The organism is Nocardia sp. MH4 (assembly GCF_019266065.1).
Lineage (GTDB): Bacteria > Actinomycetota > Actinomycetes > Mycobacteriales > Mycobacteriaceae > Nocardia > Nocardia canadensis.
On sequence record NZ_LPNR01000081.1, the window covers coordinates 1 to 55,424 of the forward strand.

At 69.8% G+C, this 55,424-nt stretch carries 49 protein-coding genes and 1 tRNA gene; 19 read left to right on the forward strand and 31 right to left on the reverse strand.

Translation table 11 applies throughout. The features are described 5' to 3' along the window. Positions 1 to 283: 283 nt before the first annotated feature. Together ATM97_RS08715 and ATM97_RS08720 are read right to left on the reverse strand one after the other, a co-directional pair. Complete coding sequence (locus ATM97_RS08715) at positions 284 to 1,060, reverse strand: CPBP family intramembrane glutamic endopeptidase (protein ID WP_218717451.1); 777 nt, start codon at positions 1,058 to 1,060, stop codon at positions 284 to 286. 54 nt (positions 1,061 to 1,114) lie between these two features. Further along, positions 1,115 to 1,876 (reverse strand): DUF2470 domain-containing protein, encoded by a 762-nt coding sequence (locus ATM97_RS08720; protein WP_218717452.1) that lies wholly within the window; start codon positions 1,874 to 1,876, stop codon positions 1,115 to 1,117. A 111-nt stretch (positions 1,877 to 1,987) separates the two neighbouring features. Between ATM97_RS08720 and ATM97_RS08725 the strand changes: the two genes are divergently transcribed. The 3 genes from ATM97_RS08725 to ATM97_RS08735 are packed head-to-tail and all read left to right on the forward strand — an operon-like array spanning position 1,988 to position 4,040. Then, positions 1,988 to 2,419, forward strand: a complete 432-nt coding sequence (locus ATM97_RS08725; protein WP_218717453.1) for a hypothetical protein — start codon at positions 1,988 to 1,990, stop codon at positions 2,417 to 2,419. 41 nt (positions 2,420 to 2,460) lie between these two features. Beyond that, positions 2,461 to 3,375, forward strand: a complete 915-nt coding sequence (pheA, locus tag ATM97_RS08730; protein WP_218717454.1) for a prephenate dehydratase — start codon at positions 2,461 to 2,463, stop codon at positions 3,373 to 3,375. Continuing rightward, on the forward strand, positions 3,372 to 4,040 hold the full coding sequence (locus ATM97_RS08735) for a histidine phosphatase family protein (protein ID WP_218717455.1): 669 nt from the start codon (positions 3,372 to 3,374) through the stop codon (positions 4,038 to 4,040). Before pheA ends, ATM97_RS08735 begins: the two co-directional genes overlap by 4 nt. Here ATM97_RS08735 and ATM97_RS08740 read toward each other — a convergent pair whose 3' ends face one another. The 6 genes from ATM97_RS08740 to ATM97_RS08765 form a co-directional block, all read right to left on the reverse strand. Further along, positions 4,041 to 4,829, reverse strand: a complete 789-nt coding sequence (locus ATM97_RS08740; protein WP_308248420.1) for an ESX secretion-associated protein EspG — start codon at positions 4,827 to 4,829, stop codon at positions 4,041 to 4,043. Positions 4,830 to 4,873: 44 nt separating this feature from the next. Then, the gene (locus ATM97_RS08745) at positions 4,874 to 6,007 is read right to left on the reverse strand and encodes a PPE family protein (RefSeq protein ID WP_218717457.1); all 1,134 of its coding nucleotides are present in this window, start codon (positions 6,005 to 6,007) and stop codon (positions 4,874 to 4,876) included. A gap of 46 nt (positions 6,008 to 6,053) precedes the next feature. Next, the gene (locus ATM97_RS08750) at positions 6,054 to 6,365 is read right to left on the reverse strand and encodes a PE family protein (protein WP_218717458.1); all 312 of its coding nucleotides are present in this window, start codon (positions 6,363 to 6,365) and stop codon (positions 6,054 to 6,056) included. 109 nt (positions 6,366 to 6,474) lie between these two features. Continuing rightward, positions 6,475 to 6,813, reverse strand: coding sequence for a metallopeptidase family protein (locus ATM97_RS08755; RefSeq protein WP_255587430.1), 339 nt, complete (start codon positions 6,811 to 6,813; stop codon positions 6,475 to 6,477). A 14-nt stretch (positions 6,814 to 6,827) separates the two neighbouring features. Continuing rightward, a complete protein-coding gene (locus ATM97_RS08760) occupies positions 6,828 to 7,901 on the reverse strand; it encodes a septum formation family protein (RefSeq protein WP_218717459.1) in 1,074 nt (357 codons plus the stop codon). A 245-nt stretch (positions 7,902 to 8,146) separates the two neighbouring features. After that, positions 8,147 to 9,844, reverse strand: coding sequence for an aldehyde dehydrogenase family protein (locus ATM97_RS08765; protein ID WP_218717460.1), 1,698 nt, complete (start codon positions 9,842 to 9,844; stop codon positions 8,147 to 8,149). A gap of 80 nt (positions 9,845 to 9,924) precedes the next feature. On the opposite strand from ATM97_RS08765, the gene serS reads away from it, so the two are divergent. From serS to ATM97_RS08780, 3 genes are all read left to right on the forward strand, one after another. Next, positions 9,925 to 11,181: a serine--tRNA ligase gene (gene serS, locus ATM97_RS08770; RefSeq protein ID WP_218717461.1), complete on the forward strand. Its 1,257-nt coding sequence runs from the start codon at positions 9,925 to 9,927 to the stop codon at positions 11,179 to 11,181. A 78-nt stretch (positions 11,182 to 11,259) separates the two neighbouring features. Continuing rightward, positions 11,260 to 13,092: a bifunctional diguanylate cyclase/phosphodiesterase gene (locus tag ATM97_RS08775; RefSeq protein WP_308248421.1), complete on the forward strand. Its 1,833-nt coding sequence runs from the start codon at positions 11,260 to 11,262 to the stop codon at positions 13,090 to 13,092. A gap of 100 nt (positions 13,093 to 13,192) precedes the next feature. Further along, complete coding sequence (locus ATM97_RS08780) at positions 13,193 to 14,635, forward strand: MFS transporter (protein WP_218717492.1); 1,443 nt, start codon at positions 13,193 to 13,195, stop codon at positions 14,633 to 14,635. On the opposite strand, the gene ATM97_RS08785 is transcribed toward ATM97_RS08780, so the two are convergent. Next, entirely contained in the window at positions 14,636 to 15,163 is a 528-nt protein-coding gene (locus tag ATM97_RS08785; RefSeq protein ID WP_218717462.1) for a hypothetical protein, read from the reverse strand. It lies immediately after the preceding gene. An 84-nt stretch (positions 15,164 to 15,247) separates the two neighbouring features. Here ATM97_RS08785 and ATM97_RS08790 point away from each other — a divergent pair, with 84 nt between their 5' ends. The 6 genes from ATM97_RS08790 (at position 15,248) to ATM97_RS08815 (ending at position 24,436) form a co-directional block, all read left to right on the forward strand. After that, positions 15,248 to 16,192 carry a DMT family transporter gene (locus ATM97_RS08790; protein WP_218717463.1) on the forward strand — a complete coding sequence of 315 codons (945 nt, stop codon included), beginning with the start codon at positions 15,248 to 15,250 and terminating at the stop codon, positions 16,190 to 16,192. A 203-nt stretch (positions 16,193 to 16,395) separates the two neighbouring features. After that, a complete protein-coding gene (locus ATM97_RS08795) occupies positions 16,396 to 18,276 on the forward strand; it encodes a serine/threonine-protein kinase (RefSeq protein ID WP_218717464.1) in 1,881 nt (626 codons plus the stop codon). A 106-nt stretch (positions 18,277 to 18,382) separates the two neighbouring features. Next, the gene (locus ATM97_RS08800; protein WP_218717465.1) at positions 18,383 to 19,522 is read left to right on the forward strand and encodes a hypothetical protein; all 1,140 of its coding nucleotides are present in this window, start codon (positions 18,383 to 18,385) and stop codon (positions 19,520 to 19,522) included. Positions 19,523 to 19,538: 16 nt separating this feature from the next. Further along, on the forward strand, positions 19,539 to 21,398 hold the full coding sequence (locus tag ATM97_RS08805; protein WP_218717466.1) for a serine/threonine-protein kinase: 1,860 nt from the start codon (positions 19,539 to 19,541) through the stop codon (positions 21,396 to 21,398). Next, positions 21,395 to 23,323: a DUF3558 family protein gene (locus ATM97_RS08810; RefSeq protein WP_218717467.1), complete on the forward strand. Its 1,929-nt coding sequence runs from the start codon at positions 21,395 to 21,397 to the stop codon at positions 23,321 to 23,323. Before ATM97_RS08805 ends, ATM97_RS08810 begins: the two co-directional genes overlap by 4 nt. Positions 23,324 to 23,389: 66 nt before the next feature. Continuing rightward, positions 23,390 to 24,436, forward strand: coding sequence for a Gfo/Idh/MocA family oxidoreductase (locus ATM97_RS08815; protein ID WP_218717468.1), 1,047 nt, complete (start codon positions 23,390 to 23,392; stop codon positions 24,434 to 24,436). A gap of 35 nt (positions 24,437 to 24,471) precedes the next feature. On the opposite strand, the gene ATM97_RS08820 is transcribed toward ATM97_RS08815, so the two are convergent. The 4 genes from ATM97_RS08820 to ATM97_RS08835 form a co-directional block, all read right to left on the reverse strand. Beyond that, positions 24,472 to 24,774, reverse strand: coding sequence for a helix-turn-helix transcriptional regulator (locus tag ATM97_RS08820; RefSeq protein ID WP_218717493.1), 303 nt, complete (start codon positions 24,772 to 24,774; stop codon positions 24,472 to 24,474). A 36-nt stretch (positions 24,775 to 24,810) separates the two neighbouring features. Next, the gene (locus ATM97_RS08825) at positions 24,811 to 25,182 is read right to left on the reverse strand and encodes a hypothetical protein (RefSeq protein WP_218717469.1); all 372 of its coding nucleotides are present in this window, start codon (positions 25,180 to 25,182) and stop codon (positions 24,811 to 24,813) included. A gap of 191 nt (positions 25,183 to 25,373) precedes the next feature. Further along, a complete protein-coding gene (locus tag ATM97_RS08830; protein WP_218717470.1) occupies positions 25,374 to 26,909 on the reverse strand; it encodes a Rieske 2Fe-2S domain-containing protein in 1,536 nt (511 codons plus the stop codon). 115 nt (positions 26,910 to 27,024) lie between these two features. Beyond that, entirely contained in the window at positions 27,025 to 27,954 is a 930-nt protein-coding gene (locus ATM97_RS08835) for a hypothetical protein (RefSeq protein ID WP_255587426.1), read from the reverse strand. Between the two features lie 41 nt (positions 27,955 to 27,995). Between ATM97_RS08835 and ATM97_RS08840 the strand changes: the two genes are divergently transcribed. Beyond that, positions 27,996 to 28,757: a 1-acyl-sn-glycerol-3-phosphate acyltransferase gene (locus tag ATM97_RS08840; RefSeq protein WP_218717471.1), complete on the forward strand. Its 762-nt coding sequence runs from the start codon at positions 27,996 to 27,998 to the stop codon at positions 28,755 to 28,757. Between the two features lie 130 nt (positions 28,758 to 28,887). Here the strand turns inward: ATM97_RS08840 and ATM97_RS08845 are convergent, their stop codons facing one another. Then, positions 28,888 to 29,310 carry a hypothetical protein gene (locus ATM97_RS08845; RefSeq protein ID WP_218717472.1) on the reverse strand — a complete coding sequence of 141 codons (423 nt, stop codon included), beginning with the start codon at positions 29,308 to 29,310 and terminating at the stop codon, positions 28,888 to 28,890. Positions 29,311 to 29,330: 20 nt separating this feature from the next. On the opposite strand from ATM97_RS08845, the gene ATM97_RS08850 reads away from it, so the two are divergent. Both ATM97_RS08850 and ATM97_RS08855 read left to right on the forward strand, forming a co-directional pair. Then, a complete protein-coding gene (locus ATM97_RS08850; protein ID WP_218717473.1) occupies positions 29,331 to 29,672 on the forward strand; it encodes a hypothetical protein in 342 nt (113 codons plus the stop codon). A gap of 119 nt (positions 29,673 to 29,791) precedes the next feature. Continuing rightward, positions 29,792 to 29,867: transfer RNA gene (locus tag ATM97_RS08855), tRNA-Gly, on the forward strand. A 45-nt stretch (positions 29,868 to 29,912) separates the two neighbouring features. Here the strand turns inward: ATM97_RS08855 and ATM97_RS08860 are convergent. Continuing rightward, positions 29,913 to 31,343 (reverse strand): lipase maturation factor family protein, encoded by a 1,431-nt coding sequence (locus ATM97_RS08860; protein WP_218717474.1) that lies wholly within the window; start codon positions 31,341 to 31,343, stop codon positions 29,913 to 29,915. A gap of 73 nt (positions 31,344 to 31,416) precedes the next feature. Further along, positions 31,417 to 32,076, reverse strand: a complete 660-nt coding sequence (locus ATM97_RS08865) for a histone deacetylase (RefSeq protein ID WP_218717475.1) — start codon at positions 32,074 to 32,076, stop codon at positions 31,417 to 31,419. 104 nt (positions 32,077 to 32,180) lie between these two features. Between ATM97_RS08865 and ATM97_RS08870 the strand changes: the two genes are divergently transcribed. Together ATM97_RS08870 and ATM97_RS08875 are read left to right on the forward strand one after the other, a co-directional pair. Further along, on the forward strand, positions 32,181 to 32,804 hold the full coding sequence (locus tag ATM97_RS08870; protein ID WP_255587427.1) for a DUF6636 domain-containing protein: 624 nt from the start codon (positions 32,181 to 32,183) through the stop codon (positions 32,802 to 32,804). 90 nt (positions 32,805 to 32,894) lie between these two features. Then, positions 32,895 to 34,799 (forward strand): alkyl/aryl-sulfatase, encoded by a 1,905-nt coding sequence (locus ATM97_RS08875; RefSeq protein WP_218717476.1) that lies wholly within the window; start codon positions 32,895 to 32,897, stop codon positions 34,797 to 34,799. A gap of 58 nt (positions 34,800 to 34,857) precedes the next feature. Here the strand turns inward: ATM97_RS08875 and ATM97_RS08880 are convergent, their stop codons facing one another. From ATM97_RS08880 to ATM97_RS08900, 5 genes are all read right to left on the reverse strand, one after another. Then, complete coding sequence (locus ATM97_RS08880) at positions 34,858 to 37,113, reverse strand: cation-translocating P-type ATPase (protein ID WP_218717477.1); 2,256 nt, start codon at positions 37,111 to 37,113, stop codon at positions 34,858 to 34,860. Positions 37,114 to 37,171: 58 nt separating this feature from the next. After that, positions 37,172 to 38,101: a hypothetical protein gene (locus ATM97_RS08885; protein WP_218717478.1), complete on the reverse strand. Its 930-nt coding sequence runs from the start codon at positions 38,099 to 38,101 to the stop codon at positions 37,172 to 37,174. 20 nt (positions 38,102 to 38,121) lie between these two features. Continuing rightward, positions 38,122 to 38,325, reverse strand: coding sequence for a heavy-metal-associated domain-containing protein (locus ATM97_RS08890; RefSeq protein WP_218717496.1), 204 nt, complete (start codon positions 38,323 to 38,325; stop codon positions 38,122 to 38,124). 55 nt (positions 38,326 to 38,380) lie between these two features. Next, the gene (locus tag ATM97_RS08895) at positions 38,381 to 39,796 is read right to left on the reverse strand and encodes an MFS transporter (protein WP_218717479.1); all 1,416 of its coding nucleotides are present in this window, start codon (positions 39,794 to 39,796) and stop codon (positions 38,381 to 38,383) included. A 148-nt stretch (positions 39,797 to 39,944) separates the two neighbouring features. After that, a complete protein-coding gene (locus ATM97_RS08900) occupies positions 39,945 to 40,703 on the reverse strand; it encodes a carboxymuconolactone decarboxylase family protein (RefSeq protein ID WP_218717480.1) in 759 nt (252 codons plus the stop codon). Between the two features lie 120 nt (positions 40,704 to 40,823). Between ATM97_RS08900 and ATM97_RS08905 the strand changes: the two genes are divergently transcribed. Continuing rightward, positions 40,824 to 41,372, forward strand: coding sequence for a TetR/AcrR family transcriptional regulator (locus ATM97_RS08905; protein WP_218717481.1), 549 nt, complete (start codon positions 40,824 to 40,826; stop codon positions 41,370 to 41,372). 64 nt (positions 41,373 to 41,436) lie between these two features. Here ATM97_RS08905 and ATM97_RS08910 read toward each other — a convergent pair whose 3' ends face one another. The 9 genes from ATM97_RS08910 to ATM97_RS08950 all read right to left on the reverse strand — a co-directional run bounded on the left by ATM97_RS08910 (position 41,437) and on the right by ATM97_RS08950 (position 52,576). Then, positions 41,437 to 42,048 (reverse strand): sterol desaturase family protein, encoded by a 612-nt coding sequence (locus tag ATM97_RS08910; protein WP_218717497.1) that lies wholly within the window; start codon positions 42,046 to 42,048, stop codon positions 41,437 to 41,439. Positions 42,049 to 42,183: 135 nt separating this feature from the next. After that, entirely contained in the window at positions 42,184 to 42,924 is a 741-nt protein-coding gene (locus ATM97_RS08915; RefSeq protein ID WP_218717482.1) for a FadR/GntR family transcriptional regulator, read from the reverse strand. Between the two features lie 96 nt (positions 42,925 to 43,020). Continuing rightward, positions 43,021 to 43,659: a hypothetical protein gene (locus ATM97_RS08920; protein WP_374104842.1), complete on the reverse strand. Its 639-nt coding sequence runs from the start codon at positions 43,657 to 43,659 to the stop codon at positions 43,021 to 43,023. Between the two features lie 2 nt (positions 43,660 to 43,661). Then, positions 43,662 to 45,338, reverse strand: a complete 1,677-nt coding sequence (locus tag ATM97_RS08925) for an ABC transporter family substrate-binding protein (protein ID WP_218717483.1) — start codon at positions 45,336 to 45,338, stop codon at positions 43,662 to 43,664. A gap of 49 nt (positions 45,339 to 45,387) precedes the next feature. Next, positions 45,388 to 47,076, reverse strand: coding sequence for an ABC transporter family substrate-binding protein (locus tag ATM97_RS08930; RefSeq protein WP_218717484.1), 1,689 nt, complete (start codon positions 47,074 to 47,076; stop codon positions 45,388 to 45,390). After that, a complete protein-coding gene (locus ATM97_RS08935) occupies positions 47,073 to 48,767 on the reverse strand; it encodes an ABC transporter family substrate-binding protein (protein WP_255587428.1) in 1,695 nt (564 codons plus the stop codon). The genes ATM97_RS08930 and ATM97_RS08935 overlap by 4 nt, the downstream gene beginning before the upstream one ends. Positions 48,768 to 48,786: 19 nt before the next feature. Further along, positions 48,787 to 50,637 (reverse strand): ABC transporter ATP-binding protein, encoded by a 1,851-nt coding sequence (locus ATM97_RS08940; RefSeq protein ID WP_218717485.1) that lies wholly within the window; start codon positions 50,635 to 50,637, stop codon positions 48,787 to 48,789. Beyond that, the gene (locus ATM97_RS08945) at positions 50,634 to 51,602 is read right to left on the reverse strand and encodes an ABC transporter permease (protein ID WP_218717486.1); all 969 of its coding nucleotides are present in this window, start codon (positions 51,600 to 51,602) and stop codon (positions 50,634 to 50,636) included. Before ATM97_RS08945 ends, ATM97_RS08940 begins: the two co-directional genes overlap by 4 nt. Then, a complete protein-coding gene (locus ATM97_RS08950; RefSeq protein ID WP_218717487.1) occupies positions 51,599 to 52,576 on the reverse strand; it encodes an ABC transporter permease in 978 nt (325 codons plus the stop codon). Before ATM97_RS08950 ends, ATM97_RS08945 begins: the two co-directional genes overlap by 4 nt. 86 nt (positions 52,577 to 52,662) lie before the next feature. Here ATM97_RS08950 and ATM97_RS08955 point away from each other — a divergent pair, with 86 nt between their 5' ends. Next, complete coding sequence (locus ATM97_RS08955; RefSeq protein WP_218717488.1) at positions 52,663 to 53,490, forward strand: HAD family hydrolase; 828 nt, start codon at positions 52,663 to 52,665, stop codon at positions 53,488 to 53,490. 67 nt (positions 53,491 to 53,557) lie between these two features. Here the strand turns inward: ATM97_RS08955 and ATM97_RS08960 are convergent. Then, the coding region (locus tag ATM97_RS08960; RefSeq protein ID WP_218717489.1) for an N-acetylmuramoyl-L-alanine amidase at positions 53,558 to 55,424 on the reverse strand (1,867 nt) is incomplete at its 5' end.

Sequence of the window (55,424 nt, forward strand, 5' to 3'; positions counted from 1 at the left end):
GCCGGATCGTCGGATCGCCGCCGGGCGGCAGCGGTCGCCGCGGCGGAGTGCCGCGGCCCGCGGGCGGCGGCACGGCAGGTCCACCGGGGCGGCCTGGAGGCGGCGGCACCCGGCGCCTACGCGGGTCATCGCGGGGATCGTCGCCGTTCATCACTGTCGAACTCTACTGATCGTCGGGGGCGCGGGTGGGTTGTGCGCGCTCGGTCTCTACTGGATACCCCGCTCGGGTGCCCGCGTTAGCGGGAAACGCGGTGATGTGGCGAGACTCGCCGTGACACGCCGCTCACGGCAGCCAGCCGACGCGGCCGCGCAGCACGGTGTAGCCCAGGTAGGCGACCGCATCGATCGTCGCGTGCGCCAGGATCAGCGGCCACAGCCGATTCGTGCGCTGCCAGTAGCGTCCGAAGATCACGCCCATCACGATGTTGCCGAGCCCGCCGCCCAGGCCCTGGTACAGGTGATAGCTGCCACGCAGCAGCGCGGAGGCGGCCAGTGACCGGTTCTCCGACCAGCCGAGCTTGCGCAGCCGGGTGATCAGGTAGGCCACCACGAGCACTTCCTCGGCCACCGCGTTCGCGCACGCCGACAGGATCAGTACCGGCAGCCGCCACCAGTGCTCGGTCAGCGAACTCGGCACGATGGTCACGCTCACCCCGAGCGCGTGCGCGATCAGATACAGCGCCAGTCCGGGCAGGCCGATCACCGCCGCCAGGATCAGGCCGTGCAGCACATCGGTGCGGCGAATCCTGGCCAGCCCGATCAGTCGCGGTCCGATCCCGCTGCGCCACAACAGGTACAGGCCCAGCGCCGCCCACGCGAGCAGCCGGGTGATTCCGACCAGCTGGAACAGCAGGTCGAGAATCGAGTTGTCCGAGCGCGAGGCGTTCAACGCCACCGTGCGCCCGCCGACCCCGCCGGGCGCCAGCGCCGAATCCAGCAGGGCCAGGCCCGCGCTGATCCCGCTCAGCCCGAAGGTGACGAGCAGGACGACGGTGATCTCGACTCGGAGACCGAACCGTTCCCGCTCGCTGAGCGTGGTGTCAGGAGGATCGACGCGCATGTCGCGCAGTGTAGGCAGCCCCGGTGGCCGGGGCGCGTCGCGCCGCGACCGGATTCAGATGCGGCGCAGGCCGTTCAGAAAGGGGCAGCCGGCCAGGATGCGCACCGCCTTGCTCAGCGCGGCGACGTCGTCGGCGGGCGTGGCGAAGGGCAGGCGCACGTCGTGGTCGCCCTCGTTGCTCTCCACCCGCAGGGTCAGGCCGTAGCGGTCGATGGCCAGCGGATGCACCAGGCCGCCGCGTAGCCGGGTCGGCAGGTGGCGCGCGAGCTGGGCGACGATATCGGCGTGGTCCTCGGCCATGTGCTGTAGCCAGGCGCTCTCCAGTTCGCAGAACGGGTCGGCGCTGGCCGCGCGCAGGTCGGCGTGGTCGACCGATTCCGCGCCGGAGGTGTCGGCCAGCACGGCCGAGTTCACCACCACGCGCAGCAGCGTGACCCCGTGTCCGACGTCGAGCAGCCCCGGATGCGGGTATTCCTTGGCGATCTCGACCGCGAGCGTGCGCTGGGCCTGCATCGGCACCTGCCGCACCCACCCGCGCAGCCACACCAGCGCCCGGACCGGTTCGCGCAGCGGCAGCGGCGCGTGATCGGTGAGCTCGAGCACCGCCGAGGTCTCGTTCGCGGTCGCGGCCAGCGCCGCCGCGAGCGAGGTGGCGGGCACCGCGATCACCGCGTCACCACAGCGACGCAGGTGATGCAGCGAGGTCGGCACCGGATCGATGCCGGGCAGCGCGAGCATCGCCGTCTCCGCGTGGGCGCACGCGCTGCGCACGCGCTCGGCGGTCGTCGGCGCGAGGATCGTGGTGGGGCTCGACATGACAACCTCCGCGAACTGTTGATTAGGTAAACCTAAGCTAAGTTACCGCGCGACTTCGCGCAAGGGGACACCCCGGCGAATCGCCGAACGAATCGGCTCTACGGTGGTCTGATGACGCACGACGACCACGGCGACGACCACCCGACCTCCGCCGAACCCGTGCTGGTCACGCTCTCGACCCCCGCCCGCCGCAGTCTGGTGGCGGGCCTGGTCCGCCCGCTGGGCAGCGCGCCGGCCACCGCCGAGGTCGTCGACATCGACGTCCCCGACGCCGAACTGGCCGCCTTCCTGGTCCGGATCGCGCACGCCGACCACGGTTTCGTCGCCCGCACCGCCATCGCGCCCCGTGCGGTCGCCATCGTCGCGGGCACCGTCGCGGCCCTCTGCGGTGAGGACATCCCGACCGCCCTCAGCACCCCCGACCTGAATTTCCTGACCGCGCTCAAGCCCCCGGCCATCGAAGCCACCCGTACTGTTCTGCTGGCCATCGAAACCGACGATGAGCAGGCGATCCGGGACGCGCTCCGGGTGCTGGATTCCTGAGCGGGGCCGACTTCGGACAACGATCCAGCTAATCTTTCTGTGTGCCGCGTATTGCGTATTTCGGACCGTCCGGGACGTTCACCGAGATGGCTCTGGCGAAGTTCGAGAACTCGGGGGCCTTCGACAGTCCCGTCGAGCGAGTCGCCGCGCCGAGTCAGGGCGCGGCGCTGGATCTGATCCGCTCCGGTGACGTCGACGGCGCGGTCGTGCCGATCGAGAGCTCCGTCGAGGGGTCGATCCCGGCGACACTGGATTCCCTCGCCCTCGGACCGCGGCTGCAGATCGTCGCCGAGACCGAGCTCGAGGTGAGTTTCACGATCCTCGCCCGGCCCGGCACCACGCTCGCGCAGGTGCGCACGCTGGCCGCCTACCCGGTCGCGGGCGCGCAGGTCAGGCAGTGGGTGGCCCGGAACATGCCCGAGGCGCAACCGTTCACCTCGGCCTCCAACGCGGCGGCGGCCGAGGACGTCGCGGCGGGCGTCGCCGACGCCGCGGTGTCGACGGCGCTGGCGGGGGAGCGGCTCGGATTGGCCACGCTGGCCGCCGGGGTCGCCGACCACGAACAGGCGATCACCCGCTTCGTCCTGGTGACCGAACCCGGGGTCGCCCCGCACGCCACCGGCGCCGATCGCACCTCGATCGTGCTCGAACTCCCGAACGAGCCCGGCTCGCTCATGCGCGCGTTCGCCGAGTTCGCCACCCGCGGTGTCGATCTGACCCGCATCGAGTCGCGACCCACCCGGACCGCGATGGGCACCTACCGCTTCTACCTCGACTGCGTCGGCCATATCGACGATCCGGCGGTCGCGGAGACCTTGAAGGCACTGCATCGCACGGCGCGGGTCCGGTACCTCGGCTCGTGGCCCGCGTACGCGGCAGTCGGAACACCGCCCCCGTCGGACGAACCTGCCGCAGAATGGTTGACGCAATTGCGAAAGGGGGTCGCTGACCTATGAGTACACCCGCGAAGCTGGTGCTGGTGCGGCACGGCGAGACCGAGGGCAACGTCGCGAAGATCCTGGACACCCAGGTGCCCGGTCTCCCGCTCACCGAACGTGGTGTGGCCCAGGCGAAAGCCTTCGGCGCCGGTTTGGAACGGGCGCCGCAGGTGCTGGTGTCGTCGGAGGCGCTGCGGGCCCGGCAGACGGCGAGCTACATCGAGGCGGCCACCGGTGCGCCCGCGCACGTCCTCGACGGGCTCTACGAGGTGCAGGTCGGCGAGTTGCACGGCCGCTCGGATCAGGCGGCGCACGAGTTCTTCCAGGAGATCTACCGGGGCTGGCACCGGGGCGATCTCGACACCAGGGCACCCGGCGGCGAATCCGGTCGTGAGGTGATCGACCGGATCGTGCCGATCCTCACCGGACTCCGCGAGGAATTCCTGACCGAGGACGCCGACGGCGACGTGATCGTGGTGAACCACGGCGCCGCCATGCGCCTGGTCGCGATGACGCTGGCCGGGGTGGCGCCGCCGTTCACGACGAACAACCACCTCGACAACACCGAGACCATCGAACTGCTCCCCACCGCGAACGGCGGCTGGGAGTGCCTGCGCTGGGGCAGGTTCACGCCACCGTTCGCGCTCGAGGCCGAGCCCACGGCCGACGACCCGATGGGCTGATCAGGCCGGGTTGTCGGCCGTCGCGGTCGGGAACTCGGTGCGGATCGGCAGCGACTCGATGAGATCGGCCACCGCCGTGCGCAGGCGCGCGTTGGTACCCGTGGCGATCGACGACCACTTCACGCCGTCGTCGGCCACGCTGGCGGTGATGATGAATCTGCCAGCGCGCGTGTTGAACACGGCGATGTGGTTGTCCTGGATGTCGCGCGTGCCGTCACCGTAGGCGACGCCGATGATCTCGGCGTAGGAGTGGATCTCCACCAGCGCCGAGGCCAGGGTCTGGGCGTCGGTGGCGGGCTTGCCGATCTTGCTCAGCCGCTCCGTGGTGGCCGCGACGTCACCGGTATCGCCGAAGATCGGCGCGAGTTCCTCGGTGGGCGCGTTCATTCCGTACAGCTCGAGCGGTTCGGACTTGCCCAGCGCCTGCAGGACCGCGCCGGGCAGGTCCAAGCCCGCGTCGTCGATGACATAGGACTCCGGCCCGCGCAGGGCGACGACCGCGCGGTCGTCGCCCTGCGCGAGGCAGAACCGGTTGACGTGGCCCTGGACCACCCAGCGCAGCGCGATGATCCACTGCGGCCGGTAGAGCACCCGCAGGCGCTCCGCCAGCTCGGTCTGGACCACGTCACCGAACAGCAGTTCACGCTCGGTGAGAGCGGCTTCGGCCGCCTTCATGGCGGCGTCGTGCGTCGAGATGTTGTCGTAGCGGCCCATGGCGTCGAGCACCACGGGCATCTCGTCGAATTGCAGCTTCTCCAAGAGGAACTGCAATTCGTCGAGCGATAGCACGACGGCCTCCAGCAACGATCCCCCGCTACTCCCCCCGAGCACCGTCACTTGGCCGATCCGGCGAGGTCGCCGCCGATCACACCTTCGGCCGTGTACCGGCCGTCGGTGAACGCCTCGTCCGAACGGCCGTAGTCGACGCCGTTGTGCTCGTCGTCGTCCTCGCCGTTGGCGCGGTTGCCCAGCAGCGGGTTGCCGGCGGTGTTGGCGTTGCGCACCGGTGCGCCCTCCGCACGGGTGACGACCGACTCGGTGACCGCCGGGGCGGCGGCGGGCGCGTTGGCCGCCGGAGCACCCCAGCCCTCGGGCAGCTTCAGCTGACCGTTGCTGAGCGAGACGTTGCCGAGACCGGCCGACGTGGTGGCCACACCGGCCGCGGCGCCGACGGCGCCGAGGCTCGCCATGGCGGGTGCCGCGGCGGTCGTCGCGGGCACGGTCGCCGCGGAGGTGGCGGCCGAGATCGCCGAGGCGCCGATGTTGCCCGCCGTGCTGACGCCGCTGGTGACGACGCCACCGGCGACATTGGCCGCCTGGGTGGCGGCGCTGACGACGCCGGGGTTGGTGACGAAGGCCTGCGCCGCGGCGACCGCGGTGCTGAGCGGGTCGCCGCCGAAGTCGCCCTCGGCGGCGGTGCCCGCGCCGTTGGCGATGGTCGGCGGCATGGAGAACTCGCCGGGCGTGGTGACGGTGGCCGTGGTGGCGGCCTCGTAGGTCTCCATCACCAGCGCGGCGCGGATGTCCATGGCGTGACGGGCGACCTCGGCCGCCTCGAACGCGCCGGACACGACGCCGGGCGGGTTGGCCGAGGCGGCGACCGCGGTATTGGTCGCGGCGATCTCGGGCAGGCTCGGCATCGCGAGCGAGGCCACGGTGTAGGCGGTGGCGTTGGCGGTGGCCTTGACCCCCATGGCCGCGGCCATGATGCCCTGCTGACCCGCCCAGGCGCCGAACGGCGCGAGCTTGGCGAGCACGGCGAGGCCGTTGACACCCTGCAGGCCGACGCCGACCTCGGCGATCACGCGGGTGATGGTGAAGGCGGCGTCACCCCACGCCGCGGCCAGCGTGCCCCACGAGGTGGCGGCGGCGGAGATCGGAACGGCGTGTGCGCCCGCGTTGAGCGTGGTCGAGTTGACTTCTGCCATGCGCGGCAGCCAGAAGACCCCGGTGATCCCTGCGGTCATGCTTGTTTCTCCCCTGAATGAATGATCGGCGACGGATCGGGTACGACTAGATCTGGATCGCGGTGATCGCCGCGCCCTGGGCGATGTCCTCGCCGATGTTGGTGACCAGCTGCGAGCGCAGGGTCGCGGCCGCGTGGTGCAGCTCGAGGATGCCCTGGGCGACAGAGCTGTCGTGGGTGGCGGCGGCGCGGTTGAAGTGCGAGGCCGCGAGCAGCGACACCTCTTCGGCGCCGGACGGGAGCACATGGGTGGTTGGCCCGGCGAGGCCGGCGGCCACGGCGAGGCGCTCGGCGAGCAGATCCAGCTCGGCGGCAGCGGCGAGGACGATTTCAGGTGTGACGAGAACGTGTCCGACCATGACCCGACTCCTTCTGGTGGCGACTATCGGGAACCACGAGAATTCCCCCTACGAGTGATAGGACGCGAGAGCGGGTCGTTCGGTTCCATCGATTCCCCACCCAGTTTCGCTAGCCCCATCCCAGCTCATGCAACCGGTCGTCGTCAATCCCGAAATAGTGTGCTATTTCATGGATCACGGTGATCGCTACTTCCTCGACCACCTCGTCGGCGGTAGTGCAGATGTCGAGAATAGCCTCTCGATAGATGGTCACGGTATCCGGCAGCGAACCCGCGTAGTAGCTGTCGCGCTCGGTGAGCGCGATGCCGTGATACAGCCCGAGCAGCGAGGGTTCCTCGTCGTTTCTGGCCTCGACCAGCACCACGACATTGTCGATCGCCTCGGCCAGCTCGGGCGGGATCAGGTCGAGCGCGTCGCTCACCAGCTCCTCGAACCGCTCCGGCGACATCCGTTCCGACACGGTCACCGTGGTTGTGGCTGCGGGGGCAGCGGCGCGGCGCCGGGCAGCGGGGCAGGCGTGGAGCGCCCGGTGTTCGGCGGCGGCACCGGGGCTTGACCGTCGATCAGGATCTCGCCGCGCGCCGACCCGACGATCGCCGCGAATCCCTCACGGTCGGCGCCCTTTCCGAGCCAGCAATCCAATTTGTGACTGCCCGCGAGCCAACTGGTCGGTTCCAGATAATCGAAGAACAGGGTCAGCGTCTTGTTCCGGATGGCGTCGGGGCTGCCCAGATAGTCGGTGGAGAGGCGGTTGCATTCGGACTCCACGTACTTGTCCTGATCTGCCTCCGACGGGGGACCACCGGTGAAGTTGCTCGCCAGGTCGACGGTGCCGACGATCTCGACCGAATGCGGCTGCGCGCAGTCGACAGGGTCGGTCGGCAGGTTCTGGTTGATGCCGAGGCAGGTGCCGGTGGCGTGCACCTTGGACTGATCCTGGCCGGCGACCGAGCCGGTCGCGGCCGGGCTGGCCGAGGTCGCGGCGACCTGCAGGCCACAGCGCAGGGTGCGGTCGCCGTGCTGCCAGCCCGCCGGGCTCGGCGACATCACGTTGACCATGTACCGGCCGCGCGGATCGAAGCGCCCGCCCAGATACCGCTGCACCGCGGGGACGCAGTGCTCGTCCCTGAGCTCGGTCATCCGCAGCGAATCGGGGTGCCTGGTGCCGCCGGCGAACTCCCGGCCGGGGTAGGCGGCGAGGTCGATCACCCCGGCGACCTCGAACAGGTGCTTGTCCTCGCAGTTGACCTTCACCAGGTCGCTGCGATCGGACTTGGTCCAGCTCAGGCAGTCGCCCACGCTCGCGCTGCTGAATTCCTTGTCCCGGACCACGGGCTCGGAGCCGGGCTGGTGCGCCTCGAGCCCCTTGTCGTTCTCGAAGCCGGTGACCAGCATGGTGACCATCGCCGCGATCACCGCGCCGAGGGCGCCGATCAGCAGCCCCCACCGCAGTTTGGTCGCCGACAGATGCAGCGAACTGGGGACGCGGCCACGCGACGCGGATCCCTCGGCTGGTTCCCTCTGCTCATCAGACATCGGATCCATCATGGCAGCGAGGTTCGGTCCATGCCACGACACCCGCACGCGCGACCTCATGGCACCGCACTTCCGTCCACGCCTCGCCCTGCTCGCCCGACCTCGAGGAGGGCAGGCCGCGCCGCGGCCGTCGCGGCCGTCCCGCCGGTCAGGCGCCGTTGCGTAGGCGACGAAGGAGCAAGCAACGGTGCCTGACCGGCGGGACCCAAGGGCCGCGACCTCGAGCGCGCCAGCGCTCCAAGAACTCAGCCGCGCAGGGCGGAGGCGAAGATGCCGGGCAGGCGGGTCTTCTTGCCGTCGCCGTAGAAATCGGTGAGCTTGCGACCGGTGCCGGTGCCGGTCTTGTTGCTGACGAACCACGGCGGCTTGGGGCTCAGGGTGAATTCGCCGTGCAGCAGCGCGCGCGGCGCGGGCCGGAACGGGCCGCGGACCACGGTGCGCTCCACATCGTCGAGCAGGAAGGCGTTGTGTACGACGCCGATGCCGCTCTGGATGTCGTCGAGGGTGTGGCCGGGGAACGCGCCCCAGCTCGCGCGCGGGGTGAGGAAGGCCAGGCCGGTCCAGGCGTTGAGCGCGACGGTGCCGTAGCGCAGATCCTCGATCGCGGTGTCGAGCGCGCCGCCGAGCTCCTTGATCGATGCCGGGTGCGCGATGATGTTGGCGCCGAGGGTGCCCATCAGCTCGTCGTTGGCGAAATCGACCGCGTTGCGGAGGAATTCGGTGCCGCTGCCGGGCAACTCGACCACCCCGAGGACGGGGGAGAAGTACTCGGTGCGCAGCAGCGGGGTGTCGCTCGCGGGCAGGTTCTCGACCAGCACGCGGCCGTTGGCCCGCTCCGAACCGGGGTACGCCGACAGCGCGCCCTCGACCCGGCCGTCGCTGCCGGGGTAGTACGCGGGCCGGGCGGGCGCGTTGTCGATCGCCGTGCGCAGTTCGGTGAGGAAGGCGTCCTTGAGCGGCCAGTCGGCGCTGAGGACCACGGTCTGGGCGGCGACGCAGTTGTAGCCGCCGTTGTGCAGCCGCTGGGTCGCCACGTGCTCGGCCTGGAACTTCAGGTCGGCGGCCGACCAGTCGCCCGGCACGACGATGCACGGCGCGACCCCACCGAGTTCGCTGGTGATCGGCTTGTCCAGCGCGGGGGCACCGGTCTTCTTGCGCTCGATGCCCGCCTCGCCGGGGCCCCACACGATCGCGTCGTGCGTGGGCGCGCCGCCGGTCATGTGCACGTGCGCGACCTGCGGATGGGTCACCAGGTAGCCGCCCTCGGGCGCGCCACCGGTGAGGATGCGGACCACGCCGAGCTCGATGAACGGCGCGAAGATCGCCTGGAACACCGGCAGCAGCGGATCGGTGATCGGGTTGAGCTTGAGCGCGACCACCCGGTTGTTGGCGTAGAGCTCGTAGAGGGTGTCCAGCGGCGCGATCGACATGATGTTGCCCGCGCCGAGCACCGCGCCGACACCGCCGGTCGCGGCCGGGTCGAGCTGGGCCAGCCCGGCCTTGCGCCGTGCGGTGGCCGCGTCGACTCCGGGGCGTAGCCAGACATCGGCGCTGAAGCCGCTGAGCAGCAGTTTGTCGTAGACACCGTGCGGCAGCGCGGGCACCGAGACCCGTCCGCCGGGGGCGGTGCCGAGCTCGACACCGGCGAGCGGGCTCACCCCACGCTCGAGCGCGCCGACCGTTTCGGCCAGCGCCTGCGCGCCCGCCAGCATCGTCATCGGTCCCGACATCCACTCCTCGCCGACGAGCGGGCTGTCGGCGGCCAGCTGCTTGATGGTGCGGGCCGCCGCGACCCAGGCCTCGGCGTTGGCGGCGGTGCGCGTATGGAGTTCCTCGAGCAGCTCGCGGCGACGGCGCAGGTCGGTCGCGGCCCAGGTCTTTTCCCCCTGCGTGAGATCAGCGAGCGCGTTATCGATGACGGCGGTGTCGAAAGTAGTACTCACACCGCAACTATGCTCCTGTTCGGCCCGGAAGGCATAGGCCGCGGGATAAAGAGTTGAGTAAACTACTAGGCTGTTTTCTCATGATCGACCTCCGATTCCTGCGCGAGAACCCGGAAGCCGTCCGAGCCTCGCAGCGGGCCCGCGGTGAGGACCCCGCACTCGTCGACGCCCTGCTCGAAGCCGACGCCGCGCGCCGGGCCGCCGTGGCCACCGCCGACACCCTGCGGGCCGAGCACAAGGCGATGGGCAAGGTCATCGGCAAGGCGAGCAAGGACGAGCGCCCCGCGCTGCTGGCCGCCGCGACCGACATGTCCGCCAAGGTCAAGGAAGCCGAGGTCGCCCAGAACGCGGCCGACGCCGACCTCGACGCCGCGCACCGCGCCATCTCCAACGTGGTGCAGGACGGCGCGCCCGCGGGCGGCGAGGACGACTACATCGTTCTCGAAACCGTCGGTACCCCACCGGAGTTCGACTTCGAGCCGAAGGATCACCTGGAGCTCGGCGAGTCGCTCGGCCTGATCGACATGGAGCGCGGCGCCAAGGTGTCGGGCTCGCGGTTCTACTTCCTCACCGGCGCCGGCGCGCTGTTGCAGCTGGGTCTGCTGCAGCTGGCCGCGCAGAAGGCCGTCGCCAACGGCTTCACCATGATGATCCCGCCGGTGCTGGTGCGCCCCGAGATCATGGCCGGTACCGGCTTCCTCGGTCAGCATTCGGCGGAGGTCTACCACCTGGCCGACGACGATCTGTACCTCGTCGGCACCTCGGAGGTGCCGCTGGCCGGCTACCACGCCGAGGAGATCCTGGACCTGAGCCAGGGCCCGAAGCGCTACGCCGGCTGGTCGTCGTGTTTCCGCCGCGAGGCGGGCAGCTACGGCAAGGACACGCGGGGCATCATCCGCGTGCACCAGTTCGACAAGGTGGAGATGTTCGTCTACACCACCCCCGAGCAGGCCGATGCCGAGCATCAGCGGCTGCTCGCGTGGGAGCGCGAGATGCTGGCCGCGATCGATGTGCCCTACCGGGTCATCGATGTGGCCGCGGGCGATCTGGGCAGCTCGGCGGCGCGCAAGTTCGACTGCGAGGCCTGGGTGCCCACCCAGCAGACCTACCGCGAGCTCACCTCGACCTCGAACTGCACCACCTTCCAGGCCCGCAGGCTCTCGGTCCGCTACCGCGACGAGAACGGAAAAGCGCAGGTCGCGGCCACGCTGAACGGCACGCTGGCGACCACGCGGTGGATCGTGGCGATCCTGGAGAACCACCAGCAGGCCGACGGTTCGGTGCGGGTGCCCGCGGCGCTGGTGCCCTTCGTCGGCACCGAAGTGCTCGAACCGTAGAGTCCTTCACTGTTTGCTGAAGTCCCATTTGGTGGATGTGGCAAACGCCCTGACCGAACAACATCTAGGCTGGTGCACGTGCGAGGAATCGGGGCGCGCGGCGATACCCGAACCCGGGTGCGGGCGGCATCGGCGTTGGCGACGGCAAAGGTCATGGCCAGGACAACGGGGGCGTTCTACGTCCTCGGTGGTGTCCTCGGCCTGACGATCACTGCCATCGCACCGGGTGACGACGGTAGTCGGCTGCTGGTCGGGACGGCGGCGGCGGTCGCGCTGGTGCTCGGTCTGACATTGCTGGCGTGGGGTCCGCGGATGCCGCATTCCCTGCACCACCTCTACCTGGCCACCGCGACCGTCCTGGTGACGATCGCGGTGCACTCCTTCCCGAACCTGGTCGGCGGCATCACGCTGGCCTCGTTCTACGTCTTCGTCGCCTGCGACGCCGCGCTGTTCTTCGCGTGGCCGCAGGCCGCCGCGCACATCGGCTTCGCGATGGCGCTGTGCCTGTGGGTGCTGCCCGACCGTGGGCTGCCGTGGTGGTCGGGCATGATCCCGGCCGGTGTCACCTTCGGCGCGGGCGTCGTCGTCGGCATTCTGACCAGGATGGCCTCCGACGCCGATATCGATGTGCTCACCGGCCTGCTGAACCGGCGTGGTTTCGAGAAGCAGCTCAACCCCGCCATCGATGCGGCGGGTCGCGGCGGTCAGGGCCTGGCCCTGGTCCTGGTCGACCTGGACCGCTTCCAGAAGATCAACGATCACCTCGGCCACCGCGCCGGGGACGCGGTGCTGCAGCGGGTCGCCGACACCTGGCTCGACTTGCTCGCCCCCGATCAGGTGCTGGCCCGCTTCGGCGGTGACGTCTTCGCGCTGCTGCTGCCCGGCACCACCGAGCAGGCCGCGATCCTGCTCACCGAGAAGCTGCGCGCCGCGGTGACCATGGGCTGTTCGGCCGGTGTCACCTCCTGGCAGCCGGGCGAGTCCGGTTCGCTGCTGATCAGCCGCGCCGACGTCGGCCTGTACCGGGCCAAGCAGGCCGGGCGCAATCGCACGGTGCTCGAGTCGTCGCGGCAGCTGCCGCTGGCGGTGGAGCTGCGCGAGGCGATCGACCGCGGCGCGCTCGACGTGCACTACCAGCCGATCGTGAGCCTGTCCGAGGACGGCGGCCAGGCCGTCGGCGTCGAGGCGCTGCTGCGCTGGTCGTCCAACGCCCAGCCGGAGGTCACCACCGAGGGACTGATCCGGGTGGCCGAGGAATACGACCTCATCTCCGACCTGGACGAGCTGGTGCTGCGCCGCGCCTGCGCCGACGCCGCCCGCCTGCAGGAGAGCTTCGCCTCGCTGGATCTGACGCTCAACGTCAACGTCTCCGGTCTGGAACTGGCCGAACCCGATTACGCCGAGCGGGTCGCGACCATCCTCAACGACACCGGCTGGCCCGCTGACCAGCTGGTCCTCGAGGTCACCGAGAGCGAGCTGGCCGCCGAATCGCAGACCGCGATCACCAATCTGCACACCCTGCGCGACCGTGGCGTGCGCATCGCCATCGACGACTTCGGCACCGGGTACTCCTCGCTGAGCCGCCTGGCCACCATCCCCAGCGACATCCTCAAGGTCGACCAGTCCTTCGTCGCCGCGATCCGCTCCGATTCCCCGGCGCCGCCCCTGCTCGGCGTGATCGCCGCGCTCAGCAAGTCGCTGGATCTGCAGGTCATCGCCGAGGGCGTGGAGACCGAATACCAGGCGGCGGTGCTCACCGAGCTCGGCTTCGCGCTGGCCCAGGGCTACCACTACAGCGACTCGCATCCGGTCTCGGAACTGATCAACGACCTCAACGACGGTCAGGGGCGGCCCGGCAGCACCGACGACGACGATTCGCTCTCGGCGAGCGGCTGGATTCCCCTCGGTTAATCGCTTGACGCCTCGCCCGCGCGCGGCGAACCATGGACGCATGCGAATGCTCATCTACCGCTGTTGATCTTCGGAGCTCTACCGGCGCGTCGCGGCGGTGGTGGCGCGTTTGACCAGTGAGCCGGTCGGCGTGCGTGGTGTCGCGGTTCGGGCGGTCCTGTTCAAGGGCACGCGCGATCTGCTGCCGATCTATGCGCTCTACGGTGTGCTGTTCGCCGATCACGGCCTGAGCACCGCGCAGATCTCGCTGTTGCTCGCCCTCTGGTCGGTCACCGCGTTCGTGCTGGAGGTGCCGTCGGGCGCGTGGGCCGACACCGTCTCGCGCCGGGCGCTGCTGGTCCTGAGCTGTCTGCTGCAGGCGGCCTGTTTCGCGCTGTGGATGCTGGCCCCGTCGTTTCTCGGTTTCGCACTGGGATTCGTGATCTGGGGCGTCGCGTCGTCGCTGGAATCGGGCACGTTCGAGGCACTGATCTACGACGATCTCGTCGCCCGCGGCGAACCGTCGGCCTATGCCTCGATCATCGGCTGGGCGCGTGGCGCCCAGGAGACCACGGTGCTGGTAGCGATCCTGGTGGCCGCCCCGCTCTTCGCGCTCGGCGGCTATCCCCTGGTCGGCTGGGTCAGCGTGGCCATCGCCCTGCTGCACACCCTGACCGCGGTGGCATTGCCGAGCGCGCCGGTCGCCATCTCCGCGGCCGCCGTCGACGACCTCGACGACGAACCCCCGGCCCCCGGCCCGCACCAGGTCCCGGGTGCGGCCCCCGCACACCCACACTCGGCCTCCCCCGGGGAAGCGGTTCGCATCGGTAAAGCGGTGGCCCGCACCGAGGATGCGCCGCCCCGCACCGAGACCGACGGTCCCGCCGACCACCGGGTCGCGCCGGACGACCCCCTCCCGGACACCACGGTTCCGGATAAGGCCCCCGCGCGGTACCTGACCATGCTGCGCACCGGCACCGCCGAGGCGTTCCGGGTTCGCCGGGTCCGGCGAGGTGTGCTGCTGGGCGCCCTGCTGTACGGCGTCACCGCCTTCGACGAATACTTCGGTCTGCTCGCCGTGTCCGGCGGCGCGTCGACCAGTGCGTCCGCGCTGCTGGTCGGCGTGACGGTGGTGGGGTCGCTCGCCGGATCATTGCTGGCCGGCCGGACCGAGCTGGTCCCGGCGCGCTGGCTCGCCGTGGCGCTGTTCGTCGCGGGCCTGCTCTTCATCGCGGGATCGCTGGCGGTGGGTGCCGCGCTCACGGTGGGGCCGGTGCTGTTGTGGGCGGGGTTCGTCGGGATCGGTGTCGCCTATGGAGTGGACTTCGCCATCGAGGTGGTGGCGGGGGCGCGGTTGCAGGCGGCCATCGCCGGCCCGGCTCGCGCGACCGTACTGTCGTTCTCCGGGCTGCTCTCGGAGATCGTGGCGTTGTTGGTGTTCGGCTTCGTCGCGGCCGCCACCCAGTGGCTGTCGATGTCGGCCACGATCGCCCTGCTCGGCACGGTGCTGCTGGTGACCGCCCTGCTCACCCCGAGCTGGTTGCCGCCGCGCGCCGAGGACTAGTCACCACCGCAGCATCGGCAGCGGTCGCGCCGGATGCCGCACGCCGTGCCGCAACGCGCTGCGCACCAGAAACCCGTGGAACCCGCGGTAGGGGTATCGCTCGACCACCGCGCGGACGAATGCCGCGTCGAGCCCGCCCCGCAGCAGACCGTGGCTGACATCGACCCGATCGGCGATCCGGAACGTCTCCACCAGCCGGTCGGTGCGCGGCCGCACCCCGTGATGGTCGAGCACCATCGTGCGCGCCAGGTCGGGTTCCGCGATCCCGAGCTCGGCGGCGAAACCGTCGACGAGCGCCGCCGACGGCGCGAGATAGTCGAACGTGCCCGCAGTCCAGATCCCGAGGTCGTGCACCGCCCAGGCGAGGGCCGCCGCGTCGGGCAGGACGCCGCCGAGCAGCGCGCAGTGATAGTTGGCGCAGCGATAGACGTGATGGCGATAGGTCGTCTCGTCCGCGCCGAGCGCCGCCCGGTGCCGTCGCAGCACCACCTCGATCACCGGATGCGACACCACCGCGACCTCTGACATCGTGGCCTCCCCTGACGATTCCGGACGACGGCTCCGGGCCGGGTCTACTGTCGAAGACTACGGCGGAGCTGGCGAAAGGACACGGTGGTCGGGCGCGACGGACTCGGGTTGGTCTTCGGATTCTGCATCGGCGCCGGTGTCGCCGTGCAGGGCCGGATCAACGGCGCACTCGGCGCCGAGCTGGGCGACGGTGTCGCGGCCGCCACCATCAGCTTCGCGACCGGTCTCGTCGCCCTCCTGATCGCGCTCGCGGTCAGTCCCCACCTGCGCGCGGGTCCGGCGCGGGTGCGAACCGCCGTGTCCGCCGGGCAGTTACGGCCGTGGCAGCTGCTCGGCGGGTTGTGTGGAGCGTTCTTCGTCGCCGGTCAGGGACTCACGATCGCCGCGATCGGCGTCACCGCGTTCACCGTCGCGGTGGTCGCGGGCCAGCTGCTCAGCAGCCTCGTGGTCGACCGGCTCGGCCTCGCCCCCGCAGGCCGCACTCCGATCACCCCGTGGCGGGTAGTCGGCGCGATCCTCGGCATCGGCGGCGTCCTCCTCGGCGCGGGCGGTCATTCCGCGTCCGCGACCGCGGTGACCGGCCTCCCCGACATCCCGGTGCTGCTCATCGCCATACCCGCGCTCGCGGGAATCGGCCTGGCCTGGCAGCAGGCCGTGAACGGCCGGGTCGGCGCCGTGGGCGGCCCGTTCTCGGCGACCCTGGTGAACTTCGCCGTCGGCCTGGTGGCCCTGTGTCTGTTCGACGTGTTCACCGTGATCACGACCGGTCTGCCGGAGCGATTCCCCACGGCCCCCTGGTTGTATCTCGGCGGCCTGATCGGCGTGGCCTTCATCGCCCTGGCCGCCTACACCGTCGGCCTGATCGGCGTCCTGCTGCTCGGCCTGACCTCCGTCGCGGGCCAGCTCATCGCCGCGCTCGTCCTCGACGCCATCGACGGAAGACTGTCCACCGCAGCCGTTCTCGGCTGCCTCGTCGTCCTCGTCGCCGTCCTCGTAGCCAGCCGCGCCCAGACCCCGGCCGATCGCTGACGCGCAGGCAGGCGCGGGCCGCCGGTCGTGCCTCGGCCCAGACTCGACGTCGACCTGCGCCCGCGTCGTCGTCGGCACCGGTCCCGCCGTCACGACGGGCCGCCCGATCGGCGCGGGTGTTAGGTTGCTCGCGAACGAACCGGGCCGCCTGATCGAGGTGGGCTCGCCCCGCCGTGGCGGGAGTGAAATGGGGGAGTGCCGAAGTGATCGAGCCGTTGGCGCCGGGCGAGCAATCGATGATCGGCCGGTATCGGATTCGCGGTGTGCTCGGTGCGGGCGGCATGGGGCGGGTCCTGCTGGCCACGGGACCGGACGGGCGCTTCGTCGCGATCAAGCAGATCCACGCGCACCTGCTCGACGACCGCGAGTTCCGGGCCCGCTTCGAACGCGAGGTCGCCATCTCCGCCCGCGTCTCCGGCGCCTTCACCGCGGCCGTCGTCGACTTCGACACCGGCGCCGAATCCCCGTGGCTGGCCTCGGTCTTCATCGCCGGAGTCCCGCTGGACCGCGCCGTCCGCGACAACGGCCCACTGCCCGACCCGGCCCTGCGCACCCTCGCCTCCGGCCTCGCCTCGGCTCTGCACTCCATTCACGCCACCGGCCTGGTGCATCGTGATCTCAAGCCCGCCAACGTGATCCTCGCCGCCGACGGGCCGAGGGTGATCGACTTCGGCATCGCCCAGGCGGTGGGTTCCGGCCAGCTCACCGAGGTCGGCGCGGTGGTCGGCTCACCCGCGTACATGTCACCGGAACAGGCCATGAGCGAGCCGATCACCTCCGCCTGCGACGTGTTCTCCCTCGGCTCCCTGCTGTGCATGGCCGCCACCGGCCAGAGCCCCTTCGCCGCGACGTCGGCCCCGTACACCCTGTTCAACATCGTCCACAGCGAGCCACAGCTCGACCAGGTCCCCGCGTCGCTGCGCGAGCTGATCGCCGGTTGCCTGCGCAAGGACCCGCACGCCAGGCCGACGCCGGCGCAGATCCTGGACTACCTCGGGGCGCTGCCGGTGCAGTCGCGGCCCTGGCCCGCGCCGATCCACACCGCGATCGCCGAGCAGACCCGCGATCTGGTCGCACTCACCTCCGATCCCGAAGCGACACAGATTCTTCCGGCGCACCTGTCGGTCCCCCAGGCGCCTGCCACCGCGCCGCCGCCGCGGCGACGGCGCACCGCACTCCGAGTGGGACTCGCGGTGGCCGGCGCGGCGGTGCTCGTCGCCGGGCTCACCGCGGTCGTTCTGCGCGGTGGCGAATCCGCGCCTCCGTCAGCGCTGCCGACGGCGACGCTGCCCGGCATCGACCAACTCCGCGGCGTCGACACCTGCGGGTGGTTGCGGCAAGCACTCGGCCCGACCTTGCCCGCGGCCGCGGCTGTGAAGGCGTCGACGGAGGTGTCGTCGTGGCGCTGGCAGCCGACGTCGAGCTGGGGCTGCGACGGCACGTCCGGAGCGGCGCGTATCGCGGTGGAAATCGGCGCCGCGACAGCCGGATTCGCGCCCGACGCGCGGGTGGTCAACGGGTACGCGCTGGCCCGCAAGGGCGAGGACTGCGCGTTTGCGATCGAGGGCGGAGCCGAGGGGCAGCGCTGGGGCATCACGGTCGACGCCTTCACCCGCGACGACTGCGGTCTCGCCGACCATGTCGTCGACCGGCTGACGGCCACACTGGGCGAACGACCCACCGACCCCACCGCCCAGCGATCGTTGACCTCGGTCGATCCCTGTGCGCTGGTGGACAGTTCGGCGTTCGCGAGCCTGGGCACCGGCGTCGCGAAATCCGCACACAGCTGCGAATGGCCGGGCGCGACCACCGTGCGGATCGCCCTGTCCCAGCAACGCCAGCGGCAGACGTCGGCGGTGCAGGAGACCATCGACATCGGCGACGGTGTGCAGGTCGATAAATCCGACGAATTCTCCGCTGTCGCGTCCGAATGCCGCCGCAGCTACCGCTACCGCAAGGTGGGCCAGACCTTCGTCGAGATCGTCGAGGTGGTGGTCGCTGACCAACGGCAGCGGACGGCGCAGCTGTGTGAGATCGCCGATCCGCTGGTGAAGCAGGCGGTCAGCCGGTTGCCCGCGCAGTAGCGGCGCGGATACCCGGGTGATAGTTTCACGGCAGAGTTCGGGAGGGGTCGGCGGTCAGTTCGCCGGTCGGAGGGGAACATTCGTGCGGTATCGGTCGCGTTGTGTCGTGGCGTTGCTGTCGCTCACGCTGCTCATCGCGGCCTGTGGTGACGAGTCGGCGGCACTGGATCACGGTGGCTACGCGCTGGAGCCGATTCCGGGCGACTTCGACGACGCGCCGAGTCGCGTGCGTGGATCGCTGGTGGAATCGGTGCGCATCGGGGAGCGGCTGCTGTTCGCCGACCGGGTCGACCCGGACCTGGTCGAGGGTGACGGCGGCGGTGTGGTCGTCGGGGTGCGTGGCGTCGACGAGCTGCTCTCGGGCGTGCAGCAAACGGCCCTGCAACCCTTCGATGTCCAGGCCGGTTTCGGGGCGATCGGCAGCAACGGCCGCTCCGACAACGAACAGCAGCACAAGCTGCTCTCGATCACGATCCTGTCGTTGCCCGATGCCGAGCAGGCCGGTGCCGCGGCGCAGGCGATGGCGGCGGCGGACTTCGGCGCCAACACCGAGAACGCGCCGTTGCCGCTGCCCGATTATCCGGCGGCGCTGAGTCATTGGCGGCCGGGTGTGCCCACGGTCGGTAGCTGGCTGGTGTGGAAGAACCTGGTGATCCGGCTCTACGCGAAGGTCGTCGACCCGCGTCCGGAAGTGCTGACCGATCTGCTCACCCGCACCTATCGGGCCCAGCTGGCCGAGCTCGACACCTTCGTCCCGACACCGGCCGCCGACCTGGCGGCGTTGAAACTCGACAGCGAGCATCTGCTCACCCGGGTCGTGAAGACCGGCGAATACTGGCCGGATCGCTGGGATTTCCTCGTCTACGGCCCGCGGACCTATGCGCTGCTGCTGGACAAGCCGTCGGCTCGGCTGCGGGAGTTCGAGCAGAGCAAGATCGACGCGATCGCGGTGTCGTACAACAAGTTCCTGCATCGCGCGAGCGACGAGCAGACCGCGCGGACCTACGCCGAGGCCGAGGAGAGACTGCTGCTGTCGGCGGATTTCACGGCCATGTCGGAGGTCCCCGGGCCCGATGGTGTCTCGTGCTATCGCGCGTCGCGGCCGAATACCGAGGTGAGCGCCGCCCGCCGCTTCGCGTGTCTGGTGCGGCGCGACGAATTCGTGGTGCGCGTGTACAGCAATCAGGAAACCGATGTCCGGCAACTCGCGGTCGCGCAGTACGCGTTGCTGAGCGGATCCCGGTGAGACGGGAGGCGAGGCGATGAAACCGCTGGGTCCACACGATCCGGGCCAACTGGGCCGCAACCGTCTGCTGGCGGTGATCGGCAACGGCGGGATGGGCCAGGTGCTGCTGGGACAGAGTCCCGACGGCCGACTGGTCGCCGTGAAGCGGATCCACCGGCAGTTCACCGGCAGCCCCGAGTTCCGGGCCAGATTCCGCCGGGAGGTGCTCGCCTCCCAGCAGGTCACCGGCGCCTACACGGCCGGCGTCGTCGACCACGACGCCGAGTCCGAAACACCCTGGTTGGCATCGGAATACATTGCGGGTCCGTCCCTGCAGGAGATGGTCGGCGAGTACGGCCGCCTGACGGTGAGCGGGCTGAAATTGCTGGCGACGGGCCTGGCGATGGCGCTGCTCGAGATCCACCGCACCGGCCTGGTGCACCGTGACCTCAAGCCGAGCAACATCCTGCTGACCAACGACGGCCCACGGGTGATCGACTTCGGCATCGCCAGGGCGCTGGAGGACGACGTCACGCTCACCGCGACCGGCGCGGTGCTCGGCTCGCCCGCCTACATGTCGCCGGAGCAAGCCGAGTGTCGCACGCTCACCGCGGCGTCGGACGTGTTCGCGCTCGGTGCCGTGCTGGCGATGGCGGCCACCGGCGTCGGCCCGTTCGACGCCGCGTCGACGCCGCAGGTGCTCTACAACGTGCTCTACGGCTCGCCGGACACCACCAGCATCCCGCAGCCGATCCGCGCGCTGGTCGACGCGTGTCTGGCGAAGGACCCGGCGCAGCGCCCCACGCCGGAGCAGGTGCTCGACGCGGCGAGCCGGATCGAGGCCGAGCCCGTCTGGCCGGTCCGGATTCGCCGACGGATCGCGGAATACCAGGCAGAGGCGGTGAGCTGGGCCGACGGCACGGCCAGGGTCGCGCCGGAGCCCGCCGAGCGGCCGAAGCGAGCATGGTCGCGCATCGTCGTGGCCGCCGGGGTGATCTCGGCGCTGGTACTGAGCGCTACCGCCCTCTGGGGCATCGGTGTGGAGGGCAACGCGGTGGCGATGGACGACCCGCCGCTCGCGCTGACCGTCGACGAGAGCCGCGGGCTCGATCTCTGCGCGCTGGTGATGCCGTCGGTGCTCGGTGAACTCGGCACGGCGACAGGTGAAGTCGCGCCGAACGGGGTGCACTCGTGCAGCATCTCCTATCGAGATCAGTCCGGGCGCAAGGTGCAATTCACGCTCGAGAACGGCACCCCGGTCGAACAGGTCAAGGGCGGCAGGACCGCGATGGGCAGCACCATCAACTGGATGCCGGTGCTTGGCCGGAACAAGGAAGCCCGCAATTGCGACCGCTCGGTCGTGGCGCAGAGCGGGTTGCCGATGGCGCTGACATTGAGCGCGCAGACCTTCGAGGGCGGCGACACCTGTCCGGCGGTCGAGCGCGGACTCGGCGCGGTGGTGCGCCGGCTGGCGGTCAACCCACCGCTGCGCGCGCTGCCCGCGGACTCGGTGCTGCGGCTGGATCCCTGCGCGCTGCTGGATTCTCCCGCCCTCAGCTCGGTGACCGGTGATCCGGCCCGCAGCCGTACCGTGCACGGCTGCGTGGCCGATGGGCGGGAAGGGTATGTCGCGCTCGACCTCGACGATCGCCTGCGACCGGATCACGTGGTCGGTGGCAAGGTCCGGCCCACCAGGACGATCGAGGGGCGCACGGTGAACGTTCGCACGGAGAACGTCAATTTCTGCGAGCTGGCCTTCATGACCAGGCCGAGCCGGGACGATCAGGCGGAGCAGGTGCGCATCATGTACTCCGCGTACAAGCCGCAAGCGTTGAGCCCGTGCGACGCCGCGGCCACCCTGTTCGCACCCGTACTCACGAAGTTGCCCACCTCATGACGATTCACCCCCGCGGTCCCGGCGAACCGGACACCATCGGCCGCTACCGCGTCATCGGCGCGCTCGATGCGGAAGTGGGTTTCCGCTCGCTGCTCGCGGCCGGTCCCGACGATTCCCTCGTCGTCGTGCGGCAGGCCGAGGCCGAACTGCTCGACGAGCCCGAGTTCCGGATCAGGCTGCGGCACAGCGCGGTCGCCGCGATGCGGGTCTCGGGTGCCGCCAACACGACGGTGATCGATGTCGACGCCGATGCCGACAAGCCGTGGCTCGCTTCGGTGTTCGTGCCGGGGGTGCGGCTCGACCGCGCGGTCGCCGAACACGGCCCGCTGCCGGTGCCCGCCGTCCGCGCGCTCGCCGCGGCCCTGGCCTCGGCATTGCGGACCGTGCACGCCGCAGGCCTCGTGCATCAGCGGCTCCGGGCCGACTCGGTGTTGCTCGCACGCGACAGCGGTCGGCTCGGCGAGATCGGCATCACGCCGGTCGCCGGACCGCCGACGACCGGCAGCGTGACCGCTCTCGGCACCCCGGACTACCTCGCGCCCGAGCAGGCTCTCGGGTTGGCGATCACCCCGGCCGCCGACATGTTCGCCCTCGGCTCGGTGCTCGCCTTCGCGGCCTCCGGCCGCGCGCCGTTCACCGCGCCGTCGGTGCCCTACATCCTGTTCAACATCGCGCAGCGCGAGCCCGACCTGAGCGGGGTGCCCGAACCGCTGTACGAACTGATCGCCGCGTGCCTGCGCAAGGATCCGGCGGCCCGGCCGACGCCGGGCCAGATGCTGGAGTACCTCGGTGGTCCGCCCTCGGCGCCCGCGCCGTGGCCCGCGCCGGTGCTCGACGACATCGGCCGCCAACAGGACCAGGTGTCCGCCCTGCTCGCCGCGTTGCCGCCGGTCGTCGCGCCGGTGGCCCCACCGGCGCGGCCGTTGCCCGAAGTCCTCGCCGGTTTCGGGCAGCGCGCGCTCGACACCGGCAGGCGGGTGTCGCGATCCGGCCTGCACCGCTGGCGCGCGGCCACCCCGGAGATCCGGCGCGCGCTGGCCGGCGGGCTGGCGGCGCTGCTGCTCGTCGTCGGCGGTCTCACCTATTGGGCCACCAGACCGGCGAGCGAACCGCCGCCGGTGACCGGGTTGACCCTCGCCCAGCTGCGGCAGACCGATGCGTGCGCCTGGCTCGGCGAGGCCATCGGCGACGCGGTCCCGGTCGCGCCCGCCCCGCTCGCCGCCGACACCTGGAAGCTGGACCAGTCGCCGTCCTGGGGGTGCTTCGCCACCTCCAACCGGACCTCGCTGAGTCTGGAGCTGGGCACCGAGGATATGTACCTGACGCCGAATCAGAACGTCGTCGACGGTGTGCCGATCATCGACGGCAGTGCGGCCGCCTGCACCAGGGCCATCGCGAGTCCGGGTGCGGAGGGTCCGGCGGGCATCGTCATCACCCTCTCACCGCCGAGCGGGGTCAAGGGGTGCGACGGCATCGACTACATCGCGGCGAATATCGCCCGGTCGCTGTCGTCCGCGCCGCGTGTGGAGCATCAGGAGTCGTCCCTGGCGCTGGTCGAGCCGTGCACCCTGCTCGATCGTGACCTCGTCGCCGCCAAGATCGGCAGACTGCCGCCTGCGCCGACGATCGCGGACGCGCACACCTGTCAGTGGAACGGCAGCGTGCAGCTCAGCGTGAAGCTCGTCAGCAAGAGCAGGTACACCTCCGGCACCGAGCTGGTGACGATCTCCGTCGACGGGTTCCGGCTCTACGTCGACCAGCCCACCAGCACGAAGGCCATGTGCACCAGGGCCTACCTCGTACCCCAGTCCGAGACGGAGACGGTCGAGGTGTCGGTGCACGGCGCCGAGGGCATGCGCGAGGACTACTGCGCGATCGCCGGTGAGATCCTGCGCTCGGCCGCGGAGAAACTGGCGAACCGCTGAGATCCCCGTCCCCCGTCGGCCCCGGGGCATACTCGATCCCGGGGACCCACCACGAAAGGGACAGCGATGGACCAGCTCGGGGTAGCGGTAGTCGGGTACGGCCTGGCCGGGTCGGTGTTCCACGCGCCGCTGATCGCCGCCGATCCACGGTTGCGGGTGGCGGCGGTGGTGACCTCGTCCGAGGAGCGGGCGGCGAAGGCGCGGGCCGAGCATCCCGGTGTGCGAGTGGTACCGAACGCCGACGAGCTGTTCACCGATCCGGCGGGAATCGACCTGGCGGTGATCGCCACGCCCAACAGCAGTCACGCGCCCTTGGCGTTGCGGGCCCTGGCCGCGGGTCTGCCCGTGGTGGTCGACAAGCCGTTCGCGGTGACCTCCAGCGACGCCGACGCGGTGGTGACCGCTGCCGAGGACGCCGGACTCGCGCTGAGCGTGTTCCAGAATCGCCGCTGGGACAACGACTTCCTGACGGTGCGCGCGCTGCTGGACGCGGGGGAGTTCGGCGAGGTGCGGCGATTCGAGTCCCGGTTCGAACGGTGGCGTCCGGTCACCAAGGGCGGCTGGCGTGAGCTGGGCACCGCGGCCGACGGCGCGGGCATCCTGTTCGATCTCGGCAGTCACCTGGTCGACCAGGCCCTGACCCTGTTCGGCCCGGTCACCGAGGTCTATGCCGAACTCGACCGCCGCCGCCCCGGCGTCCAGGCCGACGACGACGCCTTCATCGCCCTCACCCACGCCTGCGGCACCCGCTCCCAGCTGTGGATGAGCGCCGTCGCACCACAATTGGGCCCCCGGCTGCGCGTGCTCGGCTCCACCAGCGGCTACACCGTCCACGGTCTGGATCCGCAGGAGGACGACCTGCGCGCGGGCCGCCGACCCGATGACGGCGAACCGGGTTGGGGCACAGTCCCGCCGGACCGCTGGGGTACCTTCGGCGCGGGCGACGACCTGCGGGCCGTTCCCACCGTGCCCGGTGACTACCCCGCCTTCTACGCCGGCATGGCCGCCGCCCTCCTCGACGATGCCCCGGTCCCGGTCGACCCCCGCGACGCCGTGCACACCTTGCGCATCCTGGAGTACGCCGCCCACGTGGCGGGCCGGGACGAGCCCTGACCGGGCGCGATCCGAGCCCGGTCAGGGAACCGCGATCAGTGGACCGCGGGCCCGAGCGCTTCGACCTGCACCGCGACCACGCCGGTCAGAATGCCGCGCGCGACCGCGAGCAGCTCGGCGACCTCCGGTGAGGTGAGTGCGTAGGTGACCGACTGCCCGTCTCGGCGCGAGGTCACCAATCCGGCCCGCCGCAGCACCGACAGCTGCTGGGACAGGGTCGCCGCCTCGACGCCGACCTCGGGCAGGATCTCCGCGACCACATGTGGCCGCGCGCTCAACAGTTCGAGCACGCGAATCCGCACGGGATGCCCGAGGGTTTTGAAGAAGTCGGCCTTCATCTGATACAGCGGCCGCTGTGTCCCCGGCACGAACGGCTAGATCTCGAGCTCGGCGTCGATGTCGGCGAGGCGACGGCGAGCGAGCGCGAGATTGCCGCGGGCGCGGTCCATGGCGAGGTAGAGGAACAGGCCCTTGGCCCGGCGCGCCTTGGAGGGCCGGATCAGGTGGTACTGCCCGCTGAGGGTGATGAGCACGTCCTCGATTCCGTCGTCGATGCCGAGCTGCTCCATGGTGCGGACCTTGGCGCGCAGCACCTCGGTGTTGCCCGCGGCGGCGACCTGTAGATCCAGGGTCTTGGATCCGCCGAGCGCGCCGAGGGTCATGCCGCTGGTGTAGTCGACGATGCAGGCGCCGAGCGCCCCGTCGAGCAGCATCATTTCCTTGAGTGCGATATCCATGTCCGCCAAGGGATTTCCTTCCGAATCGGAGCGGTTGACCGTCGATGGTGACGCTAGGTCAGTGGCGGGAGTTCCGTCGGCCGAATCGACCCGGAATTGTCCGAAGATTGGCAGTTTGCAAGTTATGCAAACAGTGGACAGGCGGGTGGACAGACGAAACGGGCGGGACGAAAGCCGTCCCGCCCGTTCGGAATCCGGAGTCAGAGCTTGCGCGAGCGCAGCTCGTGGCCCTTGGAGGTCTTGCAGCGGCCCGATTCCAGGTCCCACTGCCAGCCGTGCAGGTTGCAGGTCAGGTTGTTGCCTTCCACCACACCGAATTTGGAGAGGTCGGCCTTGAGGTGGGGGCAGCGGCGCTGGACTTCCCAGCCGTCGAGTTCGGTGACGGCGGAGTCGTCGTGGGCCTCGGCGAACCAGCCGTCGGCGTAGGCGATGCGCTCGTCGGTGAGGCACTTGAAGAAGGTGTAGAGGAACTCGTTGTAGCCGCCGATGCGCCACGCTTGGAAGCGGGTGGACAGGAAGATCGTGTTGACCCAGTCCGGCTCGTTGTCGCGCAGCACGGTGCGGACCAGCTCGGGAGCGATCCGGAAGCCGTAGCGGTAGCGGCCCTCGCCCTCGATCGGCGCGCGGACGGTGCGGTGCGGGAAGTCCAGCACCACGGTCTCGTCGCCGATGACCAGGCCGACCGGGTACCCGATGCCGTCGCTGATCAGCGCCGACTGCTTCATGATCGGCTCGAACAGCTCGCGCAGCGGCTCGAGCAGCGAGCCCTCGCCGGTCTCCCAGGATGCCTTCTCGGCGGCCAGCACGGGTGCGAACCGCTCGGCCATCTCCGCGATGTAGGCGGCCTTGTCGCCGTAGATCCGGTCCGGATCGAAGGGGTGCGCGAGGTCGAGCTCCTTGCCGCGCACGTCGGCGACCGAGCCCGGGATCATCAGGATGCCACCGGCGTTGCCGTGGATCTCCATCTGCTCGAGGAACACGATCTGGTCGGGGAAGATGTTGCCTTCCTCGCCGCGGTCGTCGTTGAGGTAGCGCAGTTCGTCGTCGAGGAACACCGGCGGGCCCGCCGAGGGCACCACCCAGGTCGCGCCGACCTGCTCGATGTAGGAGCGGGCGCGGTCCATGCCGCGCTGCCGCTTCTGCTTGCCGAAGTTGGCCTTGGTGCGGGCCGGGATGTCGTAGACGGCCGGGTACCAGATGGCGCCGGAGTACTGGAGCAGGTGGATGTCGATGTCGCCGAACGCCTCGTGGATGACGTCCATGTCCACCGGGCGCGCGTCGTTCATGTTGAAGCAGGTGGTCTCACCGTCGGAGATGAGAATGCCGGAGTCGCCGATCGGGCCGTCGGCGGGCGCCCGCAGCGCCACGATCATGATGTCGAGCGAGCCCTTGGGGCCGGTGACGGTGTGCTTGACCGAGTCCTCGGTCTCGAAGAACTTGGTGAAGCCCAGCGCCTCGAGCTCGCGGCGCAGATCCGGCACCGGGTAGTCCGGCAGCAGGATCGTGGCGTCCTTGTTGACGTACTTGCGCAGATGCGCGGCGTCGAAGTGGTCGCGATGCAGGTGCGAGACATACAGGTAGTCGACATCGCCGAGCGACTCCCAATCGAGCTGGGAGTTGTCCGGGAACGGGAACCACGAGGCGAAATACGCGGGATTGACCCAGGGGTCGCACAGGATCGTCCCGGCCGTGGTTCGGATGTGGAAGCCTGCGTGTCCGACGCTGGTGATCTGCACGAGCTGTTTCCTCCTACCAGTATCTGATTCGCCGGATCGGGGGCCCTGCGTGGTCACGCAAGCTGCCGCCTCCGGACCCTGGCTGCTCCGGCGGACCAGCCAACCAGGGTAGTGGCTAAACCGTGACGTCACCGATGCAGTAGCCCTCGGCGGTCGGTACCACGGTGAAAGTCCGCACCCGCGTGCCCCCCGGCGAGGTGGTCACCGGGACATGAACTGCCAGGTAGTCGCCGCGAACCTGGTCGGATCGTAGCTCGTCACCGGTGAAGGAGGTGACATTGCCTACTTTGCCCGAGTCGCCGGCCAGTGGGGGTGCTGTGGGGTTGCCAGTGCCCTGGGGATCCCAGGTGGTTAGGCTTGCCTTGCAGGTCAGCGGATGGGTGTCTTCGATGTCGGCCGGATCGAGCGGTTTGCCGGTGGCGCGCGCGAGGTAGCGGCGGACGGTGTGGCGGGCATCGGCTTCGTCGTAACCGGGCTCGACGCCTGCCGCGAACACCCGGCCACAGGCGTAACCGGTGGCGACGGCATCGCGCTCCACGGTGACGGTGGTGGTGCGGTTTCGCCAGGTGACGGTGTCGGCGGTCGCGGTGCCGGGCTGGCCGAGCGCGGCGAGGATCGACTGCGGGTCGGCGTACATGTCGGCGACCGTGCGCGGCGGGATGGTCCAGCACGTGGCCTGCAGTTCGGCGACCGTGCTCGTCTGCAGGTCGGCGGCCCAGCGGCGGACCGCGGTCACCGCGTCGGCGTCGCCGGGCACCGCGCCGACCTGCGGCGCGTCGGCGGGCAGCGGGGTGGTGGCCTTCGTCGGCGCCGGTTCGCCGGGGGCGATCGCCTGGGTGGCGGTGGACGTGGTCGGAGGTGCCGTCGCGGTCGTGGTGCCCGCCGGTGCCGGATCGTCACCGGGGATGCCGGAGACCGAATCGCACCCGGCGATCAGCGCCGCGGTGACGGTGAGTCCCGCGGCCAGCGCGACGGCGCGGTGCGGGCGGGGACGGGGCAGAGCAGGCGGGGTCGGCTGCGCGCGTTCCACTACGACGTTCCTCATTCCTGGGCCGTGGCACGATCTGCGACTACGCTAGCTGAATTGTGGAACCCGTCTACCGGTCGATCATCGGCCTGGCCCGAACCGTCTTCTTCCTCGAAGGTCTGAAGTTCACCGTGAAAGGCGCGGAGAACATCCCCGCGTCCGGTGGTGCCGTGGTGGCGATCAACCACACCGGCTACATGGACTTCACCTACGCGGGACTGCCCGCGCGCACACCTGGTCGCTACATCAGGTTCATGGCCAAACAGGAGGTGTTCGACAACAGCATCTCCGGCCCGATCATGCGCGCCCTCAAACACATCCCCGTGGACCGCACCGCGGGCGCCGACTCCTACAAGTCGGCGGTGAAGTACCTGCGAGCAGGCGAGCTGGTCGGCGTCTACCCCGAGGCCACCATCAGCCGCAGCTTCGAGATCAAGGAATTCAAGTCCGGCGCGGCCCGGATGGCACTCGAGGCCGACGTCCCGATCATCCCGATCGTCATCTGGGGCGCCCAGCGCGTCTGGACCAAGGGCTTCCCCAAGCGCCTCGGCCGCACCAACACCCCCATCTCGATCGCGGTCGGCGCCCCGATCAAGCCGTACGAACCGGCCACCGAGCTGACCGCCCAGCTCCGGAGCACGATGCAGGGGCTGCTGGCCGAATTGCAGGAATCCTACGAGCACGAGCCCGGCGCCTACTGGGTCCCGCGTCGCCTCGGCGGCAGCGCCCCGACCCTGGAAGAGGCCACCGCACTCGACGACGCCGAGGCCGCGGAGCGCCTCGCCCGCAAGGCCGCCCAGCGGGAGCAGCCGGAAGCCTGATCCCGACCGACTCGCTCCCGGCGCCGCGCCCTCAGCGCGGTATCCGGCAGCGAGTCGGCGCGGGCAGCCTGCCGCGCGGGTGGGTCGCCGATCATCGCCGCGCCTTCGCGCGGCCGTGCCGAGTCCCGGATCAGTTCATGGTCAGCACCCAGGATCCGTTGCAGCCCTTACGGTCGTTCAGGTCGCCGTCGTAGACCCAGTGGAACACGATCGGCGGGTTGGTCCGCACGCTCCAGCGTCCGGACGGCGAGGTCACCACCCGGTTGTTGCGGGTCAGCACGCCCACGTCGTCGTGGGCGAAGATCCATTTGCCCTGGCTGGTCGGGTAATTCAGCCGTACCGTCACCCGCCCGCCGGTGTGGTTCTGCACCACCAGGCACGAGCCCGGGTTGTTCCGGTCGATCGCGTACTCGCCGAACTCGCCCTCCTCGACGTTCTCGCCGCTGTCGGTGAACTCCACCGCGTCGGTGAAGTCCGCGTGCGCCGGGCCCGCGCCCATGATCGTCACGGTAATCGCGGCGATGCCCGCCGCGACCGGTCCCAGAGTCTTCATCCCGTTCCTCCCTAGTGCCGGTGGCGACCACCGGACTGGGAAAGAGCTTTCCCGGCAAGGGATTCCGGAACCTTGGCGAGCGCTTAACGGCGGGTGCGCCGCCGTGCGGCGGTGCCTGTCGTCGGTGCCTCGGCCCGGGTCGAGGACACCGGTATGGCCTGGCGGCCATCCCCGAGGGATCGGGTGCGGGCGGGCGAAACCCGTGGAAGCATACGTGCGCGATCGCGCCGCCGACCTATCTGGCCTGGTCGTTGCCGGTCTGGACCGCCGGCTGCGCGCTGATCTTCGAACCGGCGCCCTGGGTGCTTGCCTGGGCCGCGTCGGTCCTGCTGCTGATCGGCATCCGCCGCGCCCCACGCTGACCTCACCGCTCCCGCCCGTCGGCCGTGCGCACGGATTTCGTTTTTCGCGGCCGACGCGCTAGAGTTCCTTCTCGCACGACGAAGCCCCCGGCGATCCCGGAACGGGCCTCGCACGGCGTGCGGATGTAGCGCAGCTGGTAGCGCATCACCTTGCCAAGGTGAGGGTCGCGAGTTCGAATCTCGTCATCCGCTCCACGAAAAGCCCGGTCGACACTCTGTCGCACCGGGCTTTCCGCGTTCTCAGCGCCGCGTGATCCGCTCGTAGGTCACCGGCGGCAGGTAGTCGCCGATCAGGCTGCGCCGCCACCAGATCCGCTGCCGGAACAGTTCTTCGGGCGAGCTGAAGTGGTACTCGTAGAGCCGGGCGCGCAGGTAGTGCGGTGGGGCGTCCGGGAAGGGGCAGTGCCGCAGCAGGCGCAGGGTGTCGGGGTCGTTGCGGAGCAGGCGCAGGGCCAGCGGCAGCGCCCACGCCCTGGCGTAGGCGGGCGACAGCGCGGCGAACCACATCAGCCAGTCCAGGCGCAGGTGGTACGGCGCCCACTGGCGGGACAGGCGGCGCGGATCGCCCGGTTTGCCCTTGAACTCGTACTCGCGCCACCGCGTGTCCGGGGTGAGCTCGGTGGCATCGGTGCCCTCGAGCACGATCTCGTGCCGGACCCGGGTGATGCTGCCGAAGGCGCCGTAGGTGTTGACCAGGTGCAACGGGTCGAACGAGGCGTTCATGGCCTGACGCGAGGACAGCAGATTGACGACCGGCTGATAGCTCAGCACGGCGACCAGCCCGACATAGCCGAACACCGCGCCGGTGAACCAGGCAGGTGGCGGCTGCGCCTCGGGCGCGTCGGGCAGCATCGGATAGACCCGCCCGTCGACCACCGTCGTGGCCAGCAGCAGCGTCACCCAGTTCAGCCAGGCGAAATTGCCGGACAGCACCAGCCACAGCTGGGTGACGATGACGATGCCCGCCGCCACGCTCGCCACCGGTTGCGGCGCGAACAACCCGAACGGCACCACCAGCTGCGCGAAGTGATTGGCCGCGACCTCCACCCGGTGCAGTGGTCGCGGCAGCTGGTGGAAGAACCAGCTCAGCGGACCGGGCATCGGCTGGGTCTCGTGGTGGTAGTACAGGCAGGTCAGGTCGCGCCAGCACCGGTCCCCGCGCATCTTGATCAGCCCGGCGCCGAACTCCACCCGGAACAGCAGCCAGCGCGCGGCGAACAGGACGAGCAGCGGCGGCGCGACGGTGTCGTTGCCCAGGAAGATCGCCAGAAAACCGGCCTCGAGCAGCAGTGCTTCCCAGCCGAAGGCGTACCAGGCCTGCCCGACATTGACGATCGACAGATACAGCACCCACAGCACGAACCACAGCGCCATCGACCCCCACAGCGGCACCAGATCGGCGGCCCCCACGGCGACCGCGACCGCCACCGCCACCCCCGACCAGGCCACCGCGGCGTAGGCGCGATCGGAATAGTGCAGCTGGAACAGACTCGGCGCCCGCCGGAACGGGGTCCGCGCCAGGAAACGCGGCACCGGCAGCATCCCGCGTTCGCCGAGCAGCGCCCGGAATTGCAGCGCGGCGCCGAGGAACGCGAGCGCGTAGACGACCGCCAGGCCACGCTGGAAGATCAGCCTGCCCTGCCAGTACTCCGGCGCCGTGAACCAGTCCATGCACCCGCTCCCGGACGGTCATGCTCCCTGGTTCGATTGTCCACCCGCAGACCGTCCGGCGAAACGCCCTCGGTCATTCCGGCAGCTCGAGGCCGGGTCCGCCGGTGACCGCCGCGCGCAGCTCGGGCTCGTGCCACCGCGCGGCGATGCCGGGCAGCGCCGCCAGATAGCCGACGACGTGGTCGGTGTCCCAGCCGTGCGAGGCGCGCAGTCCGGCGGCGATCATGGCCACATAGCGAGCCGATGGTCGTTGCAGGTCAACCGTTTCCGGCCGCCACGGCGCGGTGAAGGTGAGGATCGGCGCGCCGTCGAGGGTCCCGGCGTGCACCACGGTCTCGTACCGGCCGCGCCCCAGCCGGACCGAGCCCGTCGCGAGCACCGACGCGAGGTCGAAGTCGGCGCTCGGTGTCCGGTACATCTCCTGGGCGAGCAGATCGCCGAACTGGCCGACGGTGAGCAGGTACCCGCGCGCCGCGACGCCGATCGGCCAGCCGGTGGCCGGGCGGTCGGCGTAGAAGGCGACGCCGCCGGTCCAGACCGGGCTCTGCCAGGCGAAATACAGGCTCCCCGGCAGGGTCAGCGGCATCGTCGCCGCCGGTGGGGTGCGGTCGCGGAAGCCGGGGTAGGGGTGCGCTGTGCCCGGCGGGGTGCCGCCGTCGCGGTAGTAGGCGAACCGCGCGGCAAGCATGTTGGAGCCGTACGCGGCGTACCAGACGCGCTGAGCTGTGGTCACGGGCTCACCTCGGGTGGGTCACGGTTCCTGAGCGGAGGAAACGAATCCGTTCCTGCCGTCGATTCTTCCTTCGATGGGTCGGGAGGACATCGAGGGGAGAGATCATGAGATCAGCGATCGTGGTGGCAGCGCTGGTGGCGTCGGCGGGGGGACTGGCCGCGTGCGCCGGCGATCAGGGTTCGACCGCGCAGACCACCGTCACCCAGTCTGCCGTCGCCCAGCCGAGCGGCACCGGCGCCCCGGATACCCCACCGGTCATCGTGCCCAGCCCGGCCACCGCCGTCCCGACGGCGGCGCCCACCGGATTGCCCTCGCGCGACGACGCCACCGTCGACGCCCGCGACTACCAGCAGCGCGACAACTTCTACTTCCAATCACCGACCGGCAACATCATGTGCGGCATCCTCGCCGACGCCCCGTTCGGCGTCGGCTGCCAGCTGGCGAAGGCGAATGTCATTCCGCCGCAACTGCCCAACTGCGACGACGCCCCCGACCGCAAGGTCGCCGTGCACACCGTCGGCGGCAAGACGGAGTTCCTGTGCACCAGCCAGGGCATCTTCGTCGGCTCCCCGGTGGACGGCACCAACAAGGGCGGCGGCGCCACCCTGCACTACGGCGACACCCTCGTCGTGCGCGGCGTCGCCTGCACCTCCAGCCGGCAGGGCGTCCGCTGCGACGCGGCGGGCCACGGCTTCACCATCTCCGCCGACAGCCAGACCACCTTCTGACCCCGCGAATCACCCGAGACGGGTGATTCGCGCGCTCCCCGGCTCGCCCAGGCTGGACCTCAGCAGCCGATCCCGAGCCGAGGAGCAGCAATGGGGCAGCACCCGAAGGACCCGAGCGAGGCGACCACCGCGGCCAACCGCGCGGCGACCCAGCTCTACGACATGGACAACCGCGCGGACTACGCCGCCGCGCGGCAGGGCCTGATCGCGGAGTTGCCGGGTCCGGTGTACTCCGACACCGATCCGTCGAAGGTCGTCTTCGATCCGGCGGACTTCGACTACCTCGACGGCGATCCGCCGACCCCGGATTCGGTGAATCCCAGCCTGTGGCGCCAGTCGCAGCTGATCAGCCTCGGTGGGCTCTTCGAAGTCACCAAGGGGGTCTACCAGGTCCGCAACAACGACATCGCGAATCTCACCATCGTCGAGGGCGAGGACGGCCTCATCGTCATCGACTGCATGGCCGGTGTCGAGTCCGCCGAGCAGGCGATGAAGCTGCTGCGCGAGCACGTCACCGACAAACCGGTCGCGGCTGTCGTCTACACCCACACCCACATCGACCACTACGGCGGCGTGAAAGGCGTGATCTCGGCCGAGGACGTGGCCTCGGGCAAGGTGCCGATCATCGCCCCGGGCCATCAGTTCGACAAGTACGCGATCGGCGAGAACGTGGTAGCCGGTAATGCGATGGCCCGGCGCAGTTTCTACGCCTTCGGCTCGATGCTGCCGCCGGGGCCGCGGGGATTCGTCAGCTGCGGTATCGGGATCGCGGCCACCAAAGGCCCGATCGTGTCCTATATCTCGCCGACCGATCTGATCACCGAGACCGGAACCAAACGCGAGATCGCCGGTATCGAGATGGAATTCCTGTACGCGCCCGATACCGAGGCCCCGGAGGAGATGCACATCTGGATTCCCCAGCTGAAGGCGCTCACCTGCGCCGAGAACGCCAATCACTCGCTGCACAACATCCAGACCCTGCGCGGAGCGCGCACGCGCGACGCCCGGAATTTCGCGCGCTATCTCGACGAGACTCTGGAGCGGTGGGGCGACGAGGTAGAGGTGCATTACGGCCCGCACACCTGGCCGGTCTGGGGCAACGACAACGTCACCGGATTCCTCGAATCCCAGCGCGACACCTACAAATTCATTCACGACCAGGCGCTGCGACTGGCCAACAAGGGCTACACCCCGCTGGAGGCCGCCGAGGTGATCGAGCTGCCCGAGCAATTGCGCCGCGACTGGGCCAATCGCGGCTATCACGGCACCCTGCACCACGACGTGCGCGCGGTGTACGCCAAGGAGCTGGGCATGTGGGACGGCGATCCGGTCTCGCTGCACCCGCATCCGCCGGTCGAGGCGGCCCGCCGTTTCGTCGAATTCGCCGGTGCGGACAAGATTCTCGCCGAGGGCGAGCGTGCGATCGCGGCGGCCGACTATCGCTGGGCCGCGGAGATTCTGCACAAACTCGTCTTCGCCCAGCCGGACAATCAGCGCGCCAAGGACTTGCAGGCCGACGCCTATGAGCAGATGGGGTACCAGGCCGAGGGTCCGCAATGGCGCGGGATATTCCTGACCGCCGCGCTGGAATTGCGCGACGGTGTCCAGCCGCCGCCCTATGTGACGGCCAGTGCGGACAGCGTGCTGGCGATGCCCATCGACATCCTCTTCGATTTCGTGTCGGTGCACGTGATCGGCGAGAAGGCCGCCGATGTCGACCTGCGGATCGTCTTCGACTTCACCGATCACGACGCGCGATGGACGATGTGGATCCGCCGCGGCGTGCTCAATGCCCGCCGCGGACGTTTCGGCGACCCTCAGCTCACGGTCTCGGGGGCGAAGCCCGCACTGACCGCGGTACTGCTGAAACCCGGTTCGGCGCAGCAACTCGCCGCCGGCGGCAAGATCACCCTCGACGGCGATGCCACGGTGCTCGATACCCTCGCCGGTGTCCTCGACGAGTTCGATCCGGCGTTCGCCATCGTCACCCCCTGACGAACGAGAAGGGGGCGCCACCCGGAATCCCGGATGACGCCCCCGCGCTCGTCGTCGACTAGTGCGCCGTCGACTTGAATCGCCGCAACCGCAGGCTGTTGCTCACCACGAACACCGAGCTGAACGCCATGGCGGCGCCGGCCAGCATCGGGTTGAGCAGGCCCGCCATGGCCAGCGGGATGGCCGCCACGTTGTAGGCGAAGGCCCAGAACAGGTTGCCCTTGATGGTGGCCAGGGTGCGGCGCGACAGGCGGATCGCGTCGGCGGCGGCGCGCAGGTCGCCCCGGACCAGGGTCAGGTCGCTGGCCTCGATGGCGACATCGGTGCCGGTGCCCATCGACAGGCCCAGATCGGCCTGGGCCAGGGCGGCCGCGTCGTTGACGCCGTCACCGACCATCGCGACGACCTTGCCCTCGGCCTGCAGCCGCTTGACCGTGTCGACCTTGTCCTGCGGCAGCACCTCGGCGATCACCTCGTCGATGCCGACCTCGTCACCGATGGTGCGGGCCGCGCGGGCGTTGTCGCCGGTCAGCAGGATCGGGGTCAGCCCCAGCGCGCGGAACTGCGCGATGGCCTGCGCCGAGGTCGGTTTCACCGCGTCGGCCACGACGAGCACGCCGCGTGCCTTACCGTCCCAGCCGACCGCCACGGCGGTCTTGCCCGCCGACTCCGCCTCCGTCATCGCGGTTTCCAGCGCCTCGGGCAGCGGCTGCGACCAGTCGGCCAGCAGCCGGGCCCGGCCGACGATCACCGCGGAACCGTTCACCACGCCCTGCACGCCGAGGCCCTCGACATTGGCGAAACCCTCCACCGGCAGCAGCGTGCCGAACTCGTCCTGCGCGGCCTTGGCGATCGCCTGGGCGATCGGGTGCTCCGACGAATCTTCCAGCGCGCCCGCCAGTTCCAGTACTCGGCCGCGCTCCTCGCCCTCGGCGGGCAACACGTCGAGCAGGGTCATCTTGCCGGTGGTGACGGTGCCGGTCTTGTCCAGCACGATGGTGTCGACCTTGCGGGTCGATTCCAGTACCTCGGGCCCCTTGATCAGGATGCCGAGCTGGGCGCCGCGCCCGGTGCCGACCATCAGCGCGGTCGGGGTGGCCAGGCCGAGGGCGCACGGGCAGGCGATGATCAGCACCGCGACGCCGGCGGTGAAGGCCGCCGCGATCGCGCCGCCGGTGCCGAGCCAGAAGCCGAGGGTGGCCACGGCCAGCGCGATGACGATCGGAACGAAGATGCCGGAGATCTTGTCGGCCAGGCGCTGGGCCTGGGCCTTGCCGGTCTGCGCGTCCTCGACGAGCTGGGCCATCTGGGCGAGCTGGGTGTCGGCGCCGATCCTGGTGGCGCGCACCAGAAGCCGTCCGCCGACATTGACGGTCGCGCCGGTCACCGCGTCGCCCGCGCCGACCTCGACCGGCACGGATTCGCCGGTCAGCATGGAGGCGTCGACCGCCGAACTGCCCTCGGTCACCACACCGTCGGTGGCGATCTTCTCGCCGGGCCGCACGATGAACTCGTCACCGACGGCCAGCCGCTCCACCGGAATCCGGGTCTCCACGCCGTCGCGCAGGACCGCGACGTCCTTGGCGCCCAGCTCCAGCAGCGCCTTCAGCGCGGCTCCCGCCCGTCGCTTGGAACGGGCCTCGAAGTAGCGCCCGGCCAGGATGAACGTGGTGACCCCCGCCGCGGCCTCCAGGTAGATGCTGCCGGTGCCGTCCATCCGCGCGATGGTGAATTCGAACGGGTGCTTCATCCCCGGCGTGCCCGCGGTACCCCAGAACAGGGCGTACAGCGACCAGCCGAAAGCGGCGAGCGTGCCCATCGACACCAGCGTGTCCATGGTGGCGGTGCCGTGCTCGAGGTTGGTCCAGGCCGCCCGGTGGAAGGGCAGCGCGCCCCACACGACGACCGGCGCGGCCAGCGTCAGCGAGAGCCACTGCCAGTTGGTGAACTGCAACGCGGGGATCATCGCCATCGCGATGACCGGGACGGTGAGCACCAGAGAGACCAGCAGGCGGGTTCGCAGTGAGGCGGTCGGGTCGGGCTCGACGGCCGCGTCGTCGGTGGGCTCGGCCTGCTTCGGCGCGGGCAGCGCCGCGGTGTAGCCGGCCTGCTCGACGGTGGCGATCAGCTCCTCGGGGGAGATGTCGCCGGTGACGTCGACCCTGGCCTTCTCGGTCGCGTAGTTGACCGTCGCGGTGACCCCGTCGAGCTTGTTGAGCTTCTTCTCGATCCGGTTCGCGCAGGAAGCGCAGGTCATGCCACCGATCACCAGTTCTACCTGGCCGGTGCCCGGTGGTTGCGTCACGGTGGTCATGGGGTGCTCCGTTCGTTCCTGGTATCGATTCTTGCTGAGGGTTTGCCGACGGGCTACGTCAGTGCCCGTGGCCGGGTTCGGCCGGTGCGGTCGTCGGCGCCGGATCGCTCGCGCCGGTGGCCTCCGGCTGGGCGACGCGCACCGTGAACTCGGCCGTGCGCACCACGCCCTGGTGCTGGAAGTCGAGGAACAGGCGGTAGTCGCCCGCGCTCGGCGCGTTCACCACGAAGTCGATGCCGGGACCGGCGGGGGTGACTCCGTCGCCGGGGGCACCTTCGGGGTGAACGTGCAGGTAGGCGAGGTCGGCGGCGCGCAGGGCGACCAAGTGGCCGTAGGCGCCGAGGTAGGGCTGTAGGTCGGTGACCGGGGTGCCGTCGCGGCTCACCGACAGCGTCACGTTCGAGGCCGTTCCCGGCGTGACCGTGCCGTCGAGGGTGACGGTGTACTCGCCGACCCGGGCGGTGGTCGCGGGCGCCGGGAGCGCCTGCACGTCGTAGTTGCCCGCCACGCGCAGGTCCGCGCCGAGGGTCAGGTTCGACCCGCCCGCCGGGGTGAAGTCGGCGAACACCCGGTAGTCACCGCCCCGGCTCAGGTTCAGCGGCACCGACCAGGTGCCCGCCGGGTCCAGCACCGGGTGCACGTGCTGGAAGCCCGCCATGTCGCGCCGCACCACGATCAGGTGCAGATCCTTGTCGTGGCTGGTCACGTACTTCGTGACCGGTGCGCCGGTGGCGTCGAGGATGCGGAAGCTCACCGGCGCCTGCGCCGCGGTCGTGGTGCTCGGCTTGTCGATGGCCAGCGTGTAGCCCTGATCGGAGGCGAGGAGGCCGCCGGGCAGGTCGGCCGACGGCGCCGCCGCGGTCGAGTGTTCGCCGTGCCCGGCCGGTTCGGCGGGTTCCGGACCGACCAGGGAGCCGGCGGCCAGAGCGATCCCGAAGACCGCCGCGAGGCCGAGGGTGAAACCGGCGAACTTGCCTGTTGCGTTCATCGGGATGCTCCGTTTCGGGTTCAGTCGGCGAGCTGGAAGCCGGCCGCGGTGACGGCGTCGGCGAGGGCGGTGCGCTCGGGTGCGGTGCCGTCGATCGCCACCGTGCCGGTGGCCAGGTCGACCTCGACGCCCGTGACGCCGGGCAGTGCGCCGACCTTGTCGCGCACCTTGTTGGTGCAGCAGCCGCAGGTCATGCCGGTGACGGTGACGGTGGTGGTGCTCATGGTGGTCTCCTCGTCCGTGATCTCAATCATTACCATACCCCCCTAGGGTACTTTGTCAAACGGTCGCGTCGGCCGTGACCGGGGCAGGGCTGCGCATGACCGCGGCGGTGATGCCCGCACCGGCCAGGGCCAGCAGGCCCGCGCCGAGGAAGGCCGCCGAGTAGCCGTCGGTCAGCGCCGTGGCATCGCCCAGTTCGCCCGCGCCGAACGCGGCGGCGACCGCCGTCATGGCGGCCAGGCCGAGTGCGGAACCCACCTGGTAGCTGACGTTGACGATGCCCGAGGCCAGGCCGCCCTCCTCCGGTCGCGCCGCCGAGATGGCGGTGCCGAGCGAGGGGATGAAGGCCAGTGACATACCGCCGGCGGCCACCAGCGAGGCGGGCAGCACGTCGACCCAGAAGTTGCCGGTCGGTCGCACCAGCGACATGATCCCCAGGCCGAGACCCAGCACGATCAGGCCGGTGACGATCATCGGCTTGGCGCCGAAGCGCTGCATGGCCTTCGGGGCCAGCACCACCATGCCGAGCATGATCAGCGTGGTCATCGGCAGCAGCGCGGCGCCCGACGGGAACGCGCTGTAGCCGAGCACCTGCTGCAGGTACAGGTTCAGGAAGAACCACATCGGCACCCACGCCGCGGCCAGCGCGAACTGGGCGAAGTTGGCGGCGGCCAGATTCGGCGCGCGGAAGATGCTCAGCCGCATCAGCGGTTCGCTGCGGCGCGACTGGATGGCGACGAAACCGGCCAGCAGCGCGGCGGCCAGCGCCAGCACGCCCAGGGTCTCACCGGACGCCCAGCCGACTTCGGGAGCCTGCACGATCGCGTACACGGCAGCCGCCAAACCGGCTGTCACGGTGACGGACCCGGCGATATCGATGGATCCCTTACGCGCCGGGGCGGCGGGCATCAGCAGCGGAACCGCGATCAGCGCGAGCACCGCGATCGGGATGTTGATGTAGAAAACCCAAGGCCAGCTGATGTATTCGGTGATCACGCCACCCAGGAACACGCCCGCGGTGCCACCGGCGGGAGCCGCCGCGCCGTAGACGGCCAGCGCCTTGGTGAGTTCCTGCGGCGAGCCGCCGAACAGCATCATCAGCAGGGTCAGCGCCGAGGGCGCGATCAGCGCCGCGCCCGCGCCCTGGATCGCCCGGCCCGCCAGCTCGATGCCGACGGTGCCCGCGGCGCCGGCGATCACCGAGCCTACGGCCAGCACCAGCCAGCCCGCCCCGAAGATCCGGCGCGCGCCGAGCAGGTCGGAGAGCCGGCCGCCGAGCAGCAGCAGGCCGCCGAAGGCGATCACGTAGGCGTTGAACACCCAGGTCAGATTGCCGGGGGTGAAGCCGAGCTCGGCCTGCATCTTCGGCAGCGCGATCCCGATGATCGAGGTGTCCATGATGACCATGAACTGCGCTGCGGCGATCACCGCCAGCGCCCACCACTTCCGGGTGGATTGCGATTGCGTAGTCACGACTTTCGTCCTTTCGAGCGGAGAGCGTCTCGTGGTCGGTACCATACCCCCCTAGGGTATAAACCTGTCAAGACTCCGGCGGAAAGGATTTCGACAGCGAAAAGCCCGGCCCACACGGCGGTGGACCGGGCATTTCGTGCTGCGTGGATCAGGATTCGGGGCGGTAGGTGATCAGCGCGATCGCCGGCGCCGACACCACCTGCACCCGCTCGCCGTCCTTGACGGAAATGTGCGCGAAGCCGCCCTCGATGGCGACGTGCACATCGCGCACCGTCGCGGTCTGCCGCCCGTCGGCATCGGTCAGGGTGTAGCCGGCGACCAGGCCGACGGTGTCGGCGGCGCGCCATCTCGATGTCGTCGCGGGTGCCTTCGGTGGGGTGGGGGCGAGTGGAAAGTCCAGCTCGGGGCGGGCGACATGGTTGAAGTAGTTCGACAGCACGTTCAATGCCACATGGCCGACGGCCTCGGTCAGTTCGGCATCGCTGACGCCGCTGCTCCTGGCCTCGGCCAATCGCTCGTCGTCCACCCGGCCGCCGGTGCGCTGTACCTCGCGGGCGAAGCGCAGCACGGCTTCGGCGTGCGGGTCCTCGGCGCGGGCGGCCCGCGTCGCCGCGATCGCCTCGGGCGTGAAGCCCATCTTCGACGCGCGCATCGTGTGCGCCGAGACGCAGTATTCGCAGCCGTTGTCGGCGGCGATCAGCAGGGCGAGCTGCTCGCGGGTCCGCGCGCCGAGCTTGCCCGCGGTGAGGGCGTCGCGCAAGCGCAGATACCCCCGTAGGGTGGCCGGGCTGTTGGCCATGGCGGCGTACAGATTCGGCACCCGGCCCAGTTGCCGCTGGACTTCGGTGAGCAGTTCGCCCTGCTCGGCATCGGCGGTGTCGGCGGACAGTAGCGGCAGTCGGGACATGGTGCGCTCCAAGGCTTTCGGCAACGGTACTGATCGGTACCGAATGGAGACGGTACCGATCGGTTCCGTCTCGGTCAAGCAATTCGGTACCGATCGTTTCCGTTCTGGTACGGTGGGCGCATGGCGACACAGGCCAAGCAGCGGTTGCTCACCACCGCCGAGGAGCTGTTCTACGCCGAGGGCATTCGCGCCGTCGGCATCGACCGGCTGCTCCAGGAGTCCGGCGTCGGCCGCGCCTCCTTCTATCGCCACTTCGCGAGCAAGGACGACCTGGTCGTCGCCGTGCTGGAAGACCGCGACCGCCGCTGGCTGGACTGGCTACGCACCTCCGTCGAAGCCGTCGACGACCCGACCGCGCGCCCGCTGGCCGTCTTCGCCGCCCTCGCGCAACGCTTCGCCCGCAACGATTTCCGTGGCTGTGCCTTCATCAACACGATCATCGAAGTCGCCGACCCCACCGCCCCCGCCCACCAAGTGGCCGACCGCCACAAGCGCCGCGTGATCGACTACCTCACCGAACTCCTCACCGCCGCGGGCCATCCCGATCCGGAGCTCCTCGCCCCCGAACTGGCCCTGCTCATCGACGGCGCCATCGTCACCGCCGTGCGCGAGAACTCCCCGGCCGCCGCCGATCGCGCGGCCTCGATCGCCACCAAACTCCTGGCGTGAGCGCGGCCGGACCCGCGGCGTTCGCGGGCGGTGAACACGCTCTGCCGGAGCGCGAATTAGAGCTTCAGCCCGCGTGCAGGTGGCGGGCGGTCGGGGAGGTGGCCACGGTCGCCGGGTCGGGGGCGGTGCCGAGGAGGCGGTCGGCGGTGCCGGAGGTGGTGACGGTGAACCAGTAGTGCTCGTTCTTGTAGTGGTGGTGGCGGTGGTTGCGCCAGATCGCCCGGTAGAGAGCGTGCTTGGGCTTGTAGTCGGTATGGATGAGGTAGTGCGTCCACTCGTAGAGCAGGCCCAGCGTGGTGATCGTCAGCAGGAAGGTCAGGCCGAGGCCCAGGCGCGGGAACGCCAGCAGGCCGATCGCGACCAGCGCGACGATGGTGAGCGTCAGCGACTTGGGCGGGATGAACACCAGCGGGGTGGCGCGTGGATCGGTGTGGTGCGCACGGTGTTTGCGGGCCAGCTCGCTGTCGATGGTGAGTGGGCCGAGGTGGCGGGGCCGCCAGTGCAGCACCGTCACGTGGATGATCCACTCCGTCAGCGGGAAGGTGCCGATGACGATCAGCGGGACGAGGGCGTCGGTGAACTGCCAGTCCCCGACCGCGATCCGCGCCACCAAGGCGGCGACGAAGACCGTGGCGATCATCCAGGGCGAGGGATGCCGGACGAATTCGCGGGCCATCTCGCTCAGCGAGGCGCTGCGGCGGAGGGCGCGGGGGGCGCCGGATCGGGCGGGGTCGCGGCCCTGCCCGGCCGCGGTGGTGTCGTGCGACGTCGTTGTCGGACGGTCATTCTTCATGGCGATTCCTCGGGTGGATCACGCCCCGTCGAGGGCGTGGATGAGAGCGGTGGTCGCCGGCCCGAGCAGTGCTCGCGCGGATTCGGCGGCCCGTTCCGGCGCGCCCGCGGTGATCGCGGCGGCCAGGTCTCGATACGCGTCACCATTGCCCACCTCGGCGGACATGATCGGCGCGAGCGCCGCCAGCGCGGGTTCGTAGGCGGCGCGAAGCATGGAGTACATCAGCCGGAACGCGATCGAATCGGCCAGCTCGAGGACGTGGTCCCAGAATTCGAGGGCGATGCGCTGCTGTGTGAGCGGGTCCGCCTCGGCGACAAGGGCGTTGACGGATTCGTGGAGCAGGTCGAGCTCGGCGGTGAGCGCGTCGGTGCCGCCCGCGCGGGCTCGCCGGACCCGACCGGCCGCGAGCTCGGCGATCTTCGGACCGTTGTGCAGCCGCGCTTCGAGAATGCTGCGCGCCACGGCGGGATCGATGGTGTCGCCCCGCAGCAGCAGCCGGGGCAGTACTTCCAACCCCGCGCTGCGGCGGTAGTCGAGCACGGTGGTGGCTTCCCCCTGCCGCACCGACACCAGCCCCGCCGCCGCCAATCGCTGCAACGCCTCGCGCACCGCGGGCCGCGAGACCCCCAGCGCCTCGGCCAGCTGCCGCTCACTGGGCAACGTGCTCCCCGCCGCCAGCTCCCCGCCCAGCACTTCGGCGGCGATCTGCTCGAACACATCACCGGATACCGACCGCTTCACGACAGGAGTCCACGCCATGCCTAGATCCTCCACCCAACAGGTCAAGAGGTCAAGTGGTCAGACCAGTTGAATCACGTTGAGGAAACCGCCCGGTCAGCGCGGGGTGGGCAGGAATCAGCTGGGATCGGAGCCGCGGATGGCGGAGAACCAGGTGAATGTGGCCGCGGCGGCGAGGGTGGCGCCGGCGAAGGCGGGGATGCCACCGGCCATGACGTAGACCCACAGCAGGCCGACGATCGGGGCGGCGACGGCGGGCTGGACATCGAGGACCAGGCGGCGGGCGAGGCCGTAGGCGGGTACCTCGGACGCGCGGCTCGGATTGTCGACGAGCTTGCCCGCGGGCTCGGTGTTGCGGACCCGGCCCGACGGGTAGAAGCGCAGCTCACCGGTGCGGATCCGGCGGCCGGTCAACTCCAGCTCGGTCGGCGTCAGCGTGGACAGGCTCGGCTCGTAGAACACCGGCTGCCACACCATCCGATCCCCACTGGTGATCTCCAGCCACGACCGGCTCACCAGCCGATGCTGCTGCCGCACCCGCCGCCCCCCGACCGTGCCCGTCGCGACGAGCCCGGTCGGCAGCACCCCCAACGCCAACCCCAGCTGATAGGTGGTGACCGCGAGAATCACCAGCACGACCACGGCGAGCGCACTCAGCTGATCGAGATCGGCGAACGGCACCAGCGCGGCGAGAACCGCGACGGTGCCGGACGTGACCAGCAGGGGGTAGACGAGTGCGCGCGCCGGGCCGGACACGGTTACTTCACGAAGCCGATCTTGGTGTAGTCGAGGGAGGCCAGGCCCGCCGCGCCGTAGTTGGCGAGGTTCTCGCGTACCGCGACATTGCCGGGCGACTGCATCAGCGGCAGGGAATGGCCCTCCTCGAAGACCTTTCGATCGACCTGGTTCGCCAGTTCGACAGCCTTGGCCGGGTCGAGTTCGGAGACGGTCTGCTCGATGAGCGCGTTGAGCTCGGGCGAACCGATCCGGCCGTAGTTGCCCTGCACGTCGTCGGGGTAGAGCCCGTAGATCTGGTTCAGGCTGCCCAGCGGGAACGGGTCGCCGACCCAGCTCCATTGGGCGACATCGAAATTGCCCGGATGGATGTTCTCGGTGAAGAAACCGGCCCCAGGCTTGGTCTCGATGTTCAGCTTGACGCCGATCTGCGCGAGATTTTGCTGGATGATCTGGGCGATGCTCACCCAGGTGTCGTCGTTGTACATCACGTCGCGGATCTCGAGCTTGCGCCCGTCCTTCTCGCGCACGTCACCGTTGAGCTTCCAGCCGAGAGCGTCGAGCTCGGCCGCGGCTGCGGTGGGATCGAAGCCGAGGCTGTTGTCCCGGTAGCCCTTCTGGCCGGCGAGGTAGATGTGATTGTTGAGCGGTTTCGGGTCCTGCACCAGGCCGTTCTGAATCGCGTTGGCGATGCCCTGACGGTCGATGGCCTTGGAAATCGCGACGCGCACACCTTGATCGGCCAGGATCGAACCCGGTGCGCCGTTGAACGTCAGATGCGACCACTGGTTGCCCGGAGCACGGCGGATGACGATGCCGGGTGTGCTCCGCGCGGTCTGCATGTCGTTGATGTCGCCCACCCCGACCGCGTCGATCTCGTTGTTCTGGAGGGCGGACAGGGTCGCCGCGCTGTCGAGCACGCTGTAGGTGATGGTGTCGAGCTTGGGGGTGTTGCCCCACCACAGGGGATTTCGTTCGAGGACGATCCGGCCTTGACCACGGTCGATCGACTGGACCTTGAACGGACCGGCCGAGGGGCCGGGACCGTCGACGACACTCTTGTTGAAGGCCTCCGGGCTGCTCGTCACCGACTTGGGATAGAGGAACGAGTTCCCGGCGAACTGTCCACGCCAATCGGCGTAGTGCTGATCGAAGGTGATGATCGCCTGCCGGTCGTCGACGCCGCGCTCGACCCTCGCGACCCGGTCGAAACCGTTGGAGATGGCGATCAGATAGGTCTTGTCCTTGCCACTGAGCGCGTTCGCCTGCGAGGCGATGTCCTCCCAGGTGATCGGTGAACCGTCCGACCAGACCGCCTTCGGGTTGATCGTGTAGGTGACCTGCTGCGGGTCGGTGGACGTCAGCGAGACATCGGTGAAGTAGTCGGTGTTGACCGACAGCTCGGCACTGGCGTTCGTGGCGAACGCGCGCGGCATCGTCGGCCGCAGTACTCCGCCGACCTCCGCGTCGTTCCCGTCGGTATGCAGTGCGTTCCAGTTCTGCGGCAGCGCGCTCAGCGACAGGCGCAGATTTCCGCCGTCACGCAATTCGCTGACATCCTTCGGGTTGATGTCATTGGTGGTGCCGAGCGCGGCCTCGCCGGTCGGCGAGCTGTCAGTACCCGACCCGCACCCGGCAGCGATCAGACCGACGATCACCAGTGGTATCGCCAGGCGGGTGGTCATCGAACGAATCCGCATGGTTCGCTCCTTTCCCTCAGTCCGCTGCACGAGTGCGGCACGGTGGTAGCTACTTGACGAAGCCGACCTTGGTCAGGTCGCTGGAGGCGAGACCGAAGGCCCCGTAGTTGGCCAGCGTAGAGCGAACCGCGACGGCACCGGGCGACTGCACGATGGGCAGCGAGAAACCTTCCTCGAAGATCATCCGGTCGGCCTTGTTGGCGAGTTCGATCGCCTTCTCCGGATCGAGCTCGGAGATGGTCTCCTCGATGAGCGCGTTGAGCTCGGGGCTGCCGATGCGGCCCTTGTTGCTCAGCCGGTTCTCGGGGTTGTAGGCGTAGATCTGCGGCAGCGCACCGAGCGGCAGAATGCCGCCGGACCAAGTGAACTGGCAGATGTCGAAGTTGCCCGGGTCGATGACGTCCTTGAACAGGCCGTTGCCGGGAACGGTCTGGATGGTCAGCTTCACGCCGATGGCGGCCAAGTTCTGCTGGGCGACCTGCGCTATCTGGACCCACGCGTCCTGCTGGTACATCACATCGCGCAATTCCAGCTTCCGGCCGTTCTTCTCGCGGACGTCACCGTTGAGCTTCCAGCCGAGCTCGTCCAGCATGCGCGCCGCCTCGGCGGGGTCGTAGCTGACGGCCTGGGCGTTGTCCTGATAGCCCTTCTGGCCCTTCATGAAAATGTGGTTGTTCAGCGGCTCCGGCTTCTCGACGACACCGTGTTGAGTGGTGGTGGCGATGGCCTGGCGGTCGATGCCCTTCGAAATGGCGATGCGCAGTTTCGGGTCCTCGAGCAACGCGCCGGGGGCACCGTTGAAGGTGAAGTGCGAGAAGCGCTGCGACGGCGTGCGGCGAACGGTCAGGCCCGGCGAATTGGCCGCGGTCGTGATCTCCTCGACGCCGGAGACCGACGCCGCGTCGAGCTCGTTGTTCTGCAGGGCCGCCATGCGGGCCTCGTAGGACAGCACGGCGAAGGTGACCGTATCCAGCTTGGGCGTGTTGCCCCACCACTTCGGATTGCGGTTCAGGGTGATGCGCTGCTGTCCCCGGTCGATCGAGGTGATGATGAACGGGCCGGCCGACACCGGCAGCTCGTTGCGCGCCCAATTCTCGAACGCTTCGGGCGATTGCGTGGACGCCTTCGGATAGAGCGGGTTGAACATGCCCTTCCACTCGGCGTAGTGCTTGGCGAAGGTGACCACCGCCTGCCGGTCGTCGACGCCGCGTTCGACCTTCTCCACCCGGTCGAATCCGTCGGTGCCGCGCACCTGGTAGGCGACATTCTTCCCGGTCAGCGACTGGGCTTGTGATCGCATGTCCTCCCAGGTGATGGGGGTGCCGTCGGACCACACCGCCTTGGGATTGATCGTGTAGGTCACCTGCTGGGGATCGGTGCCGGTGAGCTGGATATCGGTGAAATAGTCGTGGTCGACGGACAATTCGCCCGCGGCGTTCGACGTGATCGTGCCCGGCAGCGTCCAGCCGACGACATCGGAGACATCCGCACTGGCGTCGACGTGGTCGGCATTGAACGTCTCCGGGAACGCGGTCAGCGCCAGGCGCAAGTTGCCGCCGTCGCGGATCTCGCTCACGTCCTTCGGATTGATGTCGTTGGTGGCGCCGATCTCGATGGCGCCGATCTGCGAACCGGTATCGGATCCACAACCACCCAAAACCAAGGTCAACGCGACAGCAGGTGCCGCGACGCGGAAACCGGCGCGACGCAGCCGGGATGCGTAAGTAGCAGTGGTCATTTCGTGAATCCGATCTTCGTGTAGTCGTACGATGCCAAGCCCGGTGAACCGATGTTGGCGAGGGTGGTGCGGGCGCCGAAGCTGCCGTCGGACTGCATGAGGGGCAGGGAGTGGCCTTCCTCGAACACCGCGCGGTCCACCTGGTTGGCCAGGTCGATGGACTTCTGCGGGTCGAGTTCGGTGATGGTGCGTTCGATGAGGGCATTGAGTTCGGGCGAGCCGATGCGGCCGTAGTTGCCCTGCAGGTCGTTGGGGTCGTAGTAGTAGATCTGGCGGATGCTGGCGAGCGGGAACGGGTCGCCCTGGAAGATGAATTGGGCGGCGTCGAAATCGCCGGGCTGGATGACGTCGGTGAAGTAGCCGGCGGAGGGCTTGGTGTCGATGGTCAGGCCGACGCCGATCGCGGCGAGGTTCTGCTGGATGATCTGGGCGATCTGCACCCAGGTCGGGTCGTTGTACATGACGTCGCGGATGACGAGCTTGCGGCCGTCCTTCTCGCGGCCGTCCCCGGTGCGGACCCAGCCCAGCGCGTCGAGTTCCGCGGCCGCGGCCGCGGGATCGAAGCCGAGGCTGTTGTCCTGGTAGCCCTGCTGGCCCTGCAGGAAGATGTGGTTGTTCAACGGCTTCGGGTCCTCGACCAGGCCGTTCTGCAGCGCGGTGACGATGCCCTGCCGGTCGATCGCCTTCGAGATGGCCACCCGGACGGCCGGATCGGCGAGGATCGAGCCCGGCGCGCCGTTGAAGGTGATGTGGCGCCAGCGGTTGCCGGGCGCGCGGCGGACCACCAGGCCCTCGGTGCCGCGCACGGTCTTCACCTCGTCGATGGTGGTCAGGCGGACCAGGTCGAGTTCGTTGTTCTGCAGCGCCTGCACCCAGGCGGTGTGGTCGAGCACGCTGTAGGTGATGGTGTCGAGCACGGGCCGCTCACCCCACCATTTCGGGTTGCGGCCCAACGTGATCCGGCCCTGGGCGCGGTCGGTGCCGGTGACGATGAACGGGCCCGCGGTGAGACCGATCGCGTCGACCTGGCTGGTGTTGAACGCCTCGGGGGTGCTGGTCACCGACTTCGGGTACAGCGAGCTGTTGCCCGCGAACTGGCCGCGCCAGTCGGCGAAGGGAGTGTTGAAGGTGAGGATCGCCTGCCGGTCGTCGACGCCGCGCTCGACCTTGTCGACGAACTCGAAACCGTTGGTGATGGCGATCAGGTAGCGCTTGTCCCGGCCGCTGAGCGCGTTCGCCTGGGCGGCGATGTCCTCCCAAGTGATCGGGGAACCGTCCGACCACACCGCCTTCGGGTTGATCGTGTACGTCACCCGCATCGGGTCGGTGCCGGTCAGCGCGATGTCGGTGAAGTAGTCGGTGTCGACGGTGAGCTTGCCCGCCGCGTCGATCGTGAACGAGCGCGGCATCATCGGGCGCAGGATGTCGGCGATCTCGCCGTCGTTGCCGTCGTTGGACAGCGTGTTCCAGTTCGCGGGGTAGCTGGTCGTGGCCAGCCGCAGATTCCCGCCCTCGCGCAGCGCGTCGCGCTCCATCGGGTTGATGTCGCTGGTGGTCCCGAGCGCGTCGGTGAGCCCGGTCGCAGATTCGTCGCCGGACCCACAGCCCGCCACGATCATCCCGGCCGCCACCACGACGGCGGCGCAACGCAGCCGGGCGCGACGACGGGCTTGCATTCCTCGGGATCTCATGGCGGGCCTCCTGGCGTGATCAGCCGCTGACGACGGGTTCCGGAACGGCCGCGATCAGCGAGCGGGTGTACTCGTGCCGAGGATCGGCGAAGATCTGTTCGGCCGGGCCGGATTCGACGATCTTGCCGCGCAGCATGACGGCGATGTCGTGGGCGAGATTGCGCACCACCGACAGGTCGTGCGAGACGAACAGATACGACAGTCCCCGCTCGGCCTGCAGGTCACGCAGCAGATTCAGCACACCGGCCTGGATCGACACGTCCAGCGAGGAGACCGGCTCGTCGAGGACGAGCAGCGAGGGGTCGAGGGCCAGGGCGCGGGCGATGCTGATGCGCTGCTTCTGGCCGCCGGAGAAGTCGGCCGGGTAGCGGTCGGCGTGTTCGGGCCGCAGGCCGACCTGGCGCAGCAGCTCGGGCACCCGGCGGTTGACCTCCTCGCGCGAGCGGCCGTCGATGCGCAGCGGCTCGGCCAGCGCGTCGAAGATCGGCAGGCGCGGGTCGAGCGAGGCGCTGGGGTCCTGGAAGACGATCTGCATCTTGCGGCGGATCTCGCGGGTGCGGGCCTTGGTCAGCGTCGCGACGTCGTTGCCGAGCACCTCGATGCTGCCCGACTGCGGCCGCACCAGGTCCATGATCTGGGACAGGGTGGTCGACTTGCCCGAGCCCGATTCACCGACCAGCGCCAGCGTGCGGCCCGCGCGGACGGTGAAACTGATGCCGTCGACCGCGCGGACCTCGCCGGTCTTGCGGCGCAGCACCACCCCGGAGGTGAGCGGGAAGGTCTTCACCAGGTCGGTGACCCGCAGGACCACATCGGACTCGGTGACATCCTGCTGCGGCGGCTCGGCGATCTCCTGGCGGTAGGCGTCGAACAGCTGCGTCGTGCCGATCTCGGCGGTGCGGATGCAGGCGACCGAGTGCCGGGGCGCGACCTTCTCCAGCGGCGGCTCGGCGGCGGTGCAGTCGTCGATCGAGACCGGGCAGCGCGGCGCGAACGAGCAGCCGCGCGGCAGGTCGTGCATGGCGGGCGGCGCGCCGACGATCGGGATCAGCGGGCGGCGCGGCGGGCCGTCCATGCGCGGGATGGACCCGAGCAGGCCCACCGTGTACGGCATCCGGGGGGCGGTGAAAAGCTCCGCGACCGGCGCGGTTTCGACGACCTTGCCCGCGTACATGACCGCGACCCGGTCGGCGATCGTCGCCGCGATGCCCATGTCGTGGGTGATCATGATGACGCCGGCGCCGGTGATGTCGCGCGCCTTGCGCAGCAGGTCGAGGATCTGCCGCTGCACCGTCACGTCGAGCGCGGTGGTCGGCTCGTCGCAGATGATCAGCGCTGGATCATTGGCGATGGCCATGGCGATCACCACGCGCTGGCGCATGCCGCCGGAGAACTCGTGCGGGAACGCCCGCGCCCGCACCCGCGCGTCGGGGATGCCGACGAGTTCGAGCAGTTCGATCGCGCGCTCGGCGGCTTCCTTGCGCTGCATCGTGCCGTGCGCGAGCAGCGCCTCGGCCACCTGGTCGCCCACCCGGTACACCGGCGTCAGCGCCGAGAGCGGGTCCTGGAAGACCATGCTGATCGCGGAGCCGCGCAGTTTCGACATCTGCTTGTCGCCCAGGCCGAGCAGCTCACGGCCGCGCAACCGGATCGACCCTTGCACCCGCGCCTGTTCGGGCAGCAGACCGATCACGGCCAGCGACGACACCGACTTGCCGGACCCGGACTCGCCGACGATGGCCAGCACTTCGCCGTCGGCGACGGTGTAGTTCACCCCGCGCACCGCGTCGACGCGGCCTTCCTCGCCGGGGAAGGAGACTCGCAGATCGGTGACCTCGAGCAGGGGCGCGGTCGATGTGCTCGCGGTCATCGCTTCTCGGCTTTCTTCAACTCCACCTGCGCCTCGTCCTTCTTCTCGGCGACGTCCTTGCGCGCCTTGCGGGCGCCGCGGGCGCCCGGGTCGAAGGCGTCGCGCAGACCGTCGCCGACGAGGTTGGCGCACAGCACGATCGTGACCAGCAGGCCACCGGCGAACAGGAACAGCCACGGATAGGTCAGTGCCGACTTGGTGCCCGTCGCGATCAGCGAACCCAGCGAGACATCGGGCGGCTGCACACCGAAACCGAGGAAGCTCAGCCCGGTTTCGGCGCTGATCGCCGCGCCGACGGCCAGCGTGGTGTCGATGATCAGGATCGAGGCGATGTTGGGGATGATGTGGCTGATGATCACCTTGTGCGTCGGCGCGCCCATATAGCGTGCGGCGCGGACGAATTCGCGATCACGCAGGCTCATCGTCAGGCCGCGGATGATGCGCGCCGCGATCATCCAGCCGAACACGCTGAGCAGGATGATCAGGATGACGATCGAGCCGGACCCCTTGGTGCGCGGGGCGAAGATCGCGATGATGATGAAGGCCGGGACCACCAGCAGCAGGTCGACCAGCCACATGATGGCCCGGTCGGTCCAGCCGCCGAGCAGCCCGGCCACCGCGCCCGCGGTGGAGGCGATGACGCTGGAGAAGATCGCCACGCAGAACCCGATGACCAGCGACTTCTGCAGCCCGCGCATGGTCTGGGCGAGCACGTCCTGGCCGATCTGGGTGGTGCCGAACGGATGCTCGGGGCTCGGCGGCTTCAGCAGCGCCTTGTAGTCCATCTCCTGGTAGTCCCAGGGCAGCAGCGGCGGCAGCGCGAAACTGGCGATCAGCAGCAGGAGCAGGATCACCGCGCCGACCACGGCGGGCTTGTTGCGCAGGAAACGGCGCCAGACCAGCTTGCGGCGACCGGCCGCGGCGGCCTCGGGCGCGCCGACGGCGATGAGTTCGGTTTCGGTCATGAGACACGCACCCTCGGGTCGAGCAGGGCAAGCACGATGTCGGAGAGCAGGCCCGATACCAGGACGACCAGGCCGGCGAAGGTCGCGACCGTGACGACGATGTAGAGGTCCTGGGCGTTGATCCCGTCGACGAACCATTCGCCGACGCCGTGCCAGCCGAAGATCTTCTCCACGAAGGTGGCGCCGGTGATCAGGCCGCCCAGGCTGTAGGCGAACAGCGTGGCCATCGGGATCAGCGCGGTGCGCAGGCCGTGTTTGTAGAGCGCGCGGTTGCGCGAGAGGCCCTTGGCGCGTGCGGTGCGGATGAAATCGCTCTGCAGCACGTCGAGCATGGCGTTGCGCTGGTAGCGGCTGTATCCGGCGGCGGCGCCGAGCACCAGGGCCAGCGTCGGCAGCACCAGATGCTGTGCGCGGTCGACGAATTGGTTCCACAGGCCGACGACCTGCGTCGCCGAGGTCTCACCGGTGTAGAGGAACACCTGGGTGCCGGTGGCGGTGTTGATCTGCAGCGCGCCGTATTTCAGCAGGGTCGCGAGCAGGAAGATCGGGGTGGAGATGATCAGCAGCGAGACCACCGTCGCGAAGTAGTCGCTGAACTTGTACTGCCGGATCGCGCTCGCCGCGCCGATCAGCACGCCCAGCACGGTACCGATGACCGAACCCAGGATCAGCAGCCGCAGGCTCACCGCGACCCGCCTGCCCAGCTCCTCGCTCACCGGCTGACCGGCCAGCGTCGTCCCGAAATCCCCTTGCACTACGCCGCCGAGCCAGCTGAGATAGCGCTGGGGGATCGGCTCGTCGAGGTGCAGTTGCTCGGCTTTGGCATCGATCACCGACTGCGGCGGGCGCGGATTACGCTGCTCGAGGCTGTCGAGCGGGTTGAACGTGAGTGATGCCAGGCTGAACGTCAGGAACGAGGCCAGCAACAGGAGCACGATGTAGTTGAGCGTGCGCCGCAACAAGAAGCCGGTCATCAGTCCCCTCTGGATCGGGTAATCAGGCCCTGATCATAAGGACAGTCCGCCGTCCCCGCGTGGCGACGTGCGGCAGGATGGAACGGATGACGCCCCTGCACCCGAAACCGAAGCTGGTGGCCACCGACGTCGACGGCACGCTGATCGACGACGCGGACAAGGTCTCGGCCCGCACCAAGGCCGCCGTCGGCGCGCTCGTCGCCGACGGCGTCACCTTCGTGCTCGCGACCGGCAGGCCGCCGCGCTGGATCGATCCGGTGGTCAGCGAACTGGGGTACGCGCCGCTCACGGTGTGCGGGAACGGCGCGGTCATCTACGACAGCGCCACCGATCGGGTGCTGTCCAGCCACACTCTCGATGTGGACACCCTCGGCTGGCTGGCCGAGCTCGCCGAGCACGCGCTGCCGGGCTGTGGGCTGGCCACCGAGCGGGTCGGGGCCAGCGCGCACGACGCGGCCACCCCGCAGTTCGTCAGCTCGCCGACCTACGAGCACGCCTGGCTCAATCCCGACGACACCGTCGTCTCGCACGCCGAGGTCATCGACTCGCCGGCGATCAAGATGCTGATCCGGCTCAGCTCGGCCCGCAGTTCGGACATGCGCGCCGCGCTGGTCCCGCTGGTCGGCGACCGCGCCGAGATCACCTATTCCACCGAGAACGGCCTGATCGAGATCGCCGTGCCGGGGGTGACCAAGGCGTCGGGGCTGGTCGAGGTGGCGCGGCGGGTCGGTATCGACGAGGGGTCGATCGTCGCGTTCGGCGACATGCCCAACGACGTGCCGATGCTGACCATGGCCGGGCACGGCGTCGCCATGGGCAACGCCCATCCCGAGGCCCGCGCCGCCGCCGACGAGGTCACCGGCAGCAATGTCGACCACGGCGTCGCCATGGTGCTCGAACGCTGGTGGAGCTGAGCCGGAATGGAAACAGCCGGTGCCCTCACTCGGAGGCGCACCGGCTGCTCTTCGCCGTGACCAGGTGTCAGCCGGCCGGGGCGGGTTCGGTGGCGACCGGCGGTGCCGCCGGTGCCGGTTCCACCGGCGCGGCCTGCGGTTCGGCCGGGACCTGCGGGGCGACCGGCGCGGGGGCGCCGGGAGCCGCGGGGACCGTCGAGGTCGGGGCGGTGGTGGCGGGCGCCTGCTCGGGCTTGGTGCCGTTCATGCCCTCCATCTCGGCCTTGTAGGTCTCGTTGTAGGTCTTCCAGAACGTGGTGACGATGCCGGTGAGCTCGTTGAGCACCAGCGATCCGTTCTGGAAGTCCGCACGCAGACCATCTGGCACCAGGTAGGCGCTGCCGGTCGGCAGGCCGAGCACGCCCGAGTCACCGCCCAGGCTGAGGTAGCGGTCCAGGATCGCCCCGACCACCTCGAAGACCGCGCCGTTCTCCCCGGAGAAGACGTAGCCGTTGGCGAACTTCGCGTACTGGCGGCCCTGCGCGCCCGAGAGCAGATCCGACTGCGGCGCGCCGAGCGGACCGTCGACACCGCCGCGGCTGACCCAGTGCCGGGCGATCTCGTTCGAGCCGGACAGACCGAGCAGCTTGTCGACCAGGGCGCCCAGTTCGGCCATATTGCCCTGCTGCTGCGGCGCGCGGGCCTGCTGGCTCGGCGGCCGCTCCGGCGTCGCGGGTGAGGAGTAGGTGCTGCTGTTGCCCGCGGCGATCCCACGGATGCGGTCCATCAGCGCGTAGGCCGCGTCGCCGGGGCAGTCGGTGTTGCCGACGTCGCGGTGCGCGAACACCGTCGGCAGGTCGACCGCCTCGTCCTGGGCGTACGGGGTGAACTCGGTGCCCTCGGAGTACATCGTGGTGTGGCCCTCGGGATCGATCCCCGCGATCTTGGACCGCCACCCGATGAACTTGCCGATCGCGTTGATCGACTCGTTGCTCGGTGTCTCGGTCTCGTAGTTGCCCATCAGCGCCACGCCCGCGGTGTTCTCGTTGAACCCGCCCGCGTGCGCGCCCTGCACCGCCCGGTCCAGACCGCCGTAGCGGCCCTCGAAGATCTGGCCGTACTGGTCGACCAGGGCGTTGTAGCCGATGTCGCACCAGCCCAGGGTCTCGGCGTGGTAGGCGTAGATCGCGCGGACGATGCCCGCCGACTCGGCCCGGCTGTAGTCGTTGCGACCGGCCGTGTGGTGCACGGTGATGCCGCCGACGCCGTCGTCGTAGGTGGGTTCCTCGCAGCGGATCGACTCGTCGGCACCCCACTGCGCGCGGGTGATGACCTTCGGGCCGCCGCCGGGCAGCGCCGCGGCGACATCGGTGAGCCCGGCGTCGATGGCGGCGCGGCCCGGGTTGATCAGGATGGCCTTGAGCGCGGCCTCGGTGAGATGGGCCGGGTCGCTGTGATCGGCGCCGGCGACCGGCTTGCGGGTCACCAGCATCTGCACGGCGGTGGTCTCGCCGACGTAGATCGGCTCGGTGCCGGTCGGCGCGTCGGCCGGGGTCTGGTCGGTGGCCCTGGTGTCGACCGGATCGGCGTCGTACCAGGGGCCCCAGTTGCCGTCCAGTTGGCGGGCCCGCAGCTTGGTGGTGGTGTTCACCAGGTCGCGCGCGGTGACCGCGACCATGCTGAACGGGGTCTCCTGGGTGAGCTCCTTGACCTGCGCGCCGACCTGGTCGATCAGGTCGGGTCCGACCGCGCCGGGGGACAGCGCCGGGGTCTCGGGGGTGGTGCCGGGCTCCAGGTTGGCCGGGTCGGCGATGAACTTCATTCCGGTCGGCCGGTTCTGGACGACCGGCGCGCCCGCCGGGGGAGTGGTCGCGGGTGCGGCCGGGGCCGGTGCGGCCGTGGTCGTGGTCGCGGCCGGAGCCGGAGCGTCGGGCGCCGGTGCGGCCGGGGCGATC

Coding starts and splice junctions, on each gene's coding strand:
- ATM97_RS08715 (WP_218717451.1), bottom strand. CDS start 1,060: ATGCGCGTCGATCCTCCTGACACCACGCTCAGCGAGCGGGAACGGTTC.
- ATM97_RS08720 (WP_218717452.1), bottom strand. CDS start 1,876: ATGTCGAGCCCCACCACGATCCTCGCGCCGACGACCGCCGAGCGCGTG.
- ATM97_RS08725 (WP_218717453.1), top strand. CDS start 1,988: ATGACGCACGACGACCACGGCGACGACCACCCGACCTCCGCCGAACCC.
- ATM97_RS08735 (WP_218717455.1), top strand. CDS start 3,372: ATGAGTACACCCGCGAAGCTGGTGCTGGTGCGGCACGGCGAGACCGAG.
- ATM97_RS08745 (WP_218717457.1), bottom strand. CDS start 6,007: ATGACCGCAGGGATCACCGGGGTCTTCTGGCTGCCGCGCATGGCAGAA.
- ATM97_RS08750 (WP_218717458.1), bottom strand. CDS start 6,365: ATGGTCGGACACGTTCTCGTCACACCTGAAATCGTCCTCGCCGCTGCC.
- ATM97_RS08755 (WP_255587430.1), bottom strand. CDS start 6,813: ATGTCGCCGGAGCGGTTCGAGGAGCTGGTGAGCGACGCGCTCGACCTG.
- ATM97_RS08760 (WP_218717459.1), bottom strand. CDS start 7,901: ATGTCTGATGAGCAGAGGGAACCAGCCGAGGGATCCGCGTCGCGTGGC.
- serS (WP_218717461.1), top strand. CDS start 9,925: ATGATCGACCTCCGATTCCTGCGCGAGAACCCGGAAGCCGTCCGAGCC.
- ATM97_RS08785 (WP_218717462.1), bottom strand. CDS start 15,163: ATGTCAGAGGTCGCGGTGGTGTCGCATCCGGTGATCGAGGTGGTGCTG.
- ATM97_RS08805 (WP_218717466.1), top strand. CDS start 19,539: ATGAAACCGCTGGGTCCACACGATCCGGGCCAACTGGGCCGCAACCGT.
- ATM97_RS08810 (WP_218717467.1), top strand. CDS start 21,395: ATGACGATTCACCCCCGCGGTCCCGGCGAACCGGACACCATCGGCCGC.
- ATM97_RS08815 (WP_218717468.1), top strand. CDS start 23,390: ATGGACCAGCTCGGGGTAGCGGTAGTCGGGTACGGCCTGGCCGGGTCG.
- ATM97_RS08820 (WP_218717493.1), bottom strand. CDS start 24,774: ATGAAGGCCGACTTCTTCAAAACCCTCGGGCATCCCGTGCGGATTCGC.
- ATM97_RS08835 (WP_255587426.1), bottom strand. CDS start 27,954: ATGAGGAACGTCGTAGTGGAACGCGCGCAGCCGACCCCGCCTGCTCTG.
- ATM97_RS08845 (WP_218717472.1), bottom strand. CDS start 29,310: ATGAAGACTCTGGGACCGGTCGCGGCGGGCATCGCCGCGATTACCGTG.
- ATM97_RS08860 (WP_218717474.1), bottom strand. CDS start 31,343: ATGGACTGGTTCACGGCGCCGGAGTACTGGCAGGGCAGGCTGATCTTC.
- ATM97_RS08870 (WP_255587427.1), top strand. CDS start 32,181: ATGAGATCAGCGATCGTGGTGGCAGCGCTGGTGGCGTCGGCGGGGGGA.
- ATM97_RS08875 (WP_218717476.1), top strand. CDS start 32,895: ATGGGGCAGCACCCGAAGGACCCGAGCGAGGCGACCACCGCGGCCAAC.
- ATM97_RS08880 (WP_218717477.1), bottom strand. CDS start 37,113: ATGACCACCGTGACGCAACCACCGGGCACCGGCCAGGTAGAACTGGTG.
- ATM97_RS08885 (WP_218717478.1), bottom strand. CDS start 38,101: ATGAACGCAACAGGCAAGTTCGCCGGTTTCACCCTCGGCCTCGCGGCG.
- ATM97_RS08890 (WP_218717496.1), bottom strand. CDS start 38,325: ATGAGCACCACCACCGTCACCGTCACCGGCATGACCTGCGGCTGCTGC.
- ATM97_RS08900 (WP_218717480.1), bottom strand. CDS start 40,703: ATGTCCCGACTGCCGCTACTGTCCGCCGACACCGCCGATGCCGAGCAG.
- ATM97_RS08905 (WP_218717481.1), top strand. CDS start 40,824: ATGGCGACACAGGCCAAGCAGCGGTTGCTCACCACCGCCGAGGAGCTG.
- ATM97_RS08910 (WP_218717497.1), bottom strand. CDS start 42,048: ATGGCCCGCGAATTCGTCCGGCATCCCTCGCCCTGGATGATCGCCACG.
- ATM97_RS08915 (WP_218717482.1), bottom strand. CDS start 42,924: ATGGCGTGGACTCCTGTCGTGAAGCGGTCGGTATCCGGTGATGTGTTC.
- ATM97_RS08925 (WP_218717483.1), bottom strand. CDS start 45,338: ATGCGGATTCGTTCGATGACCACCCGCCTGGCGATACCACTGGTGATC.
- ATM97_RS08930 (WP_218717484.1), bottom strand. CDS start 47,076: ATGACCACTGCTACTTACGCATCCCGGCTGCGTCGCGCCGGTTTCCGC.
- ATM97_RS08935 (WP_255587428.1), bottom strand. CDS start 48,767: ATGAGATCCCGAGGAATGCAAGCCCGTCGTCGCGCCCGGCTGCGTTGC.
- ATM97_RS08940 (WP_218717485.1), bottom strand. CDS start 50,637: ATGACCGCGAGCACATCGACCGCGCCCCTGCTCGAGGTCACCGATCTG.
- ATM97_RS08945 (WP_218717486.1), bottom strand. CDS start 51,602: ATGACCGAAACCGAACTCATCGCCGTCGGCGCGCCCGAGGCCGCCGCG.
- ATM97_RS08950 (WP_218717487.1), bottom strand. CDS start 52,576: ATGACCGGCTTCTTGTTGCGGCGCACGCTCAACTACATCGTGCTCCTG.
- ATM97_RS08955 (WP_218717488.1), top strand. CDS start 52,663: ATGACGCCCCTGCACCCGAAACCGAAGCTGGTGGCCACCGACGTCGAC.